54 protein-coding genes, 1 tRNA gene and 1 pseudogene (2 of these 56 running past the window's edge) are annotated in these 57671 nt (G+C 61.6%); 29 read left to right on the top strand and 27 right to left on the bottom strand.

Annotation, left to right across the window (positions count from 1 at the left end; genetic code table 11):
- From HHL24_RS10625 to HHL24_RS10570, 12 genes are all read right to left on the bottom strand, one after another.
- Positions 1-492, bottom strand: partial view of an acyl-CoA dehydrogenase family protein gene (locus HHL24_RS10625; protein ID WP_169485452.1) — the 5' end (the start) only. Its footprint begins 672 nt before the window's first position; 492 of the gene's 1164 nt are visible here — the first part of the coding sequence; its start codon is at positions 490-492; the stop codon falls past the left edge of the window.
- A complete protein-coding gene (locus tag HHL24_RS10620) occupies positions 489-1916 on the bottom strand; it encodes an MmgE/PrpD family protein (protein ID WP_169485451.1) in 1428 nt (475 codons plus the stop codon). Before HHL24_RS10620 ends, HHL24_RS10625 begins: the two co-directional genes overlap by 4 nt.
- A gap of 6 nt (positions 1917-1922) precedes the next feature.
- Complete coding sequence (locus HHL24_RS10615; protein WP_169485450.1) at positions 1923-3329, bottom strand: MFS transporter; 1407 nt, start codon at positions 3327-3329, stop codon at positions 1923-1925.
- A gap of 167 nt (positions 3330-3496) precedes the next feature.
- On the bottom strand, positions 3497-3997 hold the full coding sequence (locus HHL24_RS10610; protein ID WP_169485449.1) for a MaoC family dehydratase: 501 nt from the start codon (positions 3995-3997) through the stop codon (positions 3497-3499).
- A gap of 668 nt (positions 3998-4665) precedes the next feature.
- On the bottom strand, positions 4666-6912 hold the full coding sequence (locus tag HHL24_RS10605; protein WP_169485448.1) for an AAA family ATPase: 2247 nt from the start codon (positions 6910-6912) through the stop codon (positions 4666-4668).
- Entirely contained in the window at positions 6909-7346 is a 438-nt protein-coding gene (locus HHL24_RS10600) for a VPA1267 family protein (protein ID WP_169485447.1), read from the bottom strand. Before HHL24_RS10600 ends, HHL24_RS10605 begins: the two co-directional genes overlap by 4 nt.
- Positions 7346-7780, bottom strand: coding sequence for a hypothetical protein (locus tag HHL24_RS10595; protein WP_169485446.1), 435 nt, complete (start codon positions 7778-7780; stop codon positions 7346-7348). Before HHL24_RS10595 ends, HHL24_RS10600 begins: the two co-directional genes overlap by 1 nt.
- Complete coding sequence (locus HHL24_RS10590) at positions 7777-9789, bottom strand: integrase (RefSeq protein ID WP_169485445.1); 2013 nt, start codon at positions 9787-9789, stop codon at positions 7777-7779. The genes HHL24_RS10595 and HHL24_RS10590 overlap by 4 nt, the downstream gene beginning before the upstream one ends.
- The gene (locus tag HHL24_RS10585; protein ID WP_169485444.1) at positions 9786-11327 is read right to left on the bottom strand and encodes a site-specific integrase; all 1542 of its coding nucleotides are present in this window, start codon (positions 11325-11327) and stop codon (positions 9786-9788) included. Before HHL24_RS10585 ends, HHL24_RS10590 begins: the two co-directional genes overlap by 4 nt.
- Positions 11311-12567 carry a tyrosine-type recombinase/integrase gene (locus HHL24_RS10580; protein ID WP_169485443.1) on the bottom strand — a complete coding sequence of 419 codons (1257 nt, stop codon included), beginning with the start codon at positions 12565-12567 and terminating at the stop codon, positions 11311-11313. Before HHL24_RS10580 ends, HHL24_RS10585 begins: the two co-directional genes overlap by 17 nt.
- Before the next feature lie 133 nt (positions 12568-12700).
- Positions 12701-13243 (bottom strand): single-stranded DNA-binding protein, encoded by a 543-nt coding sequence (locus HHL24_RS10575; protein WP_169485442.1) that lies wholly within the window; start codon positions 13241-13243, stop codon positions 12701-12703.
- 203 nt (positions 13244-13446) lie between these two features.
- The gene (locus HHL24_RS10570; protein ID WP_169485441.1) at positions 13447-14637 is read right to left on the bottom strand and encodes an MFS transporter; all 1191 of its coding nucleotides are present in this window, start codon (positions 14635-14637) and stop codon (positions 13447-13449) included.
- 369 nt (positions 14638-15006) lie between these two features.
- Here HHL24_RS10570 and uvrA point away from each other — a divergent pair, with 369 nt between their 5' ends.
- The 3 genes from uvrA to HHL24_RS10555 all read left to right on the top strand — a co-directional run bounded on the left by uvrA (position 15007) and on the right by HHL24_RS10555 (position 20466).
- Positions 15007-17880 (top strand): excinuclease ABC subunit UvrA, encoded by a 2874-nt coding sequence (uvrA, locus tag HHL24_RS10565; RefSeq protein ID WP_169485440.1) that lies wholly within the window; start codon positions 15007-15009, stop codon positions 17878-17880.
- A 34-nt stretch (positions 17881-17914) separates the two neighbouring features.
- A complete protein-coding gene (locus HHL24_RS10560) occupies positions 17915-19000 on the top strand; it encodes an AI-2E family transporter (protein ID WP_169485439.1) in 1086 nt (361 codons plus the stop codon).
- A 230-nt stretch (positions 19001-19230) separates the two neighbouring features.
- Entirely contained in the window at positions 19231-20466 is a 1236-nt protein-coding gene (locus HHL24_RS10555; protein ID WP_169485438.1) for a PepSY-associated TM helix domain-containing protein, read from the top strand.
- A 7-nt stretch (positions 20467-20473) separates the two neighbouring features.
- On the opposite strand, the gene purU is transcribed toward HHL24_RS10555, so the two are convergent.
- The 5 genes from purU to HHL24_RS10530 form a co-directional block, all read right to left on the bottom strand.
- The gene (gene purU, locus HHL24_RS10550) at positions 20474-21343 is read right to left on the bottom strand and encodes a formyltetrahydrofolate deformylase (RefSeq protein ID WP_169485437.1); all 870 of its coding nucleotides are present in this window, start codon (positions 21341-21343) and stop codon (positions 20474-20476) included.
- Positions 21344-21454: 111 nt separating this feature from the next.
- Positions 21455-22318, bottom strand: coding sequence for an NUDIX hydrolase (locus tag HHL24_RS10545; protein WP_169485436.1), 864 nt, complete (start codon positions 22316-22318; stop codon positions 21455-21457).
- 72 nt (positions 22319-22390) lie between these two features.
- Positions 22391-23005, bottom strand: coding sequence for a LysE family translocator (locus HHL24_RS10540; RefSeq protein ID WP_169485435.1), 615 nt, complete (start codon positions 23003-23005; stop codon positions 22391-22393).
- 45 nt (positions 23006-23050) lie between these two features.
- Positions 23051-23617 (bottom strand): adenine phosphoribosyltransferase, encoded by a 567-nt coding sequence (locus HHL24_RS10535; RefSeq protein ID WP_169485434.1) that lies wholly within the window; start codon positions 23615-23617, stop codon positions 23051-23053.
- 173 nt (positions 23618-23790) lie between these two features.
- Complete coding sequence (locus tag HHL24_RS10530; RefSeq protein WP_169485433.1) at positions 23791-25794, bottom strand: monovalent cation:proton antiporter family protein; 2004 nt, start codon at positions 25792-25794, stop codon at positions 23791-23793.
- A 160-nt stretch (positions 25795-25954) separates the two neighbouring features.
- Between HHL24_RS10530 and kdsD the strand changes: the two genes are divergently transcribed.
- The 11 genes from kdsD to HHL24_RS10475 all read left to right on the top strand — a co-directional run bounded on the left by kdsD (position 25955) and on the right by HHL24_RS10475 (position 35393).
- Entirely contained in the window at positions 25955-26938 is a 984-nt protein-coding gene (gene kdsD / locus HHL24_RS10525; RefSeq protein ID WP_169485432.1) for an arabinose 5-phosphate isomerase KdsD, read from the top strand.
- Positions 26938-27498, top strand: a complete 561-nt coding sequence (locus HHL24_RS10520) for a KdsC family phosphatase (RefSeq protein WP_169485431.1) — start codon at positions 26938-26940, stop codon at positions 27496-27498. The genes kdsD and HHL24_RS10520 overlap by 1 nt, the downstream gene beginning before the upstream one ends.
- Positions 27495-28103: an LPS export ABC transporter periplasmic protein LptC gene (gene lptC / locus HHL24_RS10515; RefSeq protein WP_169485430.1), complete on the top strand. Its 609-nt coding sequence runs from the start codon at positions 27495-27497 to the stop codon at positions 28101-28103. Before HHL24_RS10520 ends, lptC begins: the two co-directional genes overlap by 4 nt.
- A gap of 20 nt (positions 28104-28123) precedes the next feature.
- Entirely contained in the window at positions 28124-28795 is a 672-nt protein-coding gene (lptA, locus tag HHL24_RS10510; RefSeq protein WP_169485429.1) for a lipopolysaccharide transport periplasmic protein LptA, read from the top strand.
- Entirely contained in the window at positions 28792-29577 is a 786-nt protein-coding gene (lptB, locus tag HHL24_RS10505; RefSeq protein ID WP_074285507.1) for an LPS export ABC transporter ATP-binding protein, read from the top strand. The genes lptA and lptB overlap by 4 nt, the downstream gene beginning before the upstream one ends.
- A 185-nt stretch (positions 29578-29762) precedes the next feature.
- The gene (locus HHL24_RS10500; protein WP_169485428.1) at positions 29763-31280 is read left to right on the top strand and encodes an RNA polymerase factor sigma-54; all 1518 of its coding nucleotides are present in this window, start codon (positions 29763-29765) and stop codon (positions 31278-31280) included.
- Positions 31281-31450: 170 nt separating this feature from the next.
- Positions 31451-31807: a ribosome hibernation-promoting factor, HPF/YfiA family gene (gene hpf / locus HHL24_RS10495; protein ID WP_028199089.1), complete on the top strand. Its 357-nt coding sequence runs from the start codon at positions 31451-31453 to the stop codon at positions 31805-31807.
- A gap of 300 nt (positions 31808-32107) precedes the next feature.
- Positions 32108-32623, top strand: a complete 516-nt coding sequence (locus HHL24_RS10490) for a PTS sugar transporter subunit IIA (protein ID WP_012431657.1) — start codon at positions 32108-32110, stop codon at positions 32621-32623.
- A 130-nt stretch (positions 32624-32753) separates the two neighbouring features.
- The gene (gene hprK / locus HHL24_RS10485) at positions 32754-33722 is read left to right on the top strand and encodes an HPr(Ser) kinase/phosphatase (protein WP_007179412.1); all 969 of its coding nucleotides are present in this window, start codon (positions 32754-32756) and stop codon (positions 33720-33722) included.
- Positions 33723-33827: 105 nt separating this feature from the next.
- Positions 33828-34721 (top strand): RNase adapter RapZ, encoded by an 894-nt coding sequence (rapZ, locus tag HHL24_RS10480; protein ID WP_169485427.1) that lies wholly within the window; start codon positions 33828-33830, stop codon positions 34719-34721.
- Between the two features lie 39 nt (positions 34722-34760).
- The gene (locus HHL24_RS10475) at positions 34761-35393 is read left to right on the top strand and encodes an LON peptidase substrate-binding domain-containing protein (protein WP_169485426.1); all 633 of its coding nucleotides are present in this window, start codon (positions 34761-34763) and stop codon (positions 35391-35393) included.
- Between the two features lie 27 nt (positions 35394-35420).
- On the opposite strand, the gene mutY is transcribed toward HHL24_RS10475, so the two are convergent.
- The gene (gene mutY / locus HHL24_RS10470; protein WP_206002792.1) at positions 35421-36536 is read right to left on the bottom strand and encodes an A/G-specific adenine glycosylase; all 1116 of its coding nucleotides are present in this window, start codon (positions 36534-36536) and stop codon (positions 35421-35423) included.
- 6 nt (positions 36537-36542) lie between these two features.
- Positions 36543-37373, bottom strand: coding sequence for a bifunctional DNA-formamidopyrimidine glycosylase/DNA-(apurinic or apyrimidinic site) lyase (gene mutM / locus HHL24_RS10465; RefSeq protein WP_169485424.1), 831 nt, complete (start codon positions 37371-37373; stop codon positions 36543-36545).
- 87 nt (positions 37374-37460) lie between these two features.
- Here mutM and HHL24_RS10460 point away from each other — a divergent pair, with 87 nt between their 5' ends.
- The 8 genes from HHL24_RS10460 to hisC all read left to right on the top strand — a co-directional run bounded on the left by HHL24_RS10460 (position 37461) and on the right by hisC (position 44801).
- Positions 37461-39302, top strand: coding sequence for a tetratricopeptide repeat protein (locus HHL24_RS10460; RefSeq protein ID WP_169485423.1), 1842 nt, complete (start codon positions 37461-37463; stop codon positions 39300-39302).
- Positions 39302-39934: a lipoprotein insertase outer membrane protein LolB gene (lolB, locus tag HHL24_RS10455; protein WP_169485422.1), complete on the top strand. Its 633-nt coding sequence runs from the start codon at positions 39302-39304 to the stop codon at positions 39932-39934. Before HHL24_RS10460 ends, lolB begins: the two co-directional genes overlap by 1 nt.
- A gap of 75 nt (positions 39935-40009) precedes the next feature.
- A complete protein-coding gene (ispE, locus tag HHL24_RS10450) occupies positions 40010-40891 on the top strand; it encodes a 4-(cytidine 5'-diphospho)-2-C-methyl-D-erythritol kinase (RefSeq protein WP_169485421.1) in 882 nt (293 codons plus the stop codon).
- Between the two features lie 50 nt (positions 40892-40941).
- Positions 40942-41018, top strand: a tRNA-Gln gene (locus tag HHL24_RS10445).
- A 45-nt stretch (positions 41019-41063) separates the two neighbouring features.
- Entirely contained in the window at positions 41064-42020 is a 957-nt protein-coding gene (locus tag HHL24_RS10440; RefSeq protein ID WP_006048037.1) for a ribose-phosphate pyrophosphokinase, read from the top strand.
- 164 nt (positions 42021-42184) lie between these two features.
- Positions 42185-42805, top strand: a complete 621-nt coding sequence (locus HHL24_RS10435; RefSeq protein WP_169485420.1) for a 50S ribosomal protein L25/general stress protein Ctc — start codon at positions 42185-42187, stop codon at positions 42803-42805.
- Between the two features lie 150 nt (positions 42806-42955).
- Positions 42956-43558, top strand: a complete 603-nt coding sequence (gene pth, locus HHL24_RS10430) for an aminoacyl-tRNA hydrolase (protein ID WP_091796808.1) — start codon at positions 42956-42958, stop codon at positions 43556-43558.
- A 163-nt stretch (positions 43559-43721) separates the two neighbouring features.
- The gene (gene hisC / locus HHL24_RS10425; RefSeq protein ID WP_169485419.1) at positions 43722-44801 is read left to right on the top strand and encodes a histidinol-phosphate transaminase; all 1080 of its coding nucleotides are present in this window, start codon (positions 43722-43724) and stop codon (positions 44799-44801) included.
- Positions 44802-44895: 94 nt separating this feature from the next.
- Here hisC and HHL24_RS10420 read toward each other — a convergent pair whose 3' ends face one another.
- From HHL24_RS10420 to rsmD, 3 genes are all read right to left on the bottom strand, one after another.
- A complete protein-coding gene (locus tag HHL24_RS10420; RefSeq protein WP_169485418.1) occupies positions 44896-45153 on the bottom strand; it encodes a YfhL family 4Fe-4S dicluster ferredoxin in 258 nt (85 codons plus the stop codon).
- A gap of 63 nt (positions 45154-45216) precedes the next feature.
- The gene (gene coaD / locus HHL24_RS10415) at positions 45217-45732 is read right to left on the bottom strand and encodes a pantetheine-phosphate adenylyltransferase (RefSeq protein WP_169485417.1); all 516 of its coding nucleotides are present in this window, start codon (positions 45730-45732) and stop codon (positions 45217-45219) included.
- Positions 45733-45845: 113 nt separating this feature from the next.
- Positions 45846-46460 carry a 16S rRNA (guanine(966)-N(2))-methyltransferase RsmD gene (gene rsmD / locus HHL24_RS10410; protein WP_169485416.1) on the bottom strand — a complete coding sequence of 205 codons (615 nt, stop codon included), beginning with the start codon at positions 46458-46460 and terminating at the stop codon, positions 45846-45848.
- 240 nt (positions 46461-46700) lie between these two features.
- Between rsmD and ftsY the strand changes: the two genes are divergently transcribed.
- The gene (gene ftsY, locus HHL24_RS10405) at positions 46701-47858 is read left to right on the top strand and encodes a signal recognition particle-docking protein FtsY (protein WP_169485415.1); all 1158 of its coding nucleotides are present in this window, start codon (positions 46701-46703) and stop codon (positions 47856-47858) included.
- A gap of 75 nt (positions 47859-47933) precedes the next feature.
- Here the strand turns inward: ftsY and maiA are convergent, their stop codons facing one another.
- A complete protein-coding gene (gene maiA, locus HHL24_RS10400; RefSeq protein WP_169485414.1) occupies positions 47934-48578 on the bottom strand; it encodes a maleylacetoacetate isomerase in 645 nt (214 codons plus the stop codon).
- A gap of 26 nt (positions 48579-48604) precedes the next feature.
- Complete coding sequence (locus HHL24_RS10395; protein ID WP_169485413.1) at positions 48605-49303, bottom strand: fumarylacetoacetate hydrolase family protein; 699 nt, start codon at positions 49301-49303, stop codon at positions 48605-48607.
- Positions 49304-49659: 356 nt separating this feature from the next.
- Between HHL24_RS10395 and ybiB the strand changes: the two genes are divergently transcribed.
- Both ybiB and HHL24_RS10385 read left to right on the top strand, forming a co-directional pair.
- On the top strand, positions 49660-50631 hold the full coding sequence (gene ybiB / locus HHL24_RS10390) for a DNA-binding protein YbiB (RefSeq protein ID WP_169485412.1): 972 nt from the start codon (positions 49660-49662) through the stop codon (positions 50629-50631).
- Positions 50632-51154: 523 nt separating this feature from the next.
- Positions 51155-52138 (top strand): annotated as a pseudogene (locus tag HHL24_RS10385) (2-isopropylmalate synthase); the annotation flags it as partial.
- Here the strand turns inward: HHL24_RS10385 and HHL24_RS45030 are convergent.
- The 3 genes from HHL24_RS45030 to HHL24_RS10375 form a co-directional block, all read right to left on the bottom strand.
- Complete coding sequence (locus HHL24_RS45030; protein WP_407947491.1) at positions 52024-52275, bottom strand: zf-TFIIB domain-containing protein; 252 nt, start codon at positions 52273-52275, stop codon at positions 52024-52026. The pseudogene HHL24_RS10385 and the gene HHL24_RS45030 overlap by 115 nt on opposite strands.
- A 112-nt stretch (positions 52276-52387) precedes the next feature.
- Entirely contained in the window at positions 52388-52771 is a 384-nt protein-coding gene (locus tag HHL24_RS10380) for a nuclear transport factor 2 family protein (RefSeq protein ID WP_169485410.1), read from the bottom strand.
- A 43-nt stretch (positions 52772-52814) separates the two neighbouring features.
- Entirely contained in the window at positions 52815-53378 is a 564-nt protein-coding gene (locus HHL24_RS10375) for an acyloxyacyl hydrolase (RefSeq protein WP_169485409.1), read from the bottom strand.
- Between the two features lie 362 nt (positions 53379-53740).
- On the opposite strand from HHL24_RS10375, the gene rpoH reads away from it, so the two are divergent.
- The 4 genes from rpoH to cydB all read left to right on the top strand — a co-directional run.
- The gene (gene rpoH / locus HHL24_RS10370) at positions 53741-54676 is read left to right on the top strand and encodes an RNA polymerase sigma factor RpoH (protein ID WP_169485408.1); all 936 of its coding nucleotides are present in this window, start codon (positions 53741-53743) and stop codon (positions 54674-54676) included.
- A 350-nt stretch (positions 54677-55026) separates the two neighbouring features.
- Positions 55027-55287 (top strand): cytochrome oxidase putative small subunit CydP, encoded by a 261-nt coding sequence (cydP, locus tag HHL24_RS10365; RefSeq protein WP_169485407.1) that lies wholly within the window; start codon positions 55027-55029, stop codon positions 55285-55287.
- Positions 55277-56872 (top strand): cytochrome ubiquinol oxidase subunit I, encoded by a 1596-nt coding sequence (locus HHL24_RS10360; protein ID WP_169485406.1) that lies wholly within the window; start codon positions 55277-55279, stop codon positions 56870-56872. Before cydP ends, HHL24_RS10360 begins: the two co-directional genes overlap by 11 nt.
- A gap of 34 nt (positions 56873-56906) precedes the next feature.
- Positions 56907-57671, top strand: the 5' portion of a protein-coding gene (gene cydB, locus HHL24_RS10355; protein ID WP_169485405.1) for a cytochrome d ubiquinol oxidase subunit II. Its footprint extends 372 nt past the window's final position; the window shows 765 of its 1137 coding nt (coding positions 1-765); its start codon is at positions 56907-56909; its stop codon lies beyond the right edge, outside the window.

Below are 57671 nucleotides of genomic sequence, written 5' to 3'. Positions count from 1 at the left end.
ATACTTGCTATTGGTGATCCAGGTCTTGTTGCCGTTCACGATGTACTCGTCGCTGACACGTTTCGCTGTGGTGCGAATCGCCTGCAGATCGGTGCCGCAGTCGGGCTCCGTCAAGCCGATACCGCCGCGCCATTCGCCGGTAGCGAACTTCGGCAGATATTTGCTCTTCTGTTCGGGCGTGCCGTTACGTTGCACCAGCATCGCGAGAATCAGATGTGAATTGATGATGCCGCTCACCGACATCCACACGCGCGCGATCCGCGTGATGATCTGCGCGTAAGTGCGGGTCGATAGGCCCAGGCCGCCGTACTCGGGATCGATGATGCAACCGAACAGGCCCATCTCCTTCATCTTTTCGACGATCTCTTCCGGGTAGATGTCGTCGTGATCGAACTTGTGAACGTAGGGCCGCACTTCGGTTTCAAGGAAGCGGTCCAGCATGTCGAGAATCAGTTGATCGTTGTCCAGTGTGTCGAGTTCGGTTGCGGTCATGATGACGTCCTTGAAGATTCGGTGGATCCGGCGAGCGTGTCGGCGAGTGCGCGCGCCGGGCGTTCGTCGAGTTGCAATACGGACTGAGCGATCTGTTCAGCGGCACTGCGGGATACGCTGCGCTGCGCATTCGCGTAGAACTTGGTGACGATGTCGTCGTTGCTCACGGGGCGGTCGGCGCAACCACGATTGATCGCCTCGCGATGCGCGACGCGTGTGCCATCGCTGCGCTCCACCACGACTTCGCCGGTGTAGTGACGTGGGAAGGTGGTATCCGGATCGATCTCGTAATCGACTCGTGCGGCCAGCGCCAGCACGGCGGGATCGGCGAGCGCGGCAGGCTCGAGTTCGTCGAGCGTGAAGCGGCCCTTCAGCAATGCGGTGGCGACGATGTACGGCACGCTGAATTGCGCGTCGTAGCTTGTCACCGGTTTGCGCTTCGGCTCGAGCGGCTCGCAGACAACCTCGACCGTTCCACGCGGCACCTTGGCTACCACGCGCTTTATCGAGTCGAGGTTTTGCGCCGAGAAGCGATGTTCCTGATGCAACGCGATCGCCGCATCGGCCACCGCGTGCGTGAAGTGGCAAGCAGGCAGTGGCTTGATCGCGACTTCGTCGATTTGCCACGAGCTGCCGAGGCCTTCGGTCGCAAGCTGTAGATCGTCCTCCTCGAGCCGCTTGCCCAGGTGGCTGGCGTACAGACCGAAGCGCCCTTCGTAGGCCGAACGTGGACCGGTGAAACCGTGCTTCGCAAGCGTCGCGGCGGTGATGCCGGATGCAGCGGCGAAACCCGGATGAACGCGCTTGGTCCACGCGCCGTCTTCGAGGAATTCGAGGCTGCCGGCGGCCATCGATAGAACGATGCCTTGCGCGTGAGCAACCTGAAGCTCATCCAGATGCAACAGACGCGCCGCCGCGACCGCGCAACCGAACGCGCCGACCAGCCCCGTCGGATGAAAGCCGGCCTGATGAAAGCCGCCCTTCGTGGCCGACGCGACGCGCGTCGATACTTCCATCGCGACGATATACGCACTGAGCAGATCTGCGCCGCTCATGTCATCGCGATCCGCTAGTGCAAGTACGCATGGCAAGGCGCTGGTCGTCGAATGAATCACGCCGCGAGAATGCGTGTCGTCGAAATCGAGACCGTGAATCAGCACGCCGTTCATCATCGCGGCATCGCGCAGGGCGAGACGCCGCCCAAAGCCGATCACCGGCGAAGTGCCGCTGCCGAGTTCAGAGAATGCCGCGAGCGATACGTCGGCATATGGATAGCCGCGCGACGCCAGCGCGATGCCAACAGCGTCGAGAATCAGGTGCTTGGCGCGCGTCTGGACAGCGCGCGGAATGTCACGCAAATGGAGTCCCAGACCGAAGCGTGCATATTGATCGGAGAGCGTGACTGAAGAGCTGAGTGAAGTCATATCGATTTATCCTTGCTGCGTAGCGGGCATCGGATCGGATTGGGTGTCGAGACTCGGCGAGATCTGCTCGAGCGCATGCTGATTGGTCTCGACGCGCAGCAGCAGAATGCCGACCACCAGCAGCGCCAGCACGCCGCTCACCATCGCCAGTACACCGGACACGCCAAACGAGTTGTAGAGCAGCACTGCGAAATACGGCGTCGTCATTGAGGCCGCGCGTCCGCATACGCCCGCCGTGCCGGTACCGCGCAAACGCAACTCGGTCGGAAACAGTTCGGGGATGTAGGCAAAGAGGCCGAGCGTCGCGACCGTGTAGATGCAGGTGATCAGGACAAAGCCGACCAGGCTGATCGCCCACCCCGCGTGCATGTTCGGATAGACGAAGCCAACCGCGATGGTCGCGATCGCAAAGACCACGAGACCACGCGCACGGCCGAGGCGGTCCGCGCACAGAAAGCCGATCACCGCGCCGCCCGGCGCGCCGAACGCCATCAGCGTCGTGAAGCCGAGCGACTGCACGATGGTCAGCCCTTCCTTCACGAAGAAGGTCGGCAGCCACGCGACAAAGCCGTACACCGAAATGTTCACCGCGACTGCCGTCAATGCGGCGACCAGCGTGCGGCCGAGCATCGCGTGCGAGAACAGGGCGGAGAACGGCGCCTTCGGTACTTCAAGACTTTCGGTGCGATCGACCGGTGGCAACGGACCCTTTTGACGCTGCACCTGCTGCTCGATCGCCGAGACCGTCGCCTCGGCTTCTTCAGCGCGGCCTACTGATTCGAGCCAGCGCGGCGATTCAGGCATGCGATGCCGCAACACCCACACGATGATCGCGCCGATGCCCGCAATCGCGAACATATAGCGCCAGCCGAGAAGCGGGATCACGACGTAACCCACCGCGGTCGACACCAGCAAGCCGGAGTTGATGATGAACGCAAGCAGTGCGGTCCACCGTCCGCGTGAAGCAGGCGGAATGAATTCGCACAAGGTGCCGGCAGCGACCACCAGTTCGGCGCCAAGGCCGATGCCCATGATCAACCGCAAGGCAATCAGCCAGGTCATGTTCGGGACAAAACACGCGGCAATCGACGCGACACCGAAAATCAGCAGGTTGGTCTGATACGACGAGCGGCGCCCGAAGCGGTCGCCAAGATAGCCGGCGAAACCGGCGCCGATCAGCATGCCGAGAAAGGTGACGGAGATGAACAGCGCGTTCAGCCTCAGATCGGAAAAGCCCGACTTCACCATTGCACCGAGCGCGCCGGCTGCGAGATAGATGTCGAAGGCGTCGAGAAAGGCGCCGGCGCTGATGAGCCCTAGAACCTTCCAGTGGAAGGACGCGATAGGCAGGCGATCAAGTCGCGCGCCCGAATTGACGATACCGATAGCCACCTTTGTCTCCTTGGTGTGCATGCGGCTCTGCTTACGCTTGCCGCATTGCGACGCGTTGTTCGGGCGCCGCCGGGATTCGCGCGCCGTCTGCTCTTGCTGGCAGGTTGGCGCTGCGTTCTGCTGTGTGTTGTGTCCAGGCTGCGCGAGTCGTGGGTTCGGTGTCCCAACGATCGAGCCGCGCAGGCGTGTCAGTCGCCTACGCCGTTTCCACGCGTCGGCACCAGTGCGCTGCGCACGAAGTCCATGATCGGCGTGCCGTCCTGCTTGAACGCGCGAGTCTGCACGGTGACGATGCCCTGCCCCGGACGGGATTTCGATTCGCGCTTTTCGAGTACTTCGGATTCCGCGTAGATCGTGTCGCCGCAAAACACCGGGGCGGTGAGCCGGATCTCTTTCCAGCCGAGGTTGGCGATCGCCTTGCCGCTGACGTCGTTCACCGATAGCCCGAGCACCACGGCGACCGTTAGCCCGCTGTTGACAAGGAGGCGGCCGAACTCGCTTTTGGCCGCGTAGGCGGCGTCGCAATGCATCGGATGGAAGTTCATCGTCAGCAGCGAAAAGTGGATGTTGTCGGCTTCGGTGATGGTGCGTCCCGGCCGGTGTTCGTAGATGTCGCCTACGTGGAAATCTTCGAGGTAGCGGCCATAGCTGGCGCGGATGCGGGTTGTTACTGCAACGTCGGATTCCATGTCTGTCTCCTGTTTTGGGGTGATTTGTACGTCTTTGTTACTTTGTCCGTACAAAGTATGAATTCAGTATTGGCGGCAGGCGGGCGAAAGTCAAGGCGAGTTTGCGGAAGCTGAGCCGCAATTCGTCGCAAACATGCCGCTGAGGCACGCCCGACCATGCTGGAAGGTTTACCCTCGATGGCAGTAAAACGCTGTCCGGCAGCGTACCGATGGGCTAAATATCGAAGGACGCGGCTGGTTGACGGCACCTTGCGCCGTCAACCAGGCGGGCGGCTCGCGCCTATGGCCCAATAAAAAACCCCGCTCGAAAGCGGGGTTTTTGCATTCACACGTCTAACGCCAAGGTTAAAATGGTTATCCCCACTAAAAACTGTTGTTAGCGGCTTGGATGTGAGTGAGTGAGGGCATCTGCGAGGTCCGGTGGCAAATAGAATGTTGATAGTGTGCTGCGCCCGGTGCCAACGTCAATGGATACAGTTTGTTTTCTTCAACTTTGTGGGTAATCGGTCGCGCCACGAGCTTGGCAAACTCCGCAGCGGAATGGCATGGTTGGAAGCACGAGAATGCCGAGCTTCCAACCATGCCAAAGCGTGGCAAACCGTCGGCGGTCAAGGGTCCGCTTCGCCGGGCTGGCGCCCGCCCTTGACTCGTCATGCGCCGTCGCGACGTCAGGCCGGTAGAAGCACTTCGTCGCCGACTTCCGCGAGGTACTGCATCAAGGCAAGGTCCAACGCCACCCTTCGACTGTGCGCCTTCGGCGGCGCTTCCACAGCTCTCCGGGCAGCCTCGGCATTTCCGACCAGGATGACTTGGACCTGAGCACGAGTAATCGCTGTGTATAAAAGCGTCCGGTCCAGCAGTCTTGACCTAGTGACTGGGACGATGATGCGGCGCCACTGAGAGCCTTGTGCCTTATGCACGGTCGCCGCAAACCCGAGCTCGACGTCCTCAAGCATTTCCGACGTGAGTTCGCGGCAAACACCATCGTCCCACTCGACCAAGGCTAGCGCGCGTTCTACCTCATCGCCAGACGCGGTAGCGAGGGACGCGACCTCAACGACCCGGCCCATTGAGCCGTTCTGCAAACCTTTGTCCCAGAGGTTGCGAGTGCAAAGAACCACATCTCCGAGGTTAAGTCCGCAGTATTCCGGACTGTCAAACTCATCATTCCATCGAGTCACGGTTGCGGCGGCGCCGGTGAACCGCTGCTGACAGACCTCGTTGAGGGCCTTCGTGCCCGCCAGGCCGTTTCGCAGCGGAGCAAGTATCTGCGTGCCAACCGTATCGACCGCATAAAGGTCCGCCACCTTGTCTGCGATTAGCCGGTCATCGCACGGGATGAAGGCAACAGGCGCCGCCTCATCGGCAGAGATGCTCGGCCAGAAGCCTGCCCGCACGGCCGAGGCCACAGCGGCGACATCTGCTCCGTACCGCTTCACGGTCTTCAGCTCGGTCGACGGGATGCGCGGCACTCTCATGACGCAGTGAAGGACAAGACCAGGCCCGACAGGCATGAGCTGATACGGGTCGCCAACGAGAACGAGCCGTACGTGAGGCATCAACGCCCGGCACAGCCGGCTCATCGAGATGATGTCCACCATGCTCGCCTCATCGATGACCAACACCGTGGGGCCGTCGAAGGTCAGGTCGTTGACGCTGTTGAGGAAGCTGGCGATGGTCGATGCGGGAATGCCGGTGGCGTCGTGCATCCGCTTCGCGGCCCGCCCAGCAAGTGCCACTTGTAAGACCTTGGTGCCGGCGTCCTGATACAGCCGATACAATGACTTCAGCACTGTCGTCTTGCCAACGCCGGCCCCGCCCGTGATGCAGGCAAACGCGTGCCGGGTGGCCATCCGGATAGCAGTCCGCTGCTCCGGATTCAGTTCGATGCCGTCTTCCGCTTCGCAAGCGGCGATGATGCGCTCGACCCGGTCGCTGGAGAGCAGTTGCTGGCGGTCACCGGACAGGCGCTCCTGGATAGCTTTGGCTACCTGCCGCTCCATAACAAGAGCGCCCAGCGGTTGCAGGCCGTGCTGCGTCTGGACGATGTGGCCACTTTTGAGCCCCTCCGATACGGCGGTTGCGAGCAAGTCTCGCCATGGACCGCCGACCGGTGGTCGTCCCAGCAATGGAGCGACCTGCTCAGTCAGGTCTGAGGACAGGATTACTGTGTGTCCGGCGGCGAACATCCGGTAGCACGCCTCCTCGATTGCCCCGCGTAACCGGCGAGGGTCATCGGACGGAACGCCGAACTGCGTCTGGGCCATCGCGTCGACAGCAGACCATTTGCCGGCAAACGATAGCAGGCGATATGGGTCTTCCTCAATGCGAGCTTGCGCTTCATCACCGAAGTACCGAAGCACCTTCCGTCCCAGTCCGATGTCGAAACCTGCGGTCTGTAGCCACTGGAGGGTCCGGGACTCCCCGTGGCACGCCCATGCATCGACGAGGCGCTGCGCCGCCGCGTCGGCGAGGACATCCGTGAACGGGTGCGGGTCGCCGGCGTCGAGCAGTTGGTACAGCTGCTCACCGAAGCGCTCCCAGAGCCGTCTGGCTTTGACTGTTCCGAACCCCTCGAAGGCGGGGTTCTCAGCGATGAACGTGACGAGATGCTCGCCGGTCGGCCGCGCGAGATATGCGACCTCCGCATCGACTTGCTGTTCAACCAGCTCAAATCCGTCCACCACGGACCGACGCTCAACCAGTTGTCCTGCAACTGTCCACCATTGCCCTCGCTCGACCTTCGCTCCGCCAAGGGTGGCCCGGGTCGCCTTGACGACGACATACGTGCACGCGTCAAGGACGGACCCTTCAGCGTCAACCGGAACCCCGGTGAAGATGGCTCCGCCAAAGCCTCGAGGGTTTTGAGACCGGACCCCCGTCACACGCAGCGTGACATTCGTAGGGTCGCTCACCGAGGAAGCCTCCCCGTTTCCGCGAGGACCTCCTGAATCACCGCGTAACGGCCTAACATGCGCTTGAGCTCGGCATTCTCCGCTTTCAGACTGGCGTTCTCCTGCTCAAGTCGGGAGAGGCGCTCTGCATCCTGAGCCGCGCGAGGCGACTCAGCAGCGCGGAGTCTAGGCGGCAACGCTTCCGGCTCGTCTCCCGACACAAGCTGCGGAAGCACGCCACGCTCGCGCAGGTCCGCCTCCAGGTTCTTGAGCGCATCCCGAATGCGTGGATTTTGCGCGAGCGCCGATTTCGCGAACCCACACTCTGCCGCGATTTCTGTGCGCGACAGGACGCCTCGCGTCACCATGTTCCGGAAGTCCTCGTCGGTCCTGGATGCCGCCCAGGTCGTGAATCGAAACACATTTTCCTCGGCGACCTGCTGTCCGCTTGCCATCACTTCACTCCTTTGGAACGGTCTCGCTCGGGCTTGGGGAGCGGGGCATTCAACATGTCCATCGTGACGCCCTTGCGCTCGGCATTAGTCGCCCACGTCACGAACTGCTCGGTCAGGAGCTGGTTCTCCGCTTCGAGCCGTTCGGCTTTGGCCTTGTAGCGGTCAGCCTGCGCAAGAGCCGCACGAACCCGTTCGTCGCGAGGCTCGCCTCGCTCACGTGGCAAAGTCCCGCGCAATGCGTCTTTCCTGAGCGAGAAGGCGTTGGCAATCTCCGGATATTCGGCAAACGTGAACCGGGAATAGCGGTGACCCGTAGATGCCTCCACCGCATCCAGCAAGAGCTCCCAGGTGAGCTTGCCTTTCCACTCATCCAACATCTCGACTATTGCGGTAATTCGCTCGTCGGTTAAATCCGGTGCCCGGTTCTTTTTCATGCAAGCACCTTTCGTCGCGTAAACTTAATAACCTTGACTGGGTGAACGTCATCGGTCGTGATGAGCGGCGCATTGGATACATCCAACCGAATCCGCGCCCCAACGGGTACCGCCGGGTCTTCCAGAATCGACAGAAGAGCATTGACCCGTTCGAGGGTGAGCAGTTGGTGCTTGACCCAGGTATCAGCGCCATACTCCTCTTCGCTCAAAGCCTCTTGAGCCTGCTTCAACAGATACTCGGTCTCACTCTTCAGCAACCGGAGGTTCGCTTCCTTTTGCTGGTCTCCCTTGATGCATTCCTGCTCCTCGCAGTTGATGCAGTCGCGGTACATCTGGCATGGCTCGCTCGCGAAGTCGTGAGCACACCAGCCGTAATCCGTCGTGTGTGCCGCAGTCAGTCCCAGCCCTTTGAACTCACTGCGCGTGAACAACTCGCGCCCGGCCCCCAAGACCGGCTCCAATTCGGACGTGAACCCGTCCTTCAACGCTTGACTGATAGGTGCCTGCACCTCGTCTGAGGTCATATGGTCGTAGGGACGGTTCTGCTTCTTGTCGGCCCGACCGGAGAAGATGGCAATTTCGGCGCTGCTCAAGCCGCCGGTCTGCGCCAACATGTTCAAATAGTGGCGCAAGCTATGGCTCTGAAGCTCGATAGGGGAACCGTCATCCTCGGTATAGTTGAAGCGCTCGAAGATGGAGCGCCGACCCTCACGAGCTCCGAATCGATTCGTGATAACACCAGAGTCAACGCAACTGAACATGCAAAGGTATGTCGCCTTCTCCGAATGCGTTTCGTTTGTGCGCATGAGCGCCATAGACTCACTACACAGTAGCTCAGGAGCGCCCGGCACGTAAGGGAACGTTTCTGGAAGCATGGCGACGACGGTGCGCTCAACGTCCTCAAAGAGAAAGCCGAAAGGGTGCCCGCTAAGCGACTGTTTGGGCAGCTTGTTTGTCCTGTGCGCCCAAGACTTGGCAGATTCGCTCGCCGTCTCATCACCCCATAGGATGAGGGCGATTTCCTCCAACGAGAGAACCTTCGTGTCCCGAAGTTCCTCTGCCCCCTCGGGCAGATACAGTTTCTTAGGATTCTCCGTGTACCAAGCCGCCAATTTCTGTGCCGACGTTGTAACCTTGATGATGTTTGCGACGGCCTTACGTGCAATGGGTACCATTTCAGTTGGGAGCCACTTCGTGGTGTTCTCGAAACCCTTTGACCCTGACCACCGTAGCCCCAGCTTCCCGCGAAATTCGCCATCGCCCTCAACCAGGCAATTTCGCCGAAGCCGCATCACTTCGTTGATACGTTCCGGCGCACAGAGCATCAGGCCGGTGTTGCTCGCGACCAAGATGTCTGTTGGCTCGATGGCATCGTGGAAGATGGCTCCAAGCGCACGAAGCGTGGCGGCGGAAGGCAGCTTCTCCTGGCGTGCGGCCAGCGCCTCCTTTGAGATGCGAGAGCCCACCTCCTGCGGTTTTTTGACGCCATGCGCCCAGCTTTGACGAAAGCGAATGAACCCCTTGGAGCGCATAAAATCAGCTATATATTCAATCTGACCGGCCGTCCGATAGGCCACACCTGGCGAAACCTTCTGCTTGGCCAGTTCGACGGCGCTGTCCAGCACGATTTCGTCCACGGCCGTCGGTCGCGAGCCTTTGCTCAACTCGCGCAAAGCTGCTTCCATGCATCGAAGTGCGGCAATGCGCGGACCTTGGGATGTCACCGGCCGCTTATCGTGAAGGTAGACAAGAGTCGCTTTGGCGAAATCAAGAAACGGATGCGGCAGGCTCGGCACGGGTTTGTCTTCGCGGGACGCCTCCAGGGTGCTGAATATCACCCGGTTCACTTTGTTGTGCCCCTTGAAGTAGCCGACAACCCAAACGTTCTTATCGAACTGCGCAGCGGCACCGAGCACGTCCGAGCCCCTACAGAGCGCTACGAAGGCCTCGAGGTTGGCCAAAGCTTCCAATTCGGCCCGAGGCGTGAAGTTGAGGACTGGAGTGCTCACGAAACGGCCTCCGATTCCCGTTGGGCCTGCTGCTGCCAAATCTGCGCGCAAAGCGCGATGACCTCCTTGACTGCCCGGATGGGCTCATCGTTCACCGCTGCCATTCGGTCGTCAGCGGACCAGTTTTCTCTCTCAAACTCCAAGCGCTCAAGCACCTTCGAGTGGGGAGCGTCAAGCCAGGGCTCGAACCGGAAGCACGCGTAGCAGGCAACCGGCTTGTTGAAGGCACAGTTGCTGCCTTTGCCTGCGCAACTGCCTACTGGGTCTTTTGAGACTCGGAAGTCGATGATGCGGCTGCCCGGAGCACCTTTATGGGTAGCGTGCTCCTCATCCTCTACGACATGCCCCTTAAAAGCCCGGGCAAGCGGGGCGAGTAGCGCACCCATAGTCTTGTCGATGTTCTCCACAATCTTCGGAGAGGCTGCGACATACACATTGACCTGCTGCAGGTCTGCGTGGCCCATGCGGTTCGCGATGACCACTTTGCTTGCACCCTCCTCGGCTAGCCGGGTGCCAAAGGTGTACCGGAACCTTTTGGGTGCCAGAGGCATTGGGGCGAAGTCGAGGCGAGAGGTTGGTGGTGCTATTTCCGCCATAAGATTCCGGAACCAACTCGACAGCGTGTTCGGAGTGCAGTGGCCGTAAAACAAGTCTTTATTGGTCCGTAGCTGCTTGCGCGGACCTTTGGGCATCACTAGGTCTTGTGGGAAGAAGGCGGAGTTGTCGTTGTAACCCTCGGCCTGCAAGCCATTTTTGTAGTCCGTGATGAGCCGCCCCGTTTGTGGGCTGATATCAAACGCGAGAAAGCTGCTTCGCGCGTTTTTCTCACGCGTTTTGGCCTGCGGAAGGCTAAGCACTAACGTGCCGCAGTCGAAGTCGCCAAGCTTGAGCGAGGCGTATTGGGAAATACGCCCACCACACGCGAGGAGCAGCCGGGTGAGCAAAAGCGTCCACAAAGGAAGCTCCCCGCGCCCATAGGCTGCGTTAACCGCCGAGTACAGCGCGGTGTACTCCTCTTCGCTCAGAGGACCGTCAACTGGATTTCGCGTCCTAACGGCCTCGCCCTTCTTATTTCCGGGCTTCCGGCGTTCCGCAAGATACGTCGCACACTCCGGGTCCACACCTGGCATTCCGAGGTCGACCCACTTTTGTAGCAGGCCGTTGAGCGTCCCGAGTCGCCCAACTTCGGTCTCGCCCAGCTTGGCTGCGTAATTAGAGATATGTTGTGCGCTAATCGCCCCTGCAGGACAGGTTTGCGTGGCGTCCACGAAATGGGAGAATGCGCTCTCCAGGTTCATGACATGCGCAGACGAGTGCCCCTTGACGAAGGGAAGCAGGGCATGTTTCAGCGACGGAACGAACGCTTCGAAGCCGTCGCTGTAAGGGCGAAAGTCGATTCGCGCGTTAAACGGGCCATCCACCCACTCCCAAAGGTCTTCCCTTGGGTCGAAGCTGCTTCCGCTGCGCGTAAATACGCGCTCCGGCAAGGTGAGGGCAAGTGCAAAGGAGGAAGGGCGAAGTTCAGTTGTCTGGGACATCGAGTTGTTCTTGTAGTTTCAGGGAGACTTCACGTCCTTTCAGGCTAGCGTGACGGCGAGTGTAAGTTGCGGCTGACTTTGAATCATCAACCCATCCTTGCTGTTCGTTTCGGGCCTTCTCTTCCACCGCATCAGTCAGCCCCATCAATTCAGCCTGCTCGGAGAAGCGTTCGTTCCACGTGTGACGCATCACGTGGCTCGTCAGCCTGACGGGCAAGCCCGGGCAAGCCTCACGAAGGTCCGCGAATATCTTGTCGATGCTCTTTAACGACAGCGGCTCACCTTCATCCGAGACGATGAGCTGCGGGTACTTGCGAGCGGCTTTGGTTTTCTTTCTGTGGTGCCTAATGTAGTTCCAGACGGCCCGCATAATTTCCGGCCGCACCTCCACCTCTCGGTCGTTGGTTTTGGTATTCGGCTGAATGCGACGGGGGTCTTCAATTGCATCGGCCCGCCGCATGATGCGCAGCTTGGGCAGGCTTTGATGGAGGTCTTTAAGCTGAATGCCCAGCAACTCGCCGCGACGCATGCCGGTCGCGAGCAAGAGCACAACAATGAGCCAGTTCCGGTAGCGGACATAACCTCGCTCCCACGGGTTGTCGGGCGAGTCTAGGCGAACCACGGCGAGAAGCCGGTCCTGGTCTTCCTTTGAAAGCCCCTCCCTGGCACCGAGCTTGGCCCGCTTGGGGACTTGCGGCACTTGGGCACGAAACGCTTTAAGTGCGTGGGCATTTTCAAGCGATAGATTCTGACGCAGGGACGCCGACAGCGTAGCGCCTATATAGGTCGCCAAGAAGTCTAGGAAATCCGCCATGTATCTGATTCGCGAGGCTTGGGTCGCCGCGTTGACCGCCTTGACGTCCTCTACTGCCGCTTTGCGCCGCATCCGAATTCGCTTGATATCGATGACGTTCGCGCTTTCCGGTTTATCTGCGTCCTCGTAAGACAGGTCAGATACCCAGTACTGAGCAGCATCGGCTAATCGATTGAGCTCGGGCACTGTCAAAAACTCACCCTTTCGCAACCGTTCGAGCAAGTCGACGCGAGCCTTGGCAAGCTCACGGTAAAGCAATGCCAATGCCATGCAAACGGAGTGAATCGTGTTGGCGGCTCGGCCGCGCTTGCGGTATTTCGCAAGATACAAAGTAACTTCGTGAACCGGCAGGCCACCGGGTCTGCTCAAAACGGAGTAGCGCTCCCCGTTCCGAAACTTGACGCGCTTCGCGATGAATCTCGTCATCTACCCACCATTTTGTTCAAGTAGTAGTTATGTTTAAACTCTACTAAACCACAAAATAAAGTGTGGGTAAAGAAAAAGCCCGCGTGCTTTGGGCAGGCGGGCCTTAATCAACAAAAAAACAACAAAGTAGGTTCTAGAACGGAATATCGTCGTCCATCTCATCAAAGCCACCGCCAGCCGGCGCGCTCGGACGGCTCGAACCGCCACCGCCGCCACCGCTGCCGCCACGCGAAGCGCCGCCGCCCGAAACTGCGCGACCGCCGCCGCCGCCGCTACGCTCCGACGGCTCACCGCGGCTGTAACCGCCTTCATCGCCACCACCGCCGCCGCCCATCGAGCCGCCACGCCCACCCAGCATTTGCATCTGCTCGGCGACGATTTCGGTCGAGTAACGGTCAGTGCCGTCCTGAGCCTGCCACTTGCGGGTACGGATGCGCCCTTCCAGGTACACCGACGAGCCCTTCTTCAGATATTCCGACACGATTTCAGCGAGCCGGCCGAAAAACACCACACGGTGCCATTCGGTGGCTTCTTTCATTTCGCCGGACGTCTTGTCCTTGTACCGATCCGTCGTCGCAAGGCGGATGTTCGCCAGTGCGTCGCCGCTCGGAAGATAGCGGACTTCCGGATCGGCTCCGAGATTGCCGACGAGAATGACCTTGTTCACGGATGCCATGAGTTTCTCCTGTTGATTCCGTTGCAGGCGGCGCGGCAACGCACTGTTCGCGTCTCATGGCCAGCAGGCCCGAGACCAGAACTGCGCCTCAGCCCGCCGCCGGGTGAGTTTTGTCAAGAAAACGCCGGGCCGTCCCAAGTTTTCCGCCCCGAAGGAAGTCCCCTTGGGGGTCCGGCGTGAAGCGCCCAGGGTTAGGGGCGCTGTTACGCCTTCTTGCGCGGCGGCTGTTTCATATTTGCCGCGATTATAAGCCAGCAAAACACGAGCCCCGAGCAGGCGAAAAATACTGCGCTCTGACCATCAGCCTTCAGCAGCCAGCCGCCGATCACGCCGCCCATTGCAAGGCCGATCGACTGCGTAGTGTTGTAGACGCCCGTGGCCGCGCCCTTGCGCGAGCCCGGCGCCAGTTTCGACACCAGCGAAGGCTGCGATGCTTCAAGAATGTTGAAGCCGAGAAAGTAGACAAAGAGGATCGCCGCCACACTCAGAATCGTATGCGGAGCGACGCCCAACAACAACTGTCCGATCAGGATAAGACCGATCGCCGACAGCAGCACGATTTTCATTTTCCCGCGCTTTTCAGCGGCGATGATCGCCGGGACCATCATCACGAACGAGAGGCCCATCACCGGCAAATACACCTTCCAGTGCGAAGCCACCGGCAAGCCGCCGGCTTCGAGAATGCGCGGCACGACGAGGAACAACGCGGTTTGCGTGGCGTGCAACACGAGCACGCCGAAATTCAGGCGCAGCAGTTCGACGTTATGCAGCACCTCGGCGAACGGCGCGCGCACGTGCACGGGTTTGGGCGCATCCGGCACGACCCACAGTACCAGGCCGACCGCCAGAATCGAGAAGATGCCGACCAGCGTGAACAAGCCGCTCATGCCGACCCAATGGAACACGATCGGCGCACCGACGATCGCCACCGCGAACGAAACGCCGATACTGCCGCCCACCATCGCCATCGCCTTGGTGCGATGCTCTTCGGAGGTGAGGTCGGCGATGAACGCGAGCACCGCCGAAGACACCGCGCCCATCCCCTGGATCACCCGGCCGACAATAATCCACGTCATGTCGTGTGCACCCGCCGCGACAAAGCTGCCGAGCGCGAAGATCAGCAGCCCGGTGGCGATGACGGGCTTGCGGCCGATCTTGTCGGAGATCCAGCCATAGAAGATATACAGGAGCGACTGCGTCACGCCGTACGCACCGAGCGCAATACCCACCAGCAGCACGTTGTCGCCGCCGGGGATGGTCTTCGCGTAGATGGAGAACACCGGCATGATCATGAAGAGACCGAGCATGCGCAGCGCGAAGATGGCGGCTAGCGACATGGTCGCGCGCATTTCAGGCGCGCTCATGCGTGAGGATGTAGCGGACGGATTGGACATCGGGAGCGTTCTTTGAATGAGCGGGGCGGCCTACCGCTGGGCGGCACACCGCGAGCGGACCTTCCCCGCGGGACGGCCACAACCAGGCGGCTTACCACGAGACGGCTGGACGGCGGCATGCATGCGGCGCGGCATTCGGGCCGGCGGCCTTGCTACACGCTCGTCTGGAGCCTCGCGGCGCCTTGTACTCGCGGAAAATGGCCCCAGTTAGACCTCTTTCCCGCGGCGCTGGACCGCTGCCTTACAGCTTACCTTGTGCCTTCTTCGGGCTGTCAGGAAGCCGTAACGGCGGTCTTGAAAAGTCGTTATAGTAGCAGGTTTAGCCTCCTCCTCTTTCCGCCAGCTAATGGCCAGGTGATGGAATAACGCGTGGAACAAATCCGTATCCGTGGGGCTCGCACCCACAACCTGAAGAACGTCAATCTCGACCTCCCGCGTCACAAGCTCGTCGTAATTACGGGCCTGTCCGGCTCGGGTAAATCGTCGCTGGCGTTCGACACGCTCTATGCGGAAGGACAGCGGCGCTACGTCGAAAGTCTTTCTGCTTACGCCCGCCAATTCCTGCAATTGATGGAGAAACCGGACGTCGATCTGATCGAAGGCCTGTCGCCAGCGATCTCGATCGAACAGAAGGCGACCTCGCACAATCCGCGTTCCACGGTCGGCACCGTCACCGAAATTCACGACTATCTGCGGCTGCTGTTCGCACGGGTCGGCACGCCGTACTGCCCGGACCACGAAATTCCGCTGGAAGCGCAAAGCGTCTCGCAGATGGTCGACGCGGCGCTCGCGTTACCCGAAGAGACCAAGCTGATGATCCTCGCGCCGGTGGTGGCGGACCGCAAAGGCGAGCACGTCGAGCTGTTCGAGGAGATGCAGGCGCAGGGTTTCATCCGTTTTCGCGTCCGCTCGGGCGGTGGCACGGCCAACGAAGGCGTCGCGAAAATCTATGAAGTCGACTCGCTGCCGAAGCTGAAAAAGAACGACAAGCACACGATCGACGTGGTCGTCGACCGGCTGAAAGTGCGCCCCGATATGAAGCAGCGCCTCGCCGAATCGTTCGAAACGGCGCTGCGTCTCGCCGACGGCCGCGCGATCGCGCTGGAGATGGATACCGACAAGGAGAAACTGTTCAGCTCGAAGTTCGCCTGCCCGATCTGCTCGTATTCGCTGCAGGAGCTCGAGCCGCGCCTCTTCTCGTTCAACAACCCGATGGGCGCGTGCCCGGAATGCGACGGCCTCGGCCAGATCACCTTCTTCGATCCGAAGCGGGTGGTCGCGCATCCGTCGCTGTCGCTAGCGGCAGGCGCAGTGAAGGGCTGGGACAGGCGTAACCAGTTCTACTTCCAGATGCTGCAAAGTCTCGCGGCGTTCTACGAGTTCGACATCGACACGGCGGTCGAAGACCTGCCGGAAAAAGTCCGCAAGATTCTGCTGTTCGGTTCGGGGAAGCAGGAAATTCCGTTCTCGTACATCAACGAACGCGGCCGCACCTCCGTTCGCGAACATGTATTCGAAGGGATCATCCCGAACCTGGAGCGGCGTTACCGCGAGACCGACTCGGTCGCGGTGCGCGAAGAGCTCGCCAAGTATCAGAACAACCAGTCTTGCCCCGCTTGCGCCGGCACGCGGCTACGCCGGGAAGCCCGTTTCGTGCGGGTCGGCTCGGATAGCGACGCGCGCGGCATCTTCGAAATCAGCGGCTGGCCGTTGCGCGACGCGCTCGGCTATTTCCAGACGCTGCGGCTCGAAGGCTCGAAGCGCGAGATCGCCGACAAGGTGGTCAAGGAAATCGTCGCGCGGCTGATGTTCCTGAATAACGTCGGGCTCGATTACCTGTCGCTCGACCGCAGCGCGGAAACGCTGTCGGGCGGTGAAGCGCAGCGGATTCGCCTCGCCTCGCAGATCGGTTCCGGTTTGACCGGCGTGATGTATGTGCTGGATGAACCGTCGATCGGTCTGCATCAGCGCGACAACGACCGGCTAATCGCCACGCTCAAGCATCTGCGCGACCTGGGCAACTCGGTGATCGTCGTCGAACACGATGAGGACATGATCCGCATGGCCGACTATGTGGTCGACATGGGGCCAGGCGCGGGAGAACACGGCGGCATGGTGATCGCCGAAGGCACGCCCAAGCAGGTCGAGGCGAACGCAGCATCGATGACCGGGCAGTACATGTCCGGCGCCCGCAACATCGAATTCCCGGACGAGCGCAAGGCACCGGAAGAACGGCGTCTGCGCATCGTCGAGGCGTACGGCAATAATCTGCAGCACGTCTCGCTCGATTTGCCGGTCGGCCTGCTGACCTGCGTGACCGGCGTGTCCGGTTCGGGCAAGTCAACGCTGATCAACGACACGCTGTACCACGCGGTCGCGCATCACCTGTATGGCTCGTCCACCGAGCCGGCGCCGTACGAATCGATCGAAGGCCTGGAGCATTTCGACAAGGTCATCAACGTCGACCAGTCGCCGATCGGCCGCACGCCGCGCTCGAATCCGGCCACGTACACGGGCCTGTTCACGCCGATCCGCGAACTGTTCGCAGGCGTCCCGGCAGCGAAAGAACGCGGCTACGAAGCGGGCCGCTTCTCGTTCAACGTGAAGGGCGGCCGCTGCGAATCCTGCCAGGGCGACGGCGTACTGAAGGTGGAAATGCACTTTTTGCCGGACGTCTACGTTCCCTGCGACGTCTGCCACGGCAAGCGCTACAACCGCGAAACGCTCGACGTCCAATACAAAGGCAAGAACATCAGCGAAGTGCTCGATATGACGGTGGAGAACGCCTACGAGTTCTTCAAGCCGGTGCCGGTCGTCGCGCGCAAGCTGAAAACCTTGCTGGACGTGGGTCTGGGCTATATCCGGCTGGGCCAGTCGGCCACCACTCTGTCGGGCGGCGAGGCGCAGCGCGTCAAACTATCTTTGGAACTGAGCAAGCGCGACACCGGTCGCACTCTATACATTCTGGACGAGCCGACCACCGGTCTGCACTTTCACGACATCGCATTGCTGCTGGAAGTCATTCATCGTTTGCGAGACCAGGGTAATACCGTCGTGATCATCGAGCATAATCTCGATGTAATAAAGACCGCCGACTGGGTCATCGATCTCGGCCCCGAAGGCGGAGCCGGCGGCGGTCAAATCATTGCGCAAGGCACGCCGGAGCAGGTCGCCAAGTCGAAGGCAAGTTTTACCGGTAAGTATCTGGCGCCGCTGCTGAAACGCACTGCCAGTAGAAAGTAACGCTGCACAACACGGGTTGGAGACGGAATAAGCCATGGCCAAGCGGAATCAGGCGCGCGACGACGGGCAAGTGCAGGACCTACGCCCACGCCCGGTCAGGCTGACTAGCGACATGAGCCTGCCGAAGCTGTCGGCGGTCGAAATCGGCAGTTACGTGCTGATGCTGTTCGGGATGTGGGCGATCATCGAACTGAGGCTGCTCGGCGCCTTGCTGGCCGGGCTGCTCGTGTTCCAACTGGTCCACACCATCGCGCCGCGCATCGAACGGCATATGTCGAGTCAGCGCGCGCGCTGGCTCGCGGTGGTGATCCTCTCGGTGGTGATAGTCGGCGCATTGACCGGTCTGACGCTCGGCATCATCGAGCATTTCGAAAACGACGTGCCGAGCGTGCAGAATCTGCTCGACCAGGCGATGCAGTTGATCGACCAGGCGCGCGGCCGGATTCCGCAATTCGTCGCCAACTATCTGCCGGTCGACACCGCCCAGATGAAGACCAAGGCGACTGAGTTGATGCAAACGCACGCCAACATGCTGCAGCAAAGCGGCAAGACGGCGGCACGCGCGTTCACGCACATCCTGATCGGCATGATCATCGGCGCGATCATCGCGGTCGGGGCGCAGAAGCATATGCAGCGGCTGCCTTTGTCCACGGCGTTCGTCACGCGCGTGACCCGTTTCGCCGACGCCTTCCGCCGCATCGTATTCGCTCAGGTCAAGATTTCCGCCATCAATGCGGTCTTCACCGGCATCTTCCTGCTGGTGATCCTGCCGGTCTTTCACGACACGCTGCCGCTCTCCAAAACGCTGGTGCTGGTGACGTTTATCGTCGGCTTGCTGCCGGTGATCGGCAATCTGATCTCGAACACGATCATCGTCGCGGTGGCGCTCTCCGTGAGCTTTCCGGCGGCGGTCATGTCTCTGGTATTCCTGATCCTGATTCACAAGCTGGAATACTTCCTGAACGCGCGAATCGTCGGTGGTCAGATCGAGGCACGCGCTTGGGAATTGCTGATCGCGATGCTCGTGATGGAAGCCGCGTTCGGCATCCCCGGCGTGGTCGCGGCGCCGATCTTCTATGCGTACATCAAGCGGGAATTGATTTATCTGCGGCTGGTGTGAGCGTCAACCAGACTGCGATGCGGGCTTGGCGGACGCGGGCGAAAAGCGGCACTTCGGTGCCGCTTTTTTTGTATCAGCCGTCTTCGGGAGGCCAGATCCGCGCCGCGTCCGACGCTTACTGAAAACTTGCAGCAGGCCGCCCGATTCGCATAAGATGCGAATAATTCCCATTTACGACGCAACGCCGTGACTCGCTGTTTCCCCTCATTTTTCATTTCGCCGACTCGCCCATGAGGCGGCAGCTCGTTCGCCTGCATCGCTGGTTCGGTGTCGCCATCGCACTGTTTTTGTTCGTCGCCGGCCTGACCGGCGCGATTATCGCGTGGGACCACGAACTCGATGCGGCGCTGAATCCGTCGTTCTTCAATGCGCGCACGGTCGGCCCGGCGCTGTCGGGGCTCGAGTTGGCACGTCGCGTCGAAGCGGCTGATCCGCGCCTGCAGGTGACGTATCTGCCACTCGACGCTGAACCCGGCCACACACTGCAGATGATGGTGCTGCCGCGCACCGATCCCGCGACGAAGCAGCCCTACCCGCTCGACTTCAATCAGATCGCCGTCGATCCCGCCACCGGCGACATTCAGGGGCGGCGCGAATGGGGCGCCGTTTCGCTCGCACGGCTCAATCTGATTCCGTTCATCTACAAGTTGCACTACACGCTGCAATTGCCGTTCACCGGCGGGGTCGATATCGGCACGTGGCTGATGGGCATTGTCGGGATCGTGTGGCTGTTCGATAGCGTGATCGCGCTATGGCTGTCGTTTCCGAGCTTCAAGGCATGGCGCAAGTCGTTCGCGTTTCGCCTCGGGCGCGGGGGCTATGCGCTCACCTTCGATCTGCACCGCTCGGGCGGCGTGTGGATCTGGGGCCTGCTGGCGATCGTCGCGCTGACGTCGGTGTCGATGAATCTCTCAGCGCCGGTCGTTCGCCCAATCGTGTCGCTGTTCTCGACGCTCACGCCGAATCCGGTCAATAACCCCGAAATCCTGCGCGCGCCGCAGCCGGGCGACCCGGTGCTGAGCCGCGAGCGCGTCGTGCAGCTAGCAGAGCAAGCCGGTAAGGCGCAGAACCTGAAGGCGCCGCCGGGCGGTCTTTACTACGCGGAATACCTGCACGCCTACGGCGTCGGCTTCTACGCAACCGGCAACGATCACGGCGATATCGGCCTTGGCAATCCGTGGATGTATTGGGACGCGGCCACCGGCAAGCAACTCGGCGCGCAGATTCCCGGCAAGGGCACGGCGGGCGACATCTTCATGCAGGTGCAATTCCCGCTGCACTCGGGACGCATCCTCGGTCTCGGCGGGCGGATTCTGATTAGCGCGGTGGGGATTGCAGTCGCCGTGCTGAGCGCAACGGGGCTGCTGATCTGGCTGAAGAAACTGAATGCGCGCCGCCGTTCGGCGCAAAACGCACGGCTCGCACAGGACGCGAGGGATGCAGGCAGGACCGCGGTGCGGTCCTGATCCGCTTTTAACGAAACACCACCGTCTTGCTGCCGTTCAACACGACGCGATGCTCGACGTGCCACTTCACCGCACGCGCGAGCGTCACGCATTCCACGTCACGGCCGATCGCCGTCAGTTGCTCCGGCGTCATGCTGTGATCGACCCGCTCCACTTCCTGCTCGATGATCGGACCTTCGTCGAGATCCGTCGTCACGTAGTGCGCGGTTGCGCCGATCAGCTTCACGCCGCGGTCGAACGCCTGGTAATACGGCTTCGCGCCCTTGAAGCTCGGCAGGAACGAATGGTGAATATTGATCGCGCGGCCGGCGAGGGATTCGCACAACTGGGGTGACAGAATCTGCATGTAGCGCGCGAGCACCACCAGATCGGCTTGATGCTCGTCGATCACTTCGAGCACGCGCGCTTCCTGCGCAGCCTTCGCGTCCGGCGTGCCGCCCAACAGCGGGAAGTGATGGAACGGAATGTCGTAGCTGGCCGCGAGCTGATAAAACTCCTTGTGGTTCGAGATGATTGCCGGAATCTCGATACCCAGTTGACCCGTGCGATAGCGGAACAGCAAGTCGTTCAGGCAATGGCCGATCTTCGACACCATGATGACGACGCGCGGCTTCACCGAAGCATCGTGCAATTCCCAGCGCATGCCGAACTGCTCAGCAAGCGTCGCGAACGACGTGCGCAACGCCTCCAGGCCCGGATCGCCCCCCACCTGCTGGAAATGCACGCGCATGAAGAACTCGCCGGTGCGGCTATCGCCGAACTGTGCGGAGTCGAGAATATTGCTGCCACGCTCGAACAGAAAGCCCGAAACCGCGTGGACGATGCCGGGCCGGTCGGCGCACGACAGTTTGAGAATAAAGCTGTGATCGGTCGACATGACCTGGGTGACTCCCTTTCTTCAATGCGTGGTTTGTTCGGTGTGGCTTGCTCGATGCAGCGTGCTACGGCATGACTCGGGCTATTCGTCGCGTGGGCGCCTGACCAGCGCTTATGCAAGCGCCGGCGGCGCGAACAATGTCTCGATGCCCGGACACGCGTCTTCGTCGATCCAGCGGCGGCGCAGCAGGCAATCCAACGTGGCGAGACTCGCATCCACAGTCATCGCGCCTTCTTCGATCCAGCGCGCCACCTCGTCGATGCGCGCGAGCCGGTGTTCGCCCACTTCCCCGTCCTGGTTGCGCGGCGCGAAATCGGCCGGCAGCGCGAGGTCGTAGATAAAAATCTGTTCGGCCTGCGTGCCTTCCGGCAACGATTGCAGCACATGCGCGGTGCGGCCGGCCGTAGCGCGCGCGGCGATCTCCTCGGGAATGCCGGCTTCTTCCCAGCACTCCTTGATGATCGTCGCCTCGATGCCGAAGCCCCAGCCGATCCCGCCTGCCACGACATTGTCGAGCATGCCCGGATCGGTCGCCTTGGTGTCGCTGCGGCGCGCGATCCATAGCTGCGGGGCGGCCATCCGCGGAGCGCCATCCGCGTATTCTACGACGCCGTTCAGATGCACCGCGTAGGTCAGCGTGCCGAAGAAACGCGACGCCGCGCGTTCGATGTACGCGAGCGGCGGCGCATCGAACGCGTTGCGGATCGCGTACGTCTCGTCGCGCCAGCCGGGAATACGGCCCTCGGCGGCAAGCGCACCGATCACGGAACCAAGCGCCGCACTGCGCAGATCGACGGTATTGAACACGGACGCGAGCGTCACGCGCGCGTCGTCGATTTCAAACACATCGGGCCAGCGCGCAAGCAAGGGCACATCGGTCAAGCGAATCCAGCCAACCTGTTCGGGGTCGATCCAGAACGGCAGATGTGCTTGCACGTCGAAGCGGCGCGCGGCGGTGATGCAAGGCAAAGTCATTCAAAGCTCCAAACTGTTCTTCTGGCGCGTCCGGCTGTCGGCGGTCGCTCAGTCGCTTAAGCGGTCTCTCTGTCAATCACGCAACGCGACGCGAATCCCAATCGCGATGAAGGTCGCGCCGGCGAGCCGGTCGAGCCACACGCCCACACGCGGCCGGCGCTTCAACCAGCCGCCGATCATCCCCGCGCACACGCCGAACAGCGAAAACACCACCACGGTCTGCAACATGAACAACACGCCGAGTTCGAGCATCTGCACCGTGACGCTTTGCGTGCCGTGCGGCTGCACGAATTGCGGCAGGAACACGACGAAGAACAGCGTCACCTTCGGATTCAGCAGATTGCCAAGCACGCTCTGGCGGAACACCGCCTTCAACGGTTGCGGCGCGCGCTCGTGCGCGGTGGCGAGACCCTGGCTGCGCAGCGCCTTGATGCCGATCCAGACCAGATACGCGGCACCGGCCAGCTTGATCACTTCAAACGCAACCGGCGACGAGCGCAGCAACGCGGCCACGCCAAGCGCGGCCAAGGTGGTGTGGAATGTGATGCCTGCCGCAAAGCCGAGCGCAGCGACGAGGCCCGCCGCACGGCCCTGCGAAATACCGCGCGCGAGCACTTGCAGATTGTCAGGGCCAGGCGCCAACGTGATGGCGATCGAGGTCGCGAGAAACAACAGGAAGTTGGGCATCGTTCTTACCTTTGTTGTGTGCAGGAAGAAGTTCGTATCCAGCGATCAATGGTCGCCGAATTCAGTCACCGTATAGAGCGGCAGGCCCGCTTTGCGCAGCAAGGCCGAGCCACCGAGTTCAGGCAGATCGATAATCGCCGCGCCTTCGACCACTACTGCGCCGAGCCGCTCGAGCAGAATCTTGCCGGCCATCATCGTGCCGCCGGTGGCGATCAGATCGTCGATGAGCACGACGCGGTCGCCCGGCTCGCAGGCGTCCTCGTGAATCTCGACGGTCGCGGTGCCGTATTCGAGCTCGTACGATTGTGCGACCCGCTTGTATGGCAGCTTGCCCTGCTTGCGGATCGGAATGAAGCCGAGGTTCAGCTCGTAAGCCAGAATCGGCCCGATGATGAAGCCACGCGCATCCAGCCCGGCGACGTAGTCGAGCTTCGCACCGATATAGCGCTGGACGAACAGATCGATCAGCACGCGCAGCGACTTCGGCTCCTGCAGGAGCGGCGTGATGTCGCGAAACTGCACGCCCGGCTGCGGCCAGTCGGGCACCGTGCGGATGTGGCTTTTAATGTAGTCGGCCGCATCGAGCGGCGCGCTCGCGAGCGCGTTGGACATGATGTCTCCGGATGGACCTCGACAGGTCCGATGAAATGCTAAATCTGGTGCGGCCGGCTAGGTGCGGCCGGCTTGGGCGCAGCCGGCTTGGGTGCGACCGGCTTAGGCGCGGCGGGCAACGCCGGCCTGGCAAAACCACACCAGCAGCAACGCCACGCCGACCGTACCCGCTGCTAGGCCGCAGCGGCGCCCGCGCGGCGGTGCTTCGAGAGCAGCTCTTCGGCTTCGGCCAACTGTTCGGGCAGCCCCCGCAACACCACGATGTCGCTCGCGCGCAGCTTGGTGGACGGGTCCGGCTCGACGCCGCGAATGCCGTGCCGTCGAATGGCCGTCACCTCGACGCCCAGTTCGAACAGGCCCAATTCCGCCAGCGTTCGGCCCACCGCGTCCGAGTTTTCGTCGACCGGCACCGATTGTAGCCGCACCTGTTCGTGGCCGTCGTCGTCTTCCATGTCGTCCGCGCCGTGAAAATAGCCGCGCAACAGCGCGTAACGCTCGTCGCGCATTTCCTCGACCCGCCGCACCACGCGCCGCATCGGCACGCCCATCAACACCAGCGTATGCGAAGCCAGCATCAGGCTGCCTTCGACGATTTCAGGAATCACCTCGGTCGCGCCGGCGGCCAGCAGCTTTTCCAGATCGGCGTCGTCGACAGTACGAACGATCACCGGCAGTGTGGGTTCCAGTTCGTGGATATTGTGTAACACGCGTAATGCCGACGGCGTGTTCGCGTAGGTAATCGCGATCGCTGCGGCACGATGGATACCGGCGGCAAGCAGCGATTCGCGCCGCCCCGCATCGCCGAACACCACGGACTCACCCGCCGCCGCCGCGGCCTGCACGCGATCGGGGTCCAGGTCCAACGCAACATAAGAGAGCCCTTCATGCTCCAGCATGCGCGCCAGATTCTGCCCGGCCCGGCCGTAACCGCAAATGATCACGTGACCGCTTTGCTTCAGGCTCTGCGTCGCGATGCGCGTCATCTGCAAGGACTGCATCATCCACTCAGTCGACGACAGCCGCAGCACGATACGGTCCGCGTTCTGGATCAGGAAAGGCGCGGCCAGCATCGACAGCAGCATCGCCGCGAGAATCGCCTGCAACAGGGTGGCGTCGACGAGATGTTTGTCGAGAATCAGGTTCAGCAGCACGAAGCCGAACTCGCCGGCTTGCGCGAGGCCGATACCGGTGCGCATCGCGACACCCGGCGACGCACCGAATAGGCGCGAGAGCCCGGTCACCATCACCGCCTTCAGCAGGATTGGGCCGACCAGGAAGCCGAGCACGATGAACGGGTGCTCCCAGATCACGCGCGGATTCAGCAGCATGCCGGTCGTGACGAAGAAGAGGCCCAGCAGCACGTCGCGAAACGGCTTGATGTCCTCTTCCACCTGATGCCGATAAGGTGTTTCGGCGATCAACATGCCGGCGATGAACGCGCCGAGCGCGAGCGATAGACCGAACTTGTCCGTGATGAACGCCGCGCCGAGCGTCACCAGCAGCAGATTCAGAATGAACAGTTCCTGCGACCGGCGCCGCGCCACCACGTTGAACCAGCGCGTCATGAAGCGCTGACCCACTATTAACAATAGGGCCAACGCCACGACGATCTTGATGGCCGCTACCCCGAGCGAACTGACGAGATCTTGCGAACTGCCACCCAGTGCCGCAATGACGATCAACAGCGGCACCACCGCCAGATCCTGGAACAGCAGCACGCCGAAGATATTGCGGCCGTGCTCCGTTTCGATCTCGAGCCGCTCTGCCAGCATCTTGCTGACGATCGCCGTCGACGACATCGCCAGCGCGCCGCCCAGCGCCACGCTTGCCTGCCATGTGATGTGCACCCACCGCTCCAGCACGAAACCGAGCGAGACCGCCACGGCGATGGTGCCGATCACCTGCAATAGGCCGAGGCCGAACACGAGCCGGCGCATGGAGCGTAGTTTGGAAAGCGAAAACTCCAACCCGATGGAAAACATCAGGAACACGACGCCGAATTCTGCCAGGTTCTGCGCCCCCGCCGAATCCGGAATCAGACCGAACGCGTGCGGCCCGACGACGATGCCGACCGTCAGATAGCCGAGCATCGGTGGAAGATTCAAAAAGCGAAAGAGCACCACTCCTGCTACTGATGCCAGCAGCAGGAACAGCGTCATTTCGAGGGGGGAAATCATTGGCAAAAACGCATCGGTAAAGCGTCCTCGTTCGTCAGCGGAACCGCGCACGCTAGCACCGCGCGACAAGGTTGTGGGGCCGTTAAAAACAGCAATAAAGGCAGCGGCTTGGCACGGCAGGCCCGGCGCGGCGAACAAGCGCCTTTGCTATACTCCGCGAATGATAGCGAAAATCAATGGCGACCGGGCACTCGCGCTCGCTCGTGACGTGCTCGACATCGAAGCGGACGCCGTGCGCGCGCTTCGCGATCAACTCGACGATGGTTTCGTCGGGGCGGTCGACTTCATCCTGGGTTGCCGCGGACGCGTCGTCGTTTCCGGCATCGGCAAATCCGGCCACGTGGCCCGCAAGCTCGCGGCCACGCTCGCCAGCACCGGCACACCGGCCTTCTTCGTTCACCCAGCGGAAGCCAGTCATGGCGACCTCGGCATGGTCACGGCAGACGACGTGTTCCTCGCGCTGTCCAATTCCGGTGAAACTGAAGAACTCGTGGCGATCTTGCCGCTCATTAAGCGGATCGGCGCGAAGCTGATTGCGATGACGGGCCGCCCGTCGTCGAGTCTCGCACAACTGGCCGACGTACATCTGAATTCTGGCGTGTCAAAAGAAGCCTGTCCGATGAATCTTGCGCCGACCGCCAGCACCACCGCCGCGCTCGCGCTCGGCGATGCGCTCGCGGTCGCGGTGCTCGACGCGCGCGGCTTTGGCCGGGACGATTTCGCCCGCTCGCATCCGGGCGGCGCGCTCGGCCGGCGTCTGCTCACTTATGTCCGCGACGTAATGCGCACCGGCGACCAGGTACCGAAGGTGACGCCCGACGCGACCGTGCGCGACGCGCTGTTCCAGTTGACCGCCAAGCGCATGGGCATGACAGCGATCGTCGACCAAAACGATCGCGTGACCGGTATCTTCACCGACGGCGATTTGCGCCGCGTGCTCGAACGCGACGGCGATTTCCGCAATTTGCCGATCGCCTCCGTGATGACCGCCGGCCCGCGCACCATTGGCCCGGATCAACTTGCTGTCGAAGCCGTGGAACTGATGGAGCGCCACCGCATCAATCAGATGCTGGTCGTCGACGAAGCAGGCAAGCTGATCGGCGCACTCAACATGCACGACCTGTTCTCGAAGAAGGTGATCTGATGCCCGCCGCCCCCCTTACCGCCACTGAACGCGCCAGCCGCGTCAAGCTGATGATTTTCGACGTCGACGGCGTGCTGACCGACGGCGGCCTGCTGTTTACGGCGGAAGGCGACACGATGAAGGCGTTCAATTCGATGGACGGCCACGGCATGAAGCTGCTGCGCCAGGCCGGCATCGAAACGGCGATCATCACCGGGCGCCAGTCGGGCATCGTCGCGGCTCGGGTCAAGGAACTGAATATCAGCCACGTGTATCAGGGCGTGCAGGACAAACCGCAGGCGTTCGCCGACCTTTTGCAGCAAACCGGTATCAGCGCGGAAGAATGCGGCTACATGGGCGACGACTGGGTCGACCTCGGCGTGATGCTGAAGGTCGGCTTCGCCGCGGCGCCGGCCAATTCGCATCCTGAAGTGATCGCGCGCGCCCATTGGGTCAGCGAAGCACGCGGCGGCCACGGCGCGGCGCGCGAAGTCGTCGATACGCTGCTGCGCGCGCAGAACAAATACGATGCGCTGCTCGCGGCAGCCTGTAGCGGCGAACAGCGAGGCCTTGTCGGATGAATCGGTTTCGCTGGACCTCACTGATTCCGCTCGTCGCGATGGCCGCGCTCGCCGGCATTACATGGTGGCTGCTGCAAGCCACGCTGCCGCGGCAGAATGAAGGCGTGGTGCGCCCCAAGGAGCACACGCCCGACTACTTCGCGGACAACTTCTCGGTTTCCGAACTCGATCAGTCGGGCTCGACGCAATACCGCCTGACCGCCACCAGTCTGATCCACTATGAAGACGACGAGTTGAGCGATCTGGTCAAGCCGGCCATGCGCGCGTTCCAGCCGGGCAAGCCGATCGTCACCGCGACCGGCGACACCGGTACGGTCAACGGCGACGCCTCGATCGTCAATCTGTACGACAACGCGCGCATTCTGCGGGCCGCCGGAAACGGCGATCCGCAGATGCAAGCGGATTCGCAGCATTTTAGGGTGCTGGTCAACGACGATGTGATCGAGACCGAAAAGCCGGTTAAACTTCAGCGCGGCATGTCTGTGATGACTGCCAGCGGCATGAACTACAACAACGTCACCCGGGTAATGCAGCTGTTCGGCAATGTGAAGGGCGCGATTGCCGCGTCCGAAGGCTCCGCCAGCTCGCCCAAGCAACCCGGGTAATCCATTCCAGGCGTGACTGCATGAACGAATCGTTCCCCCGTTTTGATACCGGCCGCTCGCGCACCCTGTCCGCGTGCCGCGCCGGACTCGCTGCGCTGATTGTCGCGTTGCCGCTCGCCGGCTTCGCGCCGCTTGCGCACGCCGACCGCGCCGACAAGGACAAGCCGCTGAACATCGAAGCGGACAACATGACTTACGACGACCTCAAACAGGTCAACATCTTCACCGGCCACGTGGTCGCCACCAAAGGCACGATCGTGATCAGGGCCGATCGAGTCGAAGTGACGCAAGACCCGCAGGGCTATCAGTACGCCACCGGCACGTCGAGCGGCGGCAATCTGTCGTATTTCCGCCAGAAACGCGAAGGCCTCGATGAATACATCGAAGGCACGGCCATTCGTATCGACTACGACGGCAAGCAGGATCTGACCACGCTCACCACCAATGCCACCGTGAAGCGCCTCCAAGGCCTCTCGACGGTAATGGACCAGGTGCATGGCAGCGTCATCACGTATGACGGCCAGAACGACTTCTACACCGCGAAGGCGGGTAAGGACGTCGCCGGCCCGGGCAACCCGACCGGCCGTGTGCGCGCCATGCTGGCGCCGCGCAATGGCGGCGCCGCGCCGCTGAACGGCGCGTCGGCCACGCTCGCGCCATCTACCACGATCCAGGGAGCACCGAACCAGTGAGTTCTTCCGCGTCCCTCCCCAATCGCAAACCGGCCGGCACCAGCAGTTCGCTGGTGGTCCGCAACCTGAAGAAGCGTTACGGCTCGCGCACGGTCGTCAAAGACGTGTCGCTCGACGTGAAAAGCGGCGAAGTGGTCGGCCTGCTCGGCCCCAATGGCGCCGGCAAGACCACCTCGTTCTATATGATCGTCGGCCTCGTGCCGCTCGATGCAGGTGAAATCGATCTGGACGGCAAGTCGATCAGCTTGTTGCCGATCCACAAGCGCGCGTCGCTGGGCTTGTCGTATCTGCCGCAGGAAGCGTCGGTGTTCCGCAAGCTCTCCGTCGAGGAAAATATTCGCGCGGTGCTGGAATTGCAGCACGAAGACAACGGCAAGCGGCTCAGCAAAGACACCATCACGAGCCGCACCGAGGCATTGCTCGACGAACTGCAGATCGCTCACTTGCGTGAGAATCCGGCACTGTCGCTGTCCGGCGGCGAGCGTCGACGGGTCGAAATTGCACGTGCGCTAGCCACCAATCCGAGCTTCATTCTGCTCGACGAACCGTTCGCGGGTGTCGATCCGATCGCGGTGCTGGAAATCCAGAAGATCGTCAAATTTCTGAAGCAGCGAAATATCGGCGTGCTGATCACCGACCACAACGTGCGCGAAACCCTCGGCATCTGTGACCACGCCTACATCATCAGCGACGGCAGCGTGCTGGCCGCCGGTGCGCCGAGCGACATCATCGAAAACGAAAGCGTGCGGCGCGTCTATCTGGGCGAACACTTCCGCATGTAAGTGCACCAAGGATTGCCGGCGGTGCTAGCGCGCATCCGCCGGACACTTTGCGGCACCTGCACATCAGTATTTTTGACCTGGGCCGTCCCGCGCCCAGCGCCGCCGAAAACAGGCGCACGCGTAATTGCGAATGTCGCAATGTATCGCGGTCGTGGCAAACTCTCTACAATGAATCTGAACTTGCCATGAAAGCCAGCCTCCAACTCCGCCTATCGCAGCATCTTGCGCTGACCCCGCAACTGCAGCAGTCCATCCGGCTGCTTCAGCTGTCCACGCTCGAACTGCAGCAGGAAGTCGCAATGGCGATCTCGCAGAATCCGCTCCTCGAGAACGAGGACGACTGGATCGCGAGTCCCCTGCGCGTGGCGGCCGACGGCTCGCTGATCACCCAGTCGCCCAACTCCTCCGCACCGCCCGACCAGATGGGCGGCAACACGTCGTCTTCGTCCACCAGCAGCAGCGAGCGCGCCGAGAACGGCGAGCCACAGGGTGTCGACGAATACAACGGCCTCGCGAGCGACGGTAACGGCGACGCGTCGCAATGGGATCTCGGCGACTACGGCCGCTCCGGCAATGCCTCGGACGACGACGACCTGCCGCCCCTGCAAATCCACGAATCGAGCACCTCGTTGCGCGATCACCTGATGGCGCAACTTCGCGTCACCCAGGCGAGCCAGCGCGACCGCGCGCTGATCACCTTCCTGATCGAATCGCTCGACGACGACGGCTATCTTGCCGCCACGCTCGATGAAGTACTGACCGACCTGCCTGAAGAGCTCGAAGTCGATCTCGACGAAATGAACGCCGCGCTCGCGCTGCTGCATAGCTTCGACCCTGCTGGGGTCGGCGCGCGCTCCGCGTCCGAATGTCTCAAGTTGCAATTGTTGCGGCTCGAACAGTCGCCTACGCGCACCCTTGCGCTCGACATCGTCGCCCATCACCTGGAACTGCTCGCGGCACGCGACTTCACGCGCCTGCGCAAGCATCTGAAGGCGAACGACGACGATCTGCGGGATGCCCATGTTCTGATCCGCTCGCTCGAGCCGTTTCCTGGCGCCGCTTACGGCAAGGCGGAAGCGGACTATGTCGTGCCCGACATCATGGTGCGCAAAACGGCGCAGGGCTGGCAGGCTGAACTCAATCCGGAAGTGGTGCCGAAGCTGCGTATTAACCACCTGTACGCGAATATTCTGCGCAATAACCGGGGCGATCCGGGCAGCGGATCGTTGCGCCAGCAACTGCAGGAAGCACGCTGGCTGATCAAGAATATCCAGCAACGCTTCGAGACCATCCTCCGCGTGGCGCAGGCTATTGTCGAGCGTCAGAAGAGCTTTTTTGTGCATGGCGAAATTGCCATGCGCCCCTTGGTTTTGCGAGAAATTGCTGATACGCTGGGCCTACACGAGTCAACTGTCTCGCGTGTGACAACTGGTAAATACATGCTGACCCCATTCGGGACGCTTGAATTTAAGTACTTCTTTGGATCACACGTTTCGACTGACACGGGCGGCGCGGCCTCTTCAACAGCGATTCGCGCGCTCATCAAGCAACTGATAGGAGCGGAAAACCCGAAATCTCCTCTTTCAGACAGCCGCATAGCCGAACTGCTGGCGGAACAGGGCTTCGTGGTCGCACGGCGTACCGTTGCGAAGTATCGCGAAGCGCTCAAGATTCCGGCAGTCAACCTGCGCAAGTCTCTGTAGCCCGCCGCCTCCCGCGACGGGCATTTACCGGCCGCTCCGCAGTTGGCGGACAGGCCGGCCGATGCGACCTGCCAGAAGTCAGTCACCGGGGGGCGACTCAGGCAAGCCGACAGATCGACCGGACCTTCGTCATCGTGCGGAACAAGCGGCCTCTAGCTTGGAGAAGCACTATGAATCTGCAGATCAGTGGACACCACCTCGAAGTAACGCCTGCGTTGCGCGAATACGTGATCACCAAACTGGATAGGGTGCTAAGACATTTCGATCAGGTAATCGACGGCAGTGTGGTCCTCTCGGTCGACAACCACAAGGAAAAGGAAAAGCGGCAAAAGGTTGAAATCAACCTGCATCTCAAGGGCAAAGATATCTTCGTCGAGAGCTGTGACAGCGATCTTTACGCTGCGATCGATCTGATGATCGACAAGCTCGACCGGCAAGTGATACGCCATAAGGATCGCCTGCAAGGCCATCAGCACGATGCGATTAAGTACCAGCCGGCGCCGCTACTAGACGTGCCGCCGCAATAAGGAAGACTAGAAGGTTTCTTTACTTTCCTTCGTTTGTCCTCATTTGCCTCATTTGCCCAGCCAAACCGCCCGAGACCGGGCGGTTTTTCGTTTCAGGGCACCTTTCTCGTGCAGTGGCGCAGATCGGATCAATCCTGCGAAGAAACCTATGATGCATAGATGGCGCGCCGCACCATCCGTCGCTACCCTGTTCTATAATGTTCCGGTTACCATCGGGGTCAAGTTAGCTCAAACGGGAAACGGTCGGCCGGAGTCCTGCGCTTTCGGGCTCCAACGTACGTCGCCGTGAGCATCAAACGAATGGAACGCCACTCAAACGCCCCAGCGAGGAGAACCCAGGCCACGTTTTCGCCTGTCAACATGAATCGTTTAGCCAAATTTCTTCCCCTCGAGAACGTCGTCGTCGGACTATCGGTCACCAGCAAAAAGCGCGTGTTCGAGCAAGCGGGCCTGATCTTCGAGAACCAGAACGGCATCGCCCGTAGCACGGTCACTGACAATCTGTTCGCGCGTGAGCGCCTCGGATCGACGGGGCTCGGCGAAGGCGTCGCGATTCCGCATGGCCGGATCAAAGGCTTGAAGCAACCGCTCGCCGCGTTCGTCCGCCTCGCCGAACCTATACCCTTCGAATCGCCCGACGGCCAGCCGGTCTCGCTGCTGATCTTCCTGCTCGTGCCCGAGCAGGCCACCCAGCAGCACCTCGAAATCCTTTCGGAAATCGCCCAGTTGCTGTCCGATCGCGAGGCCCGCGAGCGCCTGCACACGGAAGAAGACCGCGAATCATTGCATCGCCTGCTCACTCAGTGGCAACCTTGATGCATCGGCGGTTGTCCGCGCGCCGATTACTCGCCCGCAGCATGCGGGTATAGCCCGGCAAAACAGGCGGGCCGCGTGAGCGCGGCCGCAGCTTAGCCCGGCAAGCGGCCCACACTGGAGTCACTGACTCATGGATACGTCCAGCATCAACGCCCAGAGCATTTTCGACGATAACGCCGCCACGCTGAAGCTGAGCTGGCTGACGGGGCATGAAGGCTGGGAGCGCGGCTTTTCTTCGGAATCGGTCGCCAATGCCACGTCGAGCGCCGACCTCGTCGGCCACTTGAACCTGATCCACCCGAACCGGATCCAGGTGCTCGGCGACGCCGAAATCGACTACTACAAGCGCCAAACCGACGAAGACCGCTCGCGCCACATGGCCGAGCTAATCGCGTTGGAGCCGCCGTTTCTGGTGGTGGCGGGCGGGGTCGCCGCTCCGCCGGAACTGGTGCTGCGCTGCACGCGCTCGTCCACGCCGCTCTTTACGACACCAATGTCCGCCGCTGCGGTGATCGATAGCCTGCGCCTCTACATGTCGCGCATTCTCGCGCCGCGCGCCACGCTGCACGGCGTGTTTCTCGACATTCTCGGCATGGGCGTGCTGCTCACCGGCGATTCGGGCCTCGGCAAGAGCGAACTCGGGCTGGAACTGATCAGCCGCGGCCACGGCCTTGTCGCCGACGACGCGGTGGATTTCGTGCGCCTCGGCCCGGATTTCGTCGAAGGGCGCTGCCCGCCGCTGCTGCAAAACCTGCTCGAAGTGCGCGGTCTCGGCCTGCTCGACATCAAGACGATCTTCGGTGAAACCGCAGTCCGCCGCAAAATGAAGCTGAAACTGATCGTGCAACTGGTGCGCCGTCCCGATGGCGAATTCCAGCGGCTGCCGCTGGAAAGCCAAACCGTCGACGTGCTCGGCTTGCCGATCAGCAAAGTCACGATTCAGGTGGCGGCCGGCCGCAACCTTGCGGTGCTGGTCGAAGCGGCCGTGCGCAACACGATCCTGCAACTGCGCGGCATCGATACGCTGCGCGACTTCATGGATCGCCAGCGTTTGGCCATGCAGGACCCGGACAGCCAGTTTCCCGGCAAATTGATCTGAATCCGCGACACCCCGCCGCGCCGTGTTACGCCCGCAGCCAACGGCTGCGGCGGCACGCGCACGGGGACCAGATGCTATGATGAACTGTACGGATTCCACGACTCCATGCGCATAATCCTGATCACCGGTATTTCCGGCTCCGGCAAGTCAGTTGCCCTGAACGCGCTTGAAGACGCAGGCTATTACTGCGTCGACAATCTGCCGCCGCGTTTTTTGCCGCAACTGGCCAACTATCTCGCCGACGACGGCCAAGAACGCCTCGCGGTCGCCATCGACGCGCGCTCGAGCGCCTCGCTCGACGAAATGCCCGCGATGATCCGCGACCTGTCGCGCTCCCACGACGTGCGCGTACTCTTCCTGAACGCAAGCACGCAGTCACTGATTCAACGCTTCTCCGAAACGCGCCGCCGCCATCCGCTGTCCGGTTCCACGGCGCATGATGCGGACGTCGGCTTGTTGACGTCGTTGGCCGAAGCGATCGAACGCGAACGCGAACTCGTGGCGGGCCTCGCTGAATTCGGCCATCAGATCGACACCAGCAATCTGCGCGCGAACGTGCTGCGTGCATGGGTCAAACGCTTTATCGAGCAGAAAGATGCCGGGCTCGTGCTGATGTTCGAGTCCTTCGGCTTCAAACGCGGCGTGCCGCTCGACGCCGATTTTGTTTTCGACGTACGCACGCTGCCGAACCCGTACTACGATCATGAATTGCGGCCGCTCACGGGCCTCGACAAACCAGTGGTGGATTTTCTCGACGCGCTGCCGGTCGTGCATGAAATGATCGACGACATCGAGAAGTTTCTTGTCAAATGGCTGCCGCATTTCCGTGACGACAATCGCAGTTATCTGACGGTCGCGATCGGTTGCACGGGCGGCCAGCACCGCTCGGTATTCATTGCGGAGACGCTTGCCGCGCGTCTCGCAACGTCGGCGAATGTCATTGTGCGGCACCGCGATGCGCCGGTTCATGCCGGCGAATCATCGAAGTTAGTGGCTTAACCGGCCGCGTCGCGCGGCCTCAACTCGAAGCGTTGCGCCATGTCTTCTTCTACTGTGCTTGCCGATGTGCCGCTGTTTCCGCTGCATACGGTGCTGTTTCCCGATGGACTGCTGCCACTGAAAATCTTCGAAGCGCGCTACCTCGATATGGCGCGCGACTGTCTGCGTGACAAAACGCCGTTCGGCGTGTGTCTGCTGAAGAGCGGCGCCGAAGTGGCGCGCGCCGAAGAGCCTTCGGTGCCCGAAGCAATTGGCTGCCTCGCCGAAATCGAAGAGTGCGATGTCGAAGCGTTCGGCATGCTGCTGATTCGGGCGCGCGGCACACGGCGGTTTCGCCTGCTGTCGCATCGCGTGGAGAGCAGCGGCTTGCTGGTCGGCATGGCGGAGCCGCTCGGAGAAGACATACCGCTCGAGGACAATGAGCAACTGGCCAAATTTGGCGCATGCGCGGAAGTGCTCGAACGGATCATCGCAACGATCCGCGAACGCGATCCGGACAGCTTGCCGTTCGCGGAGCCGTTCAGGCTGGAAGATCCGTCATGGGTGTCGAACCGGCTCGCGGAGGTGCTGCCGATCGCCCTTCGTGCAAGGCAAAAGCTGATGGAATTGCAGGACGCCGGCGCGCGGATCGACGTGGTTCATCACTATATGCAGCAGCATCAACTGCTTTGATTTGACGTGCTTTCTGCTCAGGATTGGCTAGAGCAGTGAGCCGTGCAGACTGTCCAGCAGTTTGCGCACCGGCGCGGGCACACCGAACGAGTCGAGATCGCTTAACGCGACCCATGCGGTGTCCGCGTCGCTGAGCACACCCAATGCGCCGACACCGCGATCCAGCTCGGCGAGCCGCGGCTCGATATCCAGCTTGAAATGCGTAAAGACGTGCGTAAGCGGCGCAAGCGGCGAGACCGCTCCGTCGCCACCGAAGGCGCGTGCACGCTCGGCGAGCGCGGCTTCGTCGGCAGCTTCGGGCAGGCTCCACAAGCCACCCCAGATGCCTGACGGCGGACGCTTTTCCAACATCACGGCGTTACCGTCGCGTAGCACCAGCATCCATGTGCGGCGCGTCGGTACGGCTTTCTTCGGTCGTGCCGTGGGCAGTTCTCGCTGACGTCCGGTCACGTTGGCCACGCAGTCGGCGGCGAACGGACAGCGCAGGCAGTCCGGCTTGCCGCGCACACACAACGTTGCGCCGAGGTCCATCAGGCCTTGCGTGTACGCACTGACGTCGTCGTCCGATGCGTTGGACGGCAGCAGCGATTCCGCCAGCGTCCACATCGCGTTCTCGACTTTCTTCTCACCCGGAAAGCCTGCGACGCCGAATACGCGTGCCAACACGCGCTTCACGTTGCCGTCGAGAATCGTCGCCCGCGCGCCGAATGCGAAAGAGGCGATCGCCGCGGCCGTCGAACGGCCGATGCCCGGCAATTCAGCGAGTTCGTCGGCCGACGCAGGAAACGCACCGCCATGCTGCTCGACGACCACCTGCGCGCAGCGGTGCAGATTGCGTGCGCGCGTGTAATAGCCGAGGCCGGCCCACAATGCCATCACATCGTCTGCCGGCGCGGCGGCGAGCGAGGCAACATCCGGACAACGCGCAAGAAACTTTGCGTAGTACGGAATCACCGTCGATACCTGAGTCTGCTGCAGCATGATTTCCGATAGCCAGATGCGATACGGGTCGCGGGTGTTCTGCCATGGCAGGTCATGACGACCATGCTGGCGCTGCCACGCAATCAGCCGCGCGGAAAAATCAGACATGACCGGGAAAACAGGCGCAGCGGACGGGGCAGACGGGCTTAAACGAGATGGCATTGAAAATTAGCGCTGGCAGGTGGGACAGAAATACGTGGAACGCTGCCCCTGCACGATCTGTTTGATCGGCGTTCCACACACGCGGCATGGCAGCCCCGCGCGATCATAGACGAAATAGTCGAGCTGGAAGTAACCGCTTTCGCCATCGCTGCCGACGAAATCGCGCAGCGTGCTGCCGCCCTTCTCGATCGCTGCGGCCAGCGTGACGCGCACCGCGTCCGCCAGCAGATCGTAGCGCACGAGCGAGACGCGGCCCGCCGCGGTGGTGGGCCGGATACCGGCGCGAAAGAGGCTTTCGGATGCGTAGATATTCCCCACACCGACCACGATCTCCCCCGCCAACAAGGCCTGCTTCACTGACACCTTGCGACCGCGCGTTAGCCGGTGCATCAGCGCGCCGGAGAACGCTGGCGAAAACGGCTCGACACCGAGGCCCGCGAGCAGCGGATGCTCGAGCACGTCGCCAGCTTCGCGCGGGTGCCACAGCACCGCGCCGAAGCGCCGCGGATCGCGATAGCGCAAAATGAATTCGTCGAAGATCCAGTCGACGTGATCGTGTTTCGCCGCAGCCGGCGGATGCGGCACATGGCGCAGCACACGCAGCGTGCCGGTCATGCCCAGGTGCACAATGAACCAGCCGGCGTCGATTTCGAACAGAAGGTACTTGCCCCGGCGCTCGACCTTGCGGACCACGCTGCCGCGCAAGGTTTTCGCAAGGTCCGCCGGAATCGGCCAACGCAGCGCGGGCGTGCGCACATCGACGCGTTCAACCTTGCGGCCGGACACATACGGTTCGATTCCCCTTCGGGTAACCTCAACTTCTGGCAACTCTGGCATGTCTAACTGGTCTGCAACTTGCGTGAGTGGTTGTGCGCGTATTGTAGCGAGCGCGTTACAATCGTCCGAAACATTGAACGGATATCCATGAACTTGTCCTTCGTGAAGCTGTTTTCGAAGCGCCCGGCTAGCGCATCCCGCGTGCCGCACGCCGTGTCCGCTCGCCGCATGCTCGGTGCCGCCGCGCTCGCCGTCTGGGCGCTGGCTGCCGTGCCCGCGCACGCGCAGGATCCATCGCCAGACTCGGATGACACGTCCGTCACCCTGCCGGATCCGCTCGGCCCAGCGACGGCAGAAGACCAGAAGTCTCTGCCGAACGTGCCGCTGTCCAGCCAGATCGTATTCCAGGTGCTCGCCGCTGAAGTCGCCTTGCAACGCGACCAGCCGGCGCCCGCCTACCAGACCTACCTCGCGCTCGCGCGCGACACGCACGATCCGCGCATGGCGCAACGCGCCACGGAAATCGCGCTGGCCGCGCAAAGCCCGTCGGACGCTTTGGCCGCCGCGCAATTGTGGCAGCAGTATGCGCCGGATTCGGAACGCGCCGCGCAACTCGATGCGTCATTGCTCGTGTTGTCCGGCAAGCCTGACGACGCCGCGCCGATCCTCGCGCGTGAACTCGCGAGAGTGCCCGCCGACAATCGCGGCAGCGCGATTCTGGCGCTGCAGTTGCTGCTCTCGCGCGGTCCGAACCGGATCGGCGGCTTGCATGTGCTGCAAGACTTGCTGAAGAACGACCTGAACCGGCCGGAGGCGCAACTGGCCATCGCACGCCAGCAACTCGTTTCCGACGACGCGCCGGGCGCGCGCAAGTCGCTCGAACAGGCGCTCACGCTCAAGCCGGACTATTTGCCGGCCGCGCTGACGCTGTCGCAGATGGGTCCGGAGGAGCGCAAGGAAGGCATCGCGTCGCTCGAAAAGTACGTGCAGCAGAATCCGAAATCGCATGACGCACGTCTTGCGCTCGCGCAGATGTATCTCGCGAGCGACCGTCTGGACGACGCGCAGAAGCAGTTCGAGATCATGCACAAGAACAACGCGAGTGACCTCACGCCGCTGATGGCGCTCGCCCTGATCAAGATCCAGCAGAAGAATTTCAACGACGCGCAGACCTACCTGACCCAGTACGCTCAGCAAGCTGAAAAGACGCCGGGCGCCGATCCGGGCCAGGCGTATATCTATCTCGCGCAACTGTCGCTCGAGCAGAAGAACGAAGCGGCGGCCAGCAACTGGCTGAACAAGGTTTCGCCCTCGAGCCAGCAATACGTGCCGGCGCAGATCACGAGTGCGCAATTGCTCGCCAAGCAGGGCAGAACTGAAGACGCGCGCAAGCTGCTGGCCGGCCTGCAGGCGCCCGATCCGCGCGACCAGGCGCTGATTGCACGCACCGACGCGGCCATTCTGTTCGACGCGAAGCGCTACCCGGAGTCGGAAGCACTCCTGCAACAAGCATCTGCCGCCTTCCCGGACGACCCCGACCTCACCTACGACTACGCCATGGCCGCCGAAAAGACCGGCCACTACGATGTCATGGAAGCGCAACTGCGCAAGCTGATCCAGACGCAGCCGGACAACCCGCAGGCGTACAACGCACTCGGCTATTCGCTGGCTGATCGCAATCAGCGACTGCCGGAAGCGGACAAGCTGGTCGAGAAGGCCTCGTCGCTGGCGCCGAACGACGCCTTCATCATGGACAGCGTCGGCTGGGTCAAGTACCGGATGGGCGATACGACGGATGCGATCAAGCTGCTGCGCAAAGCGTACGACCTCCAGCCGAACGCCGAAATCGGCGCGCACCTCGGCGAAGTGTTGTGGAAAACCGGAGCGCAGGATCAGGCTCGCGCTGCCTTCCGCGACGCGCGCAAGCTCGAGCCGGACAACGACACGCTGGTTAAAACGCTGCAACGTCTTCAGGTGAACGATCTTTGATGCGTCTTTCCCGCTTGATCTCCTATCCCCGGGCGCCGCGTGGCGCGGCGCTCGGACTCGTAGCGGCAGCGGTTGTCGCGTTGGCCGGTTGTGCATCGGTGCAGCCGCAGGGGCCGTCCACGTCGAATGCAGCGACCTCCGTCTCTGCGCAGACCACGCGTGCTTATCAGGGCCGTTTCGCGATCCAGTACAACGATCAGAACGGCCAACAGCGCAATGCCTATGGCAACTTTACCTGGCAGGAAACGGGTGACACGGTCACCCTGCAATTGCGCAATCCGCTCGGTCAGACACTGGCGATCGTGACCTCGTCGCCGGCCTCGGCTACGCTCGAACTGCCAAACCGCCAACCGCTCACTGCCGACAATGTCTCCACGCTGATGCAGAATGCGCTCGGCTTCGCTCTGCCGGTCGAAGGGCTGCGCTACTGGCTGCAGCCTTCGCCGGCGCCAACTTCGCGCGCCAGGACCGAGAAGGATCCGGAGCAGCCCTCACGTCTGAAGCAGATCACGCAGGACGGCTGGACGATCGATTACCTGGCGTATGCGGACGCGCCGGCCACCGGCGTGAAGCGCTTGAATCTGACCCGCACGGAACCGCCGCTCGACATCAAGCTCGTGCTGGACCAGTAGTTCAGTAGTCGCGCCTCTGTTCGCGCAACCCTTGCCGCTTCTTCAGCGCCGCTATGGCGCATGTATGCTCGACTCATGATTGAAACGACCGATTCGCTGCGCGATTGCCTCGCGCCAGCGAAGCTCAACCTCTTCCTGCACATCACCGGCCGCCGGCCGGATGGCTATCACACGCTGCAAACCGTCTTCCAGTTGCTCGACTGGGGCGACACCCTGCACTTCAAGCGACGCGACGACGGCCTCATCACGCGCAGCACCGACCTCCCCGACGTGCAGCCGGAACACGACCTCACCGTGCGCGCAGCAACGCTCCTGAAGACGCATACGGGCTCGCCCGAGGGTGTCGATATCGAAATCGACAAGCGCCTGCCGATGGGCGCGGGCCTCGGCGGTGGCAGCTCCGATGCGGCCACCACGCTGCTTGCCCTGAACCGTCTCTGGAAGCTCGATTTGCCGCGACTGGAGTTGCAAGCGCTGGCGCTGAAACTCGGCGCGGACGTGCCATTTTTTATTTTTGGAAAAAATGCGTTCGCGCAGGGTGTCGGAGAAGCTTTGGACGTTGTACAATTGCCGCCGCGCCATTTCCTAGTAGTGACGCCGAGGGTTCATGTTCCGACTGCAGCGATTTTTTCCGAAAAAGCGTTGACAAGAGATTCGAAACCCCTCATAATTACGGACTTTCCTGCAGAACTTAGCTGCAACACTGAATGGCCGGAAAGTTTTGGCCGGAATGACATGCAGCAAGTTGTCGTGGGAAAATACGCGGAAGTAGCGCAAGTGTTGCGATGGTTTGAAAGCATCGCACCAGCGCGGATGTCTGGATCAGGTGCAAGTGTATTTGCAGCGTTCCGTAGTAAAGCTGAAGCAGAAGCGGCGCAAGCCAAACTGCCTGGCGAATGGAACAGCGCAGTAACTGCAAGTCTCGATCAGCATCCACTCTTTGCTTTCGCGTCATAAGTTTTGCCTCGTCGAGCGTTCCCTCGTTCGGTGGAGCTCAAAGTTAGTGTAGGGGAGTCGCCAAGTTGGTTAAGGCACCGGATTTTGATTCCGGCATTCGAAGGTTCGACTCCTTCCTCCCCTGCCAAAAATTCTCGCATTTCCCTCGCCCCCAGCCTGAAGTAGGTGCACGATGAGCAGCCATGACGGCCTGATGGTTTTTACTGGCAACGCAAATCCCGCGCTTGCACAGGAAGTCGTCAAAATCCTCGGTATTCCCCTCGGCAAAGCAATGGTTAGCCGTTTCTCGGACGGTGAAATCCAGGTCGAGATTCAGGAAAACGTGCGTGGCAAGGATGTCTTCGTCCTGCAATCCACGTGCGCGCCGGCGAATGACAATCTGATGGAACTGATGATCATGGTCGATGCGCTCAAGCGCGCATCCGCCGGTCGGATCACCGCAGCCATCCCCTACTTCGGTTATGCCCGTCAAGATCGACGCCCGCGTTCGGCGCGCGTCGCCATCTCGGCGAAGATCGTGGCGAACATGCTGGAAATCGCCGGCGTCGAGCGGATCATTACGATGGATCTGCACGCCGACCAGATTCAAGGCTTCTTCGACATCCCGGTCGACAATATCTACGCTACGCCCGTGCTGCTCGGCGATCTGCGCAAGCAGAACTACGAGAACCTGCTGGTCGTTTCGCCGGACGTCGGCGGCGTGGTGCGTGCCCGTGCATTGGCCAAGCAACTGAATTGCGACCTCGCGATCATCGACAAACGCCGCCCGAAGGCGAACGTTGCCGAAGTGATGAACATCATCGGTGAAGTCGAAGGCCGCACCTGCGTGATCATGGACGACATGGTCGACACCGCAGGCACGCTTTGCAAGGCAGCTCAAGTTTTGAAGGAACGCGGTGCGAAGCAGGTGTTCGCTTACGCCACCCACCCGGTTCTGTCGGGCGGTGCAGGCGAGCGTATCGCAGCTTCGGCACTCGACGAACTCGTCGTCACCGATACGATCCCGCTCGGCGAAGAAGCCCGCTCGTGCGCCAAGATCCGTTCGCTGACCAGCGCCGGCCTTCTTGCCGAAACGTTCTCGCGGATTCGTCGCGGCGATTCGGTGATGTCGCTGTTCGCTGAAAGTTAAGTATTTGCGAGGGCGCAGCACGCGTTGCAGTACCGCGCACTGCGCTTTTGCACAATTGGCATGAACGAACGAAGGTTCGTGCCATCGCTCTGGGGCCTCAGCCGTAATGGCTTGGAGGCCCCGTTTTTACTGCCTGGTCGCGGGCAGTGCATTGGAGATTCAATATGAAAGTAGTCGCTTTCGAGCGTTCCTTGCAAGGTACGGGTGCGAGCCGCCGCCTGCGTATCTCGGGTAAGACCCCGGGCATCGTATATGGCGCTGGTGCTGAAACGCAATTGGTCGAACTGGACCACAACGCACTCTGGCACGCGCTGAAGAAAGAAGTTTTCCACTCGTCGATCCTCGAACTGGAAGTGGCAGGCAAGTCGCAACAGGTTCTGCTGCGCGACGTGCAATACCACCCGTTCCGTCAGCTCGTGCTGCACGTGGACTTCCAACGTGTCGACGCGACGAAGAAGCTGCACACCAAGGTGCCGCTGCACTTCATGAACCAGGAAACCAACCCGGCAGTGAAGCTGTCGAGCGCGGTGATCTCGCACGTCCTCAACGAAATCGAAATCGAGTGCCTGCCGTCGGCACTGCCGGAATTCCTCGAAGTCGACCTGGTGAAGATCGAAGCTGGTCACTCGCTGCACGCTAAGGACATCGTCCTGCCGGCAGGCGTGGCACTGGTTGCTCACGTTGAAGCAGAAAACCCGGTCATTGCATCTGCAACGATCCCGGCTGGCGCAATCGCTGAAGGCGACGCCGCTGCTGCTGGCGAAGGCGAAACGCCGGCTGCCTAAGGGCCTTTTTGGCACTGAGCAAGCAATCCTCTCGATCCGTTTCAATGAAACGGTCGCTGTGACCCGCCGAGGTTCGCCCCGGCGGGTTTTTTTTCGGTTTTTTTCGGCTCGGCCGCATTCGACGCCCGGGCCAGATGGACCTACGCAATCATGATCAAGCTGATCGTCGGGCTCGGCAATCCGGGCGCTGAATACACTGCGACGCGCCACAATGCCGGCTTCTGGCTGGTCGATCAACTAGCGCGCGAAGCAGGCACGACGCTGCGCGACGAGCGGCGCTTCCACGGTTTCTACGCGAAGGCCCGGCTTCACGGTGAAGAAGTGCATCTGCTGGAACCGCAGACGTATATGAACCGCTCGGGGCAGTCGGTCGTCGCGGTCGCGCAATTCTTCAAGATTCTGCCGGACGAAATTCTGGTCGCGCACGACGAACTCGATATGCCGCCTGGCAGTGTCAAGCTGAAGCTCGGCGGTGGCAGCGGCGGCCATAACGGGCTGAAGGACATTACCGCGCATCTGTCCTCGCAACAGTATTGGCGGCTGCGGATCGGCATCGGTCATCCGCGCGACCTGATTCCTGAAAGCGCGCGAGCCGGCGCCAAGCCGGACGTCGCCAACTACGTGCTGAAGCCGCCGCGGCGGGAAGAACAGGATGTGATCGATGCGTCGATCGAACGAGCATTGGCCGTGATGCCGCAGATCATCAAAGGCGAGCTCGAGCGGGCGATGATGCAACTGCACCGCAATCCTTGAGCGGGCTTGCCCGCACACCTATCGCCGTTTCGCCGTTTCGCCGTTTCGCCGTTTCGCCGTTTCGCCGTTTCGCCGTTTCGCCGTTTCGCCGTTTCGCCGTTTCGCCGTTTCGCCGTTTCGCCGTTTCGCCGTTTCGCCGTTTCGCTATCGACAGGAGAATCGCTTGAGCCGCTACTGGAGTGACATCGTTCACCGTCTGACGCCGTATGTGCCGGGCGAGCAGCCCATGGTCGCGCATCCGGTGAAGCTGAACACCAACGAGAATCCTTATCCCCCGTCGCCGCGCGTGCTTGAAGCGATCCGGCAGGAACTGGGCGACGCGAGCGAGTCACTGCGCCGCTATCCCGACCCGACCGCGCGCAAGTTACGCGAAACGGTAGCCGCGTACCACGGCATCCGCCCGGAACAGGTGTTCGCGGGCAACGGCTCGGACGAAGTGCTCGCGCTCACCTTTCAGGCCTTGCTGAAGCACGACAAACCGTTGCTGTTTCCGGATATCACGTACAGCTTCTACCCGACCTATGCGCGGCTCTTTGAAGTCGACTATCGAACCATCGCACTCGACGACAGCTTCGCCATCAATGTCGACGAATACACAGCGCCTAACGGCGGCGTACTGTTCCCAAACCCGAACGCGCCGACTGGACGACCGCTGCCGCTCGCCGATATCGAGCGCCTGGTGGCGAGAAACACCGAATCGGTCGTGGTAATCGATGAGGCCTATGTCGATTTCGGCGCCGAATCGGCCATCACATTGATCGACCGCTATCCCAACCTGCTGGTAATCCAAACAGTATCGAAGTCGCGTTCGCTGGCCGGCATGCGCGTCGGCTTCGCATTCGGCAATCCCGAACTGATCGATGCACTGAACCGCGTGAAGGACAGCTTCAATTCGTATCCGCTCGACCGTCTGGCGCAAGTCGCGGCCGTCGCTGCATACGAGGACGATGTGTGGCTCCGCGACAACTGCGCCAAGGTGATTGCCAGCCGTGAGCGGCTGGCGGCGGGCTTGACGGCACTGGGCTTCGAGGTGGTGCCGTCAGCGGCAAATCTGCTGTTCGCACGGCACGAAGGCTACGACGCGGCGATGCTCGTGGCACGGCTAAGGGAAAAGGAAATCTTCGTGCGCCACTTCAAGGCGGCGCGAATCGACCAGCATCTGCGAATCTCGGTCGGCACCGACGCCGAATGCGACATTCTGCTGAATGCACTGCACGATATTTTCAGCGCTTACGTCGGATAACGATCGGGATAACTCCCCGCGCTCATCACAAAGCGGTACCGCAAAAGAAAACGGCGAGGCAGACGCCTCGCCGTTTTCCATCATCATTCAACGCTCACGCGCCCTTCGCCTCTTGTAGCGCGTGGTACTTCGCCATCAAACCTTCCGCCGTCTCCAGATGCTCAGGGTCGCGCGGAATGCACTCGACCGGGCACACCTGAATACACTGGGGCTCGTCGAAATGACCGACACACTCGGTGCATTTCTTCGGGTCGATCACGTAGATTTCCGGGCCCATCGAAATCGCGTCGTTCGGGCACTCGGGCTCGCACACGTCGCAATTGATGCACTCGTCGGTAATCATCAAGGCCATACTTCTCTCACTTCGCGCCGGCCGAAGCCAGCTTTGATCCGTCAAGCCGACAGTTTACGCCGGTTACGGTTGTGCCGCCGAAGCGCCGTCATTCGAATCCAGCGCAGCAACCTTTTCCTTCAGCCGCTTTTCGACCGACGGGAACACGAACTTGCTGACGTCGCCGCCCAGTTGCGCGATTTCACGCACGATGGTGCCGGAGATGAACTGGTATTGATCGGACGGCGTCATGAACATGGTTTCGACGTCCGGCAGCAGATAGCGGTTCATGCCGGCCATCTGGAACTCATATTCGAAGTCCGAGACGGCGCGCAGGCCACGCACGATCACCCGAGCGTTATTGTTGCGGACAAAGTCCTTCAATAGCCCTTTGAAGCTCATCACCTGAACGTTCGGGTAGTGCCCGAGCACTTCATGAGCAATGTCGAGACGCTCTTTCAGGGTGAAAAATGGCTTCTTGTTGCGACTGTCGGCAACGCCCACCACCAGCGTGTCGAAAATGCTCGACGCGCGTCGAACGAGGTCTTCGTGACCGCGCGTCAGCGGGTCGAACGTGCCCGGGTACACGGCGACTACCATGAGACTTCTCCTCTCTCTTCAGACAAAAGGCACGTCAAAGCGTCCACGCGACGCATTTGGCACCGACCGCACGCGTGACGGTAACCCATCCGCTGCTTGTTTTGGAACGCGCATTATTCCTTATTTTCGCGCTGCAGCAAATGAAAGTGGACAGCGCCCGCTTTGCCTTGCCGCACGATTTCCCAACCGGCCAGCGTCTCGTTCCCCTCGAGCTCGAGCGTAGCGCCCGCCTCCACATACAGAAAACCTTCCGGGCTCAGCAGCGGCACGGCCAGAGCGAGCGCCTTGTCGAGCAGATCGTCGCCGAACGGCGGATCGAGGAAAACCACGTCGAACGATCCCGGTGCGAGACTTGCCGCGAGGCGCAAGCCGTCGGCTTCCGCGATTTCGATCGTCCGCGCCGACAGGCGCTCCTGGTTCGAGCGTAGCTGGCTCGCGGCCCGCGCGTTGCGCTCGACCATCAAGACCCGTGCCGCGCCGCGCGAGGCGGCCTCGAAGCCGAGCGCGCCGCTGCCGGCGAACAGATCGAGGCAGCGCTGGCCGTCCAGCCGTTGGCCGAGCCAGTTGAACAGCGTTTCGCGCACGCGGTCAGGCGTGGGGCGCAGGCCGTCGAGGTCGAGCACGGGCAGCGGCGTGCGCTTCCAGTCGCCGCCAATGATGCGGATGGCGTGCGGCTTGCCGCCTTTGGACGAAGCGCCGTGGGCGCGTGAAGGAGCAGAACGGGGCATGCAGTTTCGAATACGTTATAGAGACGCCCGCGACGCCGATGCGTGTGGGCTGGAGGGCCAACGTTACCACAGGGGCGCGCGGCGTCCAGCCTGGCCGTTCGGCCAATACGACGGGTGGCGGCGCGCCTGATAAAATGTGCGGCTTCCAGCGCCTTGCATCCCGCATCGCAACGCTGCCTGCGCTCCCCCGGGGCTTGTCCCGGCTGCGCGCATCGGCGCGCGCTCTCACCACGCCAGATCATGTTCAGCTTTTTCAAACGATTCAAGGGTTCGAAAGAGTCCGATAACGCGCCAGAAGAATCGCAGACGGCGCCGGAAGCCTTGGCGCCTGAACCCGCCGTAGGGGCACCGGCTGCGCCCGTCGCGCAGTCGGAGCCGCGGCCGGTGGCCCCGGTTAGCGTCGATACGCAGCCGGCGGCTGCTGTGTCCACAAACGAGCCCGAACCCGAAGCAACCGCCGTCGAAATCGTCCCGCCACCTATGCAGGACGCAAGCGCCAAGCGCTCGTGGCTCACGCGCCTGAAGACCGGCCTGTCGAAAACGAGTTCGAGCCTGACCGGCATTTTCGTCGGTACGAAGATCGACGAGGATTTGTACGAAGAACTCGAGACCGCACTGCTGATGTCGGATGCGGGTGTCGAAGCCACCGAGTTCCTGCTCGAATCGCTGCGCGAGAAAGTGCGCACCGAGCGCCTCACCGATCCTCAGCAGGTGAAAGCGGCGCTGCGCACGCTGCTCATTGAGCTGCTCAAGCCGCTGGAAAAATCGCTGATGCTCGGCCGCGCACAACCGCTGGTCATGATGATCGCGGGCGTCAACGGTGCGGGCAAAACCACCAGCATCGGCAAGCTCGCCAAGCATCTGCAAAGCTTCGATCAATCGGTGCTGCTGGCCGCGGGCGATACCTTCCGCGCCGCGGCGCGCGAGCAACTCGCAATCTGGGGCGAGCGCAACAAGGTGACGGTCGTATCGCAGGAAAGCGGCGACCCGGCCGCCGTGATTTTCGACGCGGTTGGCGCCGCGCGTGCGCGCAAGATCGACGTCATGATGGCGGACACGGCCGGCCGTCTGCCGACCCAGCTGCATCTGATGGAAGAACTGCGCAAGGTGAAGCGCGTGATCGGCAAGGCGCAAGATGGCGCGCCGCATGAGGTGCTGCTGGTGATCGATGCGAACACCGGTCAGAATGCGCTTGCGCAAGTGAAAGCCTTCGACGACGCGCTCGGCCTCACCGGCCTGATCGTCACCAAACTCGACGGCACCGCGAAGGGCGGCATTCTCGCGGCGATCGCGCGTCAGCGTCCGATTCCGGTGTACTTCATCGGCGTCGGCGAAAAGGTGGAGGACTTGCAGCCTTTCAGCGCGGAAGAGTTTTCCGACGCGCTGCTGGGCGGTTGAACACAGCAACACTCGTCGCAGAACAAGCAAAAAGGGCGCCCATCCGAGCGCCCTTTTTTCATTCAAACCACCGCATCATTCCGCGTCGGGCTGAACACCCGGCGCTGCACGAGCGAACGCGTCGAGTTGCATCGCGTGATCGTAGATGCGCTGAATCGTCGGAAACTTCGCCGTGTCCACTTTGAAGCGCTGCGCGTTGAACACCTGCGGAATCAGACAGGCGTCGGCCAACGTCGGGGTGTCGCCGAAGCACAGCTTGCCGGTGCGCGAATCGCCCGCCAGATGCGCCTCGAGCGTCGCAAAGCCCGCTTCGATCCAATGCTTGTACCACGCGTCTTTCGCGTCGTCGTCGACACGCAGCGTGTGTTTCAGATACTTCAACACGCGCAGATTGTTGAGCGGATGAATCTCGCACGCCACCTGCAACGCTACCGAGCGCACGTACGCGCGCTCGGCCGGCGTACCGGGCAATAGCGGCGGCTCCGGATGCGTTTCCTCCAGATACTCGATGATCGCAAGCGACTGCGGCATCACTTCGTTGCCGTCGACGAGCGTGGGCACAATACCGTCCACGTTCACCTTGCGGTACTCGGGCTTCAACTGCTCGCCGCCCTCTCGCACGAGGTGCACCGGCACGTAGTCGTAGGGCAGGTTCTTCACGTTCAGCGCGATGCGCACGCGATAAGACGCCGAACTCCGGAAGTAGCTGTAAAGCTTCATGTTGTGTGTCTCCCCCAAACCGCGCTTCAGACGACGCGTACGCTGAGCTCGCCGAGCCCGTCCACACCACCCTTCATGAGGTCGCCCTGTACCACGGCGCCGACGCCTTCCGGCGTGCCGGTGAAAATCAGGTCGCCCGGTTGCAGTTCGAACAGCGTCGACAGATAGGCGACCGTCTCGGCTACCGACCAGATCAGTTGCGACACGTCCGAGTTCTGCTTTTCCTCGCCGTTCACCGATAACCAGATCGCGCCCTTGCTGACATGGCCGATCGTCGTTACCGGATGAATCGGACCGAGCGGCGCCGAGTGATCGAAGCCCTTCGCGGTATCCCACGGACGGCCCAGCTTCTTCGCTTCGGCCTGCAGGTCGCGGCGCGTCATGTCGAGGCCGAGGGCATAGCCGTACACGTGGTCGAGTGCGCTTTCGGCGGGAATGTTCTTGCCGCCTTTGCCGATCGCCGCCACCAGTTCCATCTCGAAGTGGACGTTCTTCGATTGCGACGGATAAGGGAATTCGCCGGTCGCACCAGGCGCCACATACAGCACGGCATCGGCCGGCTTGGTAAAGAAGAACGGCGGTTCGCGGTCGGGATCGTGCCCCATCTCGCGCGCGTGTGCCTCGTAGTTGCGGCCCACACAGTAGATGCGACGCACAGCGAACTGCTCGCTGGACCCCACGACCGGCACCGCGACGACCGGTGCGGGTGGAAATACGTAACTCATCCCGTTCTCCGTTTTTTGGATTGTGCCGCGCCTGCGCGGCGATAAAACAACGAGTGTAACGCGCAGCAAAGCGCGGCGCAGCCGATCGGCACGATCGCGCGCGATCCGGCGAGCCCGGCGGATCGTCTCGCCGGTTTGCCGGTTTGCCGGTTTGCCGGTTTGCCGGTTTGCCGGTTTGCCGGTTTGCCGGGTCGCCGGGTCGCCGGGTCGCCGGGTCGCCGGGTCGCCAGTTCGCCAGTTCGCCAGTTCGCCAGTTCGCCAGTTCGCCATAGATGCGATACTCACACCGAATAGCATCCTTCGAATACCGTGGCCCACCACCCAAAGGCGGCCGCCACCCCGTCCCACTGCGCCCGATGACTGACTCCACCGACACCGCCAATCCTTTCCCCTGCGCCCGCTATATCAAGGAAATCGGCCGCGGCCCGAACGGCGCCCGCGCCCTGACCGCTGAAGATACGCGCGCGCTCTACACCGCGATGCTGGACGGCCGCGTGGCCGATCTCGAACTCGGCGCCGTGCTGCTCGCGTATCGCGTGAAGGGCGAAACCGCCGACGAACTCGCCGCCATGCTGGCCGGCGCGCACGCGTCGTTCGAACCGATTCATTTGCCGCACGCGACGTTCCGGCCCGTATCGATACCCACATACAACGGCGCGCGCAAACAGCCCAACCTAGTGCCGCTGCTTGCGCTGCTGCTGGCGCGCGAGGGTGTGCCGGTACTGGTGCATGGCGTCACCGAAGATCCGGGCCGCGTGACGAGCGCCGAAATCTTCACGCATCTGCAGATCCCGCACGCGCGATCGCACGCCGATATCGAAGACGGCCTCGCCGAGCGGCGTCTCGCGTTCGCGCCGATCGACGTCCTCGCACCGAAGCTCGCGCGCCTGCTCTCGCTGCGCCGGCGCATGGGCGTGCGCAATTCAACGCATACGCTCGTGAAAATCCTGCAACCGTTCGCGCCGGCGGGGCTGCGGCTCGTGAACTACACGCATCCGCCGTATCGCGACAGTCTCACGCAGTTGTTCAACACGCATCCGGACGCCGCAGCGGGCGGCGCCCTGCTCGCGCGCGGCACCGAAGGCGAAGCGGTGGCCGATACGCGGCGCCAGGTGCAAGTGGATTGGCTGCATGACGGCATCTGCGAAACGCGCGTGCCGCACGAGCGCTCGTCGCCCGACGCGCCTGAAGTCGACTTGCCCGAAGCTCGCGACGCCCTGACCACGGCCGCGTGGATTGGTGCCGTGCTGCGCGGCGAAGCGCCCGTGCCGAGTGCGATCGAACGCCAGGTGGAGCTGATCGTCGACGTCGCGAAAACGCCCGTGTAACGGGCGCGGTGTGAGTGCGACGCAGCGCTTGCGGGGTCGCACTCACGCGCCGAATATGTCGGCCGCTGGTTGACAGGCGCCTACGAGCCGTCATACATTAGACCTATGCGTTCCCTTCCGAACACCCTCCGAATTACCTCCGGCCGCCTAGCGCGGCCCCTATCGCTACGTCTAGCGTAAGTCAGGCGTAGCGCCGCACGTTGGCAGCCTAATTACCCAAATTAGTTGCCCAAGGCGCGGTCCTCAAAGCAGTTCCGCAGTTCCAGTTTCACTCCCGACCGTAGTTCTTCACAACCTGTAGTCGTTTGCATTCGTCCGTTTACCGTTCGGACGAAGCGCGAGGGTCAAATGCACGTTGCATGGGCATCATCCACGTTCGTTTTCGCCGTCACCATGACGTTGTTCGTTCGCGCCCGTTCGTTGTTACCGCTAGCCACCGGCTGGCGGGCCGTGCATCCGTGGCAGCCCGCCAGCCGCTCGAGGCCACACCCTTTCGCATACGACACAACGAACGAGGCTCATCATGTTGCGCAATCCCGCTGAGAAATACCGTCCCTTCCCCGCTGTGCGTCTCACCGGCCGCAAGTGGCCGAGCCGCACGATCAACCAGGCGCCGATCTGGATGAGCACCGATCTGCGTGACGGCAACCAGGCGCTGATCGAGCCGATGAATGCCGCGCAAAAGCTCGAATTCTTCGAGATGCTGGTGGCGATTGGCTTCAAGGAGATCGAAGTCGGTTTCCCGTCGGCCTCGCAAACCGACTTTGATTTCGTCCGCAAACTGATCGAAGAAAAGCGCATTCCCGACGACGTGACGATCGAAGTGTTCGTGCCCTCACGCGCAGAACTGATTGCGCGCACGTTCGAATCGCTCGAAGGCGCGCCGCGCGCCATCGTGCATCTGTACAACGCGATCTGCCCGTCGTTTCGCAAGATCGTCTTCAACCAGTCGAAGGACAAAATCAAGGCGCTGGCGGTGGAAGGCACACGCATCATCAAGGAACACGCCCAAGCGCGGCCCGACACGCACTGGACGTTCCAGTATTCGCCCGAAACTTTCAACACGACCGAGCTCCCGTACGCGCGCGAAGTATGCGACGCGGTGGCGCAGACGTGGCGGCCCACGCGCGATCACAAGATGATCGTCAACTTGCCCGCGAGCGTCGAGGCCGCGACACCCAACGTGTTCGCCGATCAGATCGAATGGATGGACCGCAATCTCGGCTATCGCGACAGCATCGTGCTGTCGGTGCATCCGCATAACGATCGCGGCACCGCCGTGGCCGCTACGGAACTGGCGCTGCTGGCGGGCGCGGATCGTGTCGAAGGATGTCTGTTCGGCAGCGGTGAGCGCACCGGCAACGTGGACCTCGTTACGGTCGCGATGAACCTTCACGCGCAGGGCGTCGACCCGGGCCTCGACTTCTCCGATATTGATGCGGTGCGGCGCGTGGTCGAGCGCTGCAACCAGATTCCGGTGCATCCGCGGCATCCGTATGCGGGTGACGCGGCGAAGCGGCCGGTGTGGAGAGATGAGGATCTGCAGCGCGTAGCTGCTTGAGTGACCTGAAGCGGGGCGCCCCCCCTCGCAGCTTGGGATCGCGCTCGTGGCTGCGCGATTACATCAAAATTCGCGAGCCAAATCCGGCAGGCGGCAAATGCAGCACGGGCGGTGCAACCCGCCTGCCCGTGCGATTCGAGCGCTCACGAGGCGCTCACCAAGCGCAACCCGCGAAACGGAGTGAGCTCAAAAGGCTCACTCGATCGCGCAGCGCGTCGCCTGCCAGGCGATCAGACGCCATTGCCCGTCTTCCTGTGTATGAATCGCCGTGTACGCGATCGGAAACAGCAGCGCCCCGTTGTTCGCTTCCATTTCGATCAGCGCGCGCCCGGTGACAACGCAGGTCTCACGTCCCACCAGCAGCACCTCTTGCGACTGCACCTCGATCTGCCGATAGCGGCGGCGCCCCGCGGTAATACCGTCGATGAACTGCCGCTTAGTTTCGCGCTTGCCGTTCGTATGGACATAGCTCACATTGTCCGCGAGCAGCGCATCGAGCGACTGCCCGTCGCCGTCGACCATCGCACGAAAGCGCTCTCGCTCGAGCCCGCGAATCGCTTCGATTATCTTTGCCGCCATTGCTCAGCCCCTCGCACCGGTAAGCCGAACGTGGCCACGGTCGTCAGAAGTTATATTGCAAATATAGCTGGTGGAAATTTATACCAGGATTCGGCTCTTTGATACCGCCGTTGGAAATATGCTGGAAGCGGTAGCCCGCCTGATACTGCTGGTGAGTGCCGAACTGCACGCCGGCACCCACCACGGGCGTGAATTGAAACGCTGTGGAGTAGGTGTAGTCTGACGAGACCGTGGGACTCGTCAACAGGCGGACACCCGCCCCCGCTTCGATAAACGGACGGATCGCACCCGTTCCCTTGATGAAGCGGATGATCGGCGTCACGCCGAATTCCCCAATGTTTTTGTGGATGTCCGCCTCGTCGGTGTGCCACCAAGCCGCATGCGCCTCACCGATCAGCGCAAAGTGCCAGTCGCCGATCTGCCACCACGTCAGATTTGGATCCCAAACGAAGCCGAGATCGTATTTTTTGAAGTGATGGTCACCGGTACCGACCGCAAACTGGATGCCGAACTGGTCAGCCGTAGCCAACCCGGAAACGCCAACCAGTACAGCGGCGCAAGCCCCTTTTAGAGCCAGACCACGCAAAGCATTTTTTTTGTTGTTCATCGAACACCCGAGCTAGCCGAACGTTGATTACCTTCTGATTGTTGCGCCTATTCTAATGACATTCCAAATTTCATGGATCGTCTGAAGAAAGCTCAATTTTCGCAATTAGTCACTTCGCTTGCTGGAAAAATCGGTCACTTATGTGACCGAAAGTAGATCGTTAGGTAACTTCTACGATTCGTGCGCAGTGGACGCAAGAGGCGTATGATGGCTATCAAAACCTAAATTTCAATAGGAATTTACGGAACTTGGATGCCCCTACGGCCTCTAAGTATTAGCACTCGGCAAATCAGAGTGCTAACATCCAACGCTGGAGTCGTTAACTGAATACGCTTTTGTCTGATTCCAAAGGAGTTTCCTACGTGAGCCATGCAATGACCCTTCCGAGTACTTTGAGCCCGTCGTCGGCTAAGGCCGCTTCGGCAGGTGCACTGGCGCTCTCGCATTCCTCGCTGCTGCCCGGTCAACTGGGCAATATCGACGCCTACATCCAGGCCGTAAATCGGATTCCGATGCTGACGCCGGGGGAAGAACGCCAGTTCGCCACCGAATTTCGCGAGCAGGACAACCTCGTCTCTGCGCGCCGTCTCGTCCTGTCGCACCTGCGCCTGGTCGTCTCGATCGCCCGCAATTACCTCGGTTATGGGCTGCCGCACGCCGACCTGATCCAGGAAGGCAACATCGGCCTGATGAAGGCCGTGAAGCGCTTTGACCCCGAGCAAAACGTACGCCTCGTGTCGTACGCCATGCACTGGATCAAGGCTGAGATCCACGAATACATTCTGCGCAACTGGCGGATGGTGAAGGTCGCCACCACCAAGGCGCAGCGCAAGCTGTTCTTCAACCTGCGCAGCCACAAGCAGGGTCTGGGCGCATTCACGCCGGACGAGATCGAAGGTCTCGCCCAGGAGTTGAACGTGAAGCGCGAAGAAGTGGCCGAGATGGAAACGCGCTTGTCCGGCGGCGATATTGCGCTGGAAGGCCAGGTCGAAGACGGCGAAGAGTCGTACGCGCCGATCGCCTACCTCGCCGACTCGCATAGCGAGCCGACTGCCGTGTTGGCTTCGCGTCAGCGCGACAAGCTGCATAGCGACGGTATCGCGAGCGCGCTAGATGCGCTGGACGCCCGCAGCCGCCGCATCATCGAGGCACGCTGGCTGAAGGTGGAAGACGATGGTTCGGGTGGTTCGACGCTGCACGAACTGGCCGACGAATTTGGCGTATCGGCCGAACGTATTCGTCAGATCGAAGCGAGCGCAATGAAGAAAATGCGCGGCGCATTGGCCGAATATGCATAAGGCTTAAAACCTTTAGTCGTGCCGGCTAGCCCGGCGCGCGTTAGCTAGCCACAGAGCCCTGCCCTCGCAAGAAGGCAGGGCTTTTTTTGTGCCCATTCGACAATGCATGCGCTCAATCGAAGACGCACGCGCACTCACTCAAGAACATGCCCACCAAGCACGTGTTTCTTGACGTATCACAAACCTCATAGCAATACTGTCCGCACGGGGCGACGTTCGCGACCCAATGCCGCAGCTCCGAACTTACGCGCGCAAGGTCCTTGCTCCTAGAATCGGGATGCACTCTCCAGACCGCTCAGGCGGCCTGGATCCAGCCGGATTCACCGGTGTGAAGTCGCCTTCGACCGATCATGACCCTAGCCCTGAATCGCAATAGCAACCCTCGCTCGAACCTGCGCAAACGGTTCGCCGCCTGGGTGCGTGGTCCGACGCTGGCGCGGGATATCGCCATCGTCCTTGCCATCAAATTCGCACTGCTGATGGTGCTCAAGTACGCGTTCTTCAATCATCCGCAGGCGGAGCATATGTCGCTGCCGCCTGAACAAGTCGCGCAGGCGCTGCTGTCCGTGCCTGCCTCGCATCCGTCTCAAGGTGATCAACATGCCCGTTAGCGAAGTCGTAGAACTGTCGCGCCTCCAGTTCGCCATCACGGCGCTTTATCACTTTCTGTTCGTGCCGCTCACGCTCGGTCTGTCCTGGTTGCTCGTCATCATGGAGTCCGTCTATGTGATGACCGGTAAACAGATCTACAAAGACATGACCCAGTTCTGGGGCAAGCTGTTCGGCATCAACTTTGCAATGGGCGTCACCACCGGTCTCACGCTGGAATTCCAGTTCGGCACCAACTGGTCGTACTACTCGCACTATGTCGGCGACATTTTCGGCGTGCCGCTGGCCGTTGAAGGTTTGATGGCGTTCTTCCTCGAGTCGACCTTTGTGGGCATGTTCTTCTTCGGATGGAGCCGGCTCTCGAAAGTGCAGCACGTGAGCGTCACGTTCCTCGTCGCACTCGGCTCGAACCTGTCGGCGCTGTGGATCCTGGTGGCGAACGGCTGGATGAACAATCCAGTCGGTGCCGAGTTCAACTACCAGACCATGCGCATGGAACTCGACAGCATCTTCTCGGTGCTGTTCAATCCGGTCGCGCAGGTGAAGTTCGTGCACACCGTATCGGCCGGTTACGTGACCGCTTCGATGTTCGTGCTCGGCGTGTCGTCGTGGTATCTGTTGAAACGCCGCGACACCGAGTTCGCCCTGCGCTCGTTCGCCATTGCCGCCGGCTTCGGTCTGGCGTCGACGTTATGCGTGATCGTGCTCGGCGACGAATCCGGTTACCGCACTGGCGAAGTTCAGCAGGTCAAACTGGCTGCGATCGAATCCGAATGGGAAACGGCGCCGGCACCCGCACCGTTCACGATCATCGGTATTCCGAACCAGAAGGAAGAGCGCACCGACTATGCGATCCGCATTCCGTATGCGCTCGGCCTCATCGCCACGCGCTCGATCGACGAACCGGTGGTCGGCCTGAAAGACCTGATGGCGCAGAACGAAGTGCGCATCAAGAACGGCATGCTCGCCTACGCCGCACTCCAAAAGCTGAAGCTAGGCGACGCCACGGACGAAGCCAAAGCCGATTTCGACGCACACAAGAAGGACCTCGGCTACGGCCTGATGCTCAAGCAGTTCACCCCGAACGTCACGGATGCCACGCCGGATCAGATCGTGCAGGCCGCCAAGAAGACGATTCCGCCGGTGGCGCCCGTGTTCTTCTCGTTCCGCCTGATGGTCGGCCTCGGCATCCTGTTCCTTGCGACCTTCGTGCTGGCGTTCTGGTTTTGCGCGCAGCGCTCCCTGCTGCTCGAGAAACGCCGCTGGTTCCTGCGCTGGGCCGTGTGGGCAATTCCGTTACCCTGGCTTGCTGCTGAATTCGGCTGGATCGTTGCTGAAGTGGGCCGTCAACCTTGGACCATCGCCGGCATTCTGCCGACCGCATTGTCCGCCTCGAGCCTGACGCCAGGCGATCTCTACTTGAGCATTGCCGGCTTCGTCGTGTTCTACACCGTGCTGTTCATCATCGAAATCATGTTGATGTTCAAGTACGCACGGCTCGGACCTTCGTCGCTGCACACCGGGCGCTATCACCACGAACAACAACAGCCGCTGAATCAGCCGCTGCCGACCAACACGGCCGCATGATTCGCCGCCACTCTGTTCCAAGGGAAAGATCATCATGGATTACGCAACCCTCAAACTGATCTGGTGGGTGTTGATCGGCGTGCTGCTGATCGGCTTCGCGCTCACCGACGGCTTCGACATGGGCGCGGCGATTTTGCTGCCGTTCATCGGCAAGACCGACGCGGAGCGGCGCATCGTCGTAAACACGGTCGGCGCGACGTGGGAAGGCAATCAGGTGTGGCTCATCACGGCGGGCGGCGCGATGTTTGCCGCGTGGCCGCTCGTGTACGCCGCGTCGTTCTCCGGCTTCTACTTCGCGATGCTGCTGGTGCTGTTCTCGCTGTTCTTCCGGCCGGTTGGCTTCGACTACCGCAGCAAGCGTGAAGACCCGCGCTGGCGCAGCGCGTGGGATTGGGCGCTGTTTGTCGGCGGCTTCGTACCGGCGTTGGTGTTCGGCGTGGCGTTCGGCAACCTGCTGCAAGGCGTGCCGTTCTCGTTCGACACCGATCTGCGCGTCACGTATCACGGCGGTTTCTTCGGGCTGCTCAACCCGTTCGCCGTGCTGTGCGGGCTCGTTAGCGTGTCGATGCTGGCCGCGCACGGCGCAGCCTTCGTGAAGATCAAAGCGGACGACGTCGTCGCCGAGCGTGCTTCGCTGGCATTGCGGATTGCCTCGCTCGCCGCCGTCGTGCTGTTCCTGCTGGCCGGCGCACTGATAGCCACCATGATCGGCGGCTATCAGATCGTCGACGCCGCGCCCCTCGACACGGTTGCCAATCCGTTGCTGAAGAACGTGATCGGCGCACCCGGCCTGTGGCTC

The organism is Paraburkholderia polaris (assembly GCF_012927345.1).
Classification (GTDB): Bacteria; Pseudomonadota; Gammaproteobacteria; order Burkholderiales; family Burkholderiaceae; genus Paraburkholderia; species Paraburkholderia polaris.
Note: the sequence above shows the minus strand (reverse complement) of the source record. Positions and strands in the feature narration are given on the sequence as shown.

Bases quoted from the DNA above. Each gene is read 5' to 3' on its own strand.
- HHL24_RS10620 (WP_169485451.1), bottom strand. From the start codon at position 1,916: ATGACTTCACTCAGCTCTTCAGTCACGCTCTCCGATCAATATGCACGC.
- HHL24_RS10615 (WP_169485450.1), bottom strand. From the start codon at position 3,329: ATGCACACCAAGGAGACAAAGGTGGCTATCGGTATCGTCAATTCGGGC.
- HHL24_RS10610 (WP_169485449.1), bottom strand. From the start codon at position 3,997: ATGGAATCCGACGTTGCAGTAACAACCCGCATCCGCGCCAGCTATGGC.
- HHL24_RS10600 (WP_169485447.1), bottom strand. From the start codon at position 7,346: ATGGCAAGCGGACAGCAGGTCGCCGAGGAAAATGTGTTTCGATTCACG.
- HHL24_RS10595 (WP_169485446.1), bottom strand. From the start codon at position 7,780: ATGAAAAAGAACCGGGCACCGGATTTAACCGACGAGCGAATTACCGCA.
- HHL24_RS10585 (WP_169485444.1), bottom strand. From the start codon at position 11,327: ATGTCCCAGACAACTGAACTTCGCCCTTCCTCCTTTGCACTTGCCCTC.
- HHL24_RS10580 (WP_169485443.1), bottom strand. From the start codon at position 12,567: ATGACGAGATTCATCGCGAAGCGCGTCAAGTTTCGGAACGGGGAGCGC.
- HHL24_RS10575 (WP_169485442.1), bottom strand. From the start codon at position 13,243: ATGGCATCCGTGAACAAGGTCATTCTCGTCGGCAATCTCGGAGCCGAT.
- HHL24_RS10570 (WP_169485441.1), bottom strand. From the start codon at position 14,637: ATGTCCAATCCGTCCGCTACATCCTCACGCATGAGCGCGCCTGAAATG.
- HHL24_RS10560 (WP_169485439.1), top strand. From the start codon at position 17,915: ATGGCCAAGCGGAATCAGGCGCGCGACGACGGGCAAGTGCAGGACCTA.
- HHL24_RS10555 (WP_169485438.1), top strand. From the start codon at position 19,231: ATGAGGCGGCAGCTCGTTCGCCTGCATCGCTGGTTCGGTGTCGCCATC.
- purU (WP_169485437.1), bottom strand. From the start codon at position 21,343: ATGTCGACCGATCACAGCTTTATTCTCAAACTGTCGTGCGCCGACCGG.
- HHL24_RS10545 (WP_169485436.1), bottom strand. From the start codon at position 22,318: ATGACTTTGCCTTGCATCACCGCCGCGCGCCGCTTCGACGTGCAAGCA.
- HHL24_RS10540 (WP_169485435.1), bottom strand. From the start codon at position 23,005: ATGCCCAACTTCCTGTTGTTTCTCGCGACCTCGATCGCCATCACGTTG.
- HHL24_RS10535 (WP_169485434.1), bottom strand. From the start codon at position 23,617: ATGTCCAACGCGCTCGCGAGCGCGCCGCTCGATGCGGCCGACTACATT.
- HHL24_RS10530 (WP_169485433.1), bottom strand. From the start codon at position 25,794: ATGATTTCCCCCCTCGAAATGACGCTGTTCCTGCTGCTGGCATCAGTA.
- kdsD (WP_169485432.1), top strand. From the start codon at position 25,955: ATGATAGCGAAAATCAATGGCGACCGGGCACTCGCGCTCGCTCGTGAC.
- HHL24_RS10520 (WP_169485431.1), top strand. From the start codon at position 26,938: ATGCCCGCCGCCCCCCTTACCGCCACTGAACGCGCCAGCCGCGTCAAG.
- lptC (WP_169485430.1), top strand. From the start codon at position 27,495: ATGAATCGGTTTCGCTGGACCTCACTGATTCCGCTCGTCGCGATGGCC.
- lptA (WP_169485429.1), top strand. From the start codon at position 28,124: ATGAACGAATCGTTCCCCCGTTTTGATACCGGCCGCTCGCGCACCCTG.
- HHL24_RS10500 (WP_169485428.1), top strand. From the start codon at position 29,763: ATGAAAGCCAGCCTCCAACTCCGCCTATCGCAGCATCTTGCGCTGACC.
- hpf (WP_028199089.1), top strand. From the start codon at position 31,451: ATGAATCTGCAGATCAGTGGACACCACCTCGAAGTAACGCCTGCGTTG.
- HHL24_RS10490 (WP_012431657.1), top strand. From the start codon at position 32,108: ATGGAACGCCACTCAAACGCCCCAGCGAGGAGAACCCAGGCCACGTTT.
- hprK (WP_007179412.1), top strand. From the start codon at position 32,754: ATGGATACGTCCAGCATCAACGCCCAGAGCATTTTCGACGATAACGCC.
- rapZ (WP_169485427.1), top strand. From the start codon at position 33,828: ATGCGCATAATCCTGATCACCGGTATTTCCGGCTCCGGCAAGTCAGTT.
- HHL24_RS10475 (WP_169485426.1), top strand. From the start codon at position 34,761: ATGTCTTCTTCTACTGTGCTTGCCGATGTGCCGCTGTTTCCGCTGCAT.
- mutY (WP_206002792.1), bottom strand. From the start codon at position 36,536: ATGCCATCTCGTTTAAGCCCGTCTGCCCCGTCCGCTGCGCCTGTTTTC.
- mutM (WP_169485424.1), bottom strand. From the start codon at position 37,373: ATGCCAGAGTTGCCAGAAGTTGAGGTTACCCGAAGGGGAATCGAACCG.
- HHL24_RS10460 (WP_169485423.1), top strand. From the start codon at position 37,461: ATGAACTTGTCCTTCGTGAAGCTGTTTTCGAAGCGCCCGGCTAGCGCA.
- lolB (WP_169485422.1), top strand. From the start codon at position 39,302: ATGCGTCTTTCCCGCTTGATCTCCTATCCCCGGGCGCCGCGTGGCGCG.
- ispE (WP_169485421.1), top strand. From the start codon at position 40,010: ATGATTGAAACGACCGATTCGCTGCGCGATTGCCTCGCGCCAGCGAAG.
- HHL24_RS10440 (WP_006048037.1), top strand. From the start codon at position 41,064: ATGAGCAGCCATGACGGCCTGATGGTTTTTACTGGCAACGCAAATCCC.
- HHL24_RS10435 (WP_169485420.1), top strand. From the start codon at position 42,185: ATGAAAGTAGTCGCTTTCGAGCGTTCCTTGCAAGGTACGGGTGCGAGC.
- pth (WP_091796808.1), top strand. From the start codon at position 42,956: ATGATCAAGCTGATCGTCGGGCTCGGCAATCCGGGCGCTGAATACACT.
- HHL24_RS10420 (WP_169485418.1), bottom strand. From the start codon at position 45,153: ATGGCCTTGATGATTACCGACGAGTGCATCAATTGCGACGTGTGCGAG.
- coaD (WP_169485417.1), bottom strand. From the start codon at position 45,732: ATGGTAGTCGCCGTGTACCCGGGCACGTTCGACCCGCTGACGCGCGGT.
- rsmD (WP_169485416.1), bottom strand. From the start codon at position 46,460: ATGCCCCGTTCTGCTCCTTCACGCGCCCACGGCGCTTCGTCCAAAGGC.
- ftsY (WP_169485415.1), top strand. From the start codon at position 46,701: ATGTTCAGCTTTTTCAAACGATTCAAGGGTTCGAAAGAGTCCGATAAC.
- maiA (WP_169485414.1), bottom strand. From the start codon at position 48,578: ATGAAGCTTTACAGCTACTTCCGGAGTTCGGCGTCTTATCGCGTGCGC.
- HHL24_RS10395 (WP_169485413.1), bottom strand. From the start codon at position 49,303: ATGAGTTACGTATTTCCACCCGCACCGGTCGTCGCGGTGCCGGTCGTG.
- ybiB (WP_169485412.1), top strand. From the start codon at position 49,660: ATGACTGACTCCACCGACACCGCCAATCCTTTCCCCTGCGCCCGCTAT.
- HHL24_RS10380 (WP_169485410.1), bottom strand. From the start codon at position 52,771: ATGGCGGCAAAGATAATCGAAGCGATTCGCGGGCTCGAGCGAGAGCGC.
- HHL24_RS10375 (WP_169485409.1), bottom strand. From the start codon at position 53,378: ATGAACAACAAAAAAAATGCTTTGCGTGGTCTGGCTCTAAAAGGGGCT.
- cydP (WP_169485407.1), top strand. From the start codon at position 55,027: ATGACCCTAGCCCTGAATCGCAATAGCAACCCTCGCTCGAACCTGCGC.
- HHL24_RS10360 (WP_169485406.1), top strand. From the start codon at position 55,277: ATGCCCGTTAGCGAAGTCGTAGAACTGTCGCGCCTCCAGTTCGCCATC.